This window comes from Thalassotalea mangrovi (assembly GCF_005116735.1).
Lineage (GTDB): Bacteria > Pseudomonadota > Gammaproteobacteria > Enterobacterales > Alteromonadaceae > Thalassotalea_A > Thalassotalea_A mangrovi.
The window spans coordinates 57,672-110,866 of record NZ_SWDB01000029.1 but is presented as its reverse complement, the minus strand read 5'-3'; the positions used below and the strand labels follow the sequence as shown (position 1 = coordinate 110,866).

Below are 53,195 nucleotides of genomic sequence, written 5' to 3'. Positions count from 1 at the left end.
CTACTATCTCCAGTAGAGTATGAAACACGCTATCAAGAACAACTCAGAAGTGTCTAAGTTATTGGTGGCGATTCAGTTTCTAGAGTTGAATTCAACTTAAAACTAATTACTACTGAACATGCTATTAGCACTATGACCTGTAAAAATACTCTATGCATTTCAATCTCAATTAGTTATTTCTATTAGTCTGCAACTACTTCTGCTTATAGCTCGCAACAGCCGTTCGCCACTACTCAATTAATCAATAACTTACGATATATCGCCTACTGACGCAAACGTGCCATTTTCAGCCCGATAGCAATTACCAATATTCGATGATTTTTTGAGTTGAAACCTCCGTTAAAGGCGAGCAATTTATTGCAAGTCCGGTGCGCTTGCGTACGGTTTTAAAGGCTTTATTAGATGTATAACTTTATACTTTCGATGAATTTTTATCGGTAGCCATAAAGTCAAAACTGGCAAAATCAAGAAAATATAATTTTCATGTATAAAATCACAAATACTTAGAAAATAAATCATGAAACTATTCAATTCTTCACCTTTACTACTAAGACTTTCAGTAAGGTCAGGAATTATCTTAATTAAAAACCAGGCAAATGGAGATGCAACCAAGTGAAGTAATGTAATTATTAAGAATGAATATCCAGTATACAGTGCTACAAAAAGCATTCTATTGTTTACCTTCTTATAGATAAAAATAATAGGGAAGACTAGTGTGAGAAGCAGTATTACTAAAATTGAATACTCAATAAGGCTCACTTGTTAGCTCCTTAAAAATCTTTATTAACATTAAGGTTGCAGCACAAGAAACTGTAAAAAGGCCTCCACCTTGCGAGGCGAATATAAACGCTTTTTTGTAGAAGTCATTCGTCTCAGGAGCTACTACCAGGCTTAAACAAATAGCAAAGAAAATAAACCCATAAATAAAGAATCTAAGTAATAGTGCTAACGTACTGATAATTTCACCTTTCATTTAAAAAACTATTAACTAGGCGATTTTGCAATTTTGAATTCAAAGTCCTTTAAAGACATTAACTTTTTCAGCCAGTTAACGTCAAATTCGTATCAGGACATCCAAAAATCTATCCCTCAATAAAAATTAGTCCATTTGACTTAGATGAATAACGAGTTTTTTGTAATCGTTAACAAAATCGGACTGATCCAGTTCACTGGGGTTTACGCGATATTTGCCATTAACAACCACTGTGGGAACACCAGTCAACGCACGCTTAGCTACTAAATCATCCTGATTTTTCTTTTGCTTTTTTGCCTCGGCGTTTACTGCATCGCTCTTGAACTTTTTATCAAACAGCTCACCGTCGACACCGTTCGTTACAAAGATCCTGCGAAGATCATCAGGTGATGTGATTGGACGACCCTGGCCCTGTATTTCTTTGAAGATTGCAGCAATCAGTCGCTCTTTTTGCGGTAACTGCTTAGCAACGGCTAACGCTTTGGTAATATCAAATTGTATTTCTGGGCTGGCTGCACGCAGAAAATCCACATGGTTTTTCTCAAAAGTCACGCCTTCGGGCAAAGAACGAGCCAAATCCTGCATTAATGGCTCATAACGCAAGCAGTGAGGACAATAGAAAGAGAAATACTCACGTACTTCCGGTTTCGCGGAGGCGGTCTCACTCACTTTGGTGTAGTGCTTACCTTCGACATATTTAGCTTCCTGACCATTACATGCCGTTAATGCGACAAGCAAAACCAAAGAGATTAACTTCTTCATGTATTTATATTCCTTCATTCTTTAAATATGACTTATGTAAACGGTTATGAGTATCAAATGCAAGCGTGGTTGTTGTAATCTGGCTACTTATTCTTTTGATCTTTTAATTATCCCTCAGCTTCCAGCGACAATGGAGGTAGGCTCCTCAACTTTTAGTTATTTAAAAAAGATAGCGAACTACACAAGAACGAGCTAACAAGACATTAACCTTTTCAATCAGTTATCGTCAAACTTGCCTTTGCAGACAGTCTGCGGGGGAGGGAAACTTATTCGTATAAGGACAGACAACGATTACCTGTCTCATCAGGAAACGACGTTGGGGTAATCGTGCCAGCTTACGTTTCGCTAGGGCAAAACTCATCCTGAAGGATATGAATGATTTTTATCACCACCGGATTGGCGATGTGATAATACACACTTAGTCCGTCTTTTTCGCACTCTACCAGGTTATCCGAACGCAATTTTGCCAAATGCTGTGACAGCGCCGATTGGCTGATATCGATACGCTCATTGATTTGCCCGACCGTGAGTTTATTCTCAATCAGGCTGCATAAAATCATCAGCCGCACTTCATTTCCTATAAGCTTTAACAGGTTAGCGGCCTGACGAGCATTGTCGGCGATATTATTAATTTCCATCAGCTAGGTAACACATTTAAAAATTTCGTTTACTTTACATTAGACAATTCGAATATAGAAGTATATATTAGAAAAATCTATATTAGTTAATTCTAATCTAATTAATAACAAGTCATACTGATTGCTGGTGGTGAGTACCGCTGTTTAGCGGCATAACTAACCTGGCAACGTTGATTAAAAGAGAAGAAACGTGAATTACGCAAATTTATTATCCTGGTCTTTAGGTAAACCCAAAATTGTATATGGCGTCGTTATCCTGTTGGTTGCGCTAACCCTGGCAATGTTCCCACGATTGCAAATCGACACCGATCCGGAAAACATGCTAAGTAGCGACGCGCCGGCGCGGGTTTTTCACAACGACATCAAGACAAAGTTTGTAATGCACGACATGGTTGTCGTTGGGGTCGTTAGCAACGACAGCATTTATCAGGCGCAGCATTTGCAGACCCTGAATCAGTTGTCGCAATTTATCCTGCAATTTGAGGACGTGATTAGTAACGATTACCTGGCCCTCGATGTCGTCGATAACATTACTCAGGAGTTCGATGCACAGGGTAACAATACTGGCATTAAATTTTCGTATTTGATGAAAAATGCGCCGACAACCACTGAAGGGGCGGCTGCACTTGAAGCCGCAGTAAAGCGTTTACCTATGTTGGAAAACACCCTGGTGTCTGGCGATGATAAGGCGGCAGCCATTTACATCCCGCTGACGTCTAAGGATAAGAGTTATGGCGTTGCCGAGCAGATTCGCGAATTTGCCGATACTCTCGATACCAGTCTTGAGATTCACATTACTGGTTTGCCAATCGCCGAAGATCAGTTTGGTTATGAAATGTTTGTGCAAATGGGGGTTGCAGCACCGCTCGCGGGACTCGCTATTTTCCTGTTGCTTTGGTACTTCTTTAGAAATTTACCGCTTATTGTGGCGCCAATGATAGTCGCCATGGCCACTGTGATTATTATCATGGGATCGTTAATCGGTATGGGCTTCACCGTTCACATTATGTCATCGATGATTGCCATCTTCCTGATGCCAATTGCGGTGGTTGACTCGGTGCATATTCTATCCGAATTTGCCGATCGTTATAAAAAAGGTGAAGACGTTAACTCGGTTCTTACCCAGGTTATGAAGCATTTGTACAAGCCGATGTTGTTCACCTCATTAACCTCAGCGGTCGGTTTTTTCTCGTTACTGCTTACGCCAATCCCACCGGTCAAAATATTTGGTGCCTTTATTGGTTCAGGTATTTTATTGGCGTTTGCGCTTACTGTGATTTTCATTCCTGTGTACATCTCAAGAATGTCGCCGGCAGCGATTGAAAACCTGCATAATGCGGTAACCCGCCTGGAGCAAAAGGGCATATTGTCAAAAGTACTGGTTGCCCTTGGCGCCCACGCCCAACAAAAGGCCAAGTTGATTATCCCGGCCTTCCTGCTGGTTCTTGGGCTGAGCATCGTCGGTATCAGTAAGATTGTCATCAATGACAATCCAGTGAACTGGTTTAAACAAGACCATCAAATCCGTGTTGCTGATAAAGTGCTCAATGAACATTTTGCTGGTACCTATGATGCCTGGCTGGTATTTGAATCTGCAGTAAACAATCAACAGCAAATTCAGGAATCTCTGCATATCAACTTACAGGACATGCAAAAACAAGGTCTGGATGTCAGTCAAATCCAAGCCCACTTGCGCGGTAAAGGTATTGATCAGGAATTACTGGTTTTGCTTGATGATTTAAGTTTCAGCGTTGACAGTGAGTACAGCGAATCGGTTGATACCATGCTGCAGTTGGTTGAGCGCGAGCTTAACGAACGTAAGGTATTTATGCAGCCAGAGATGCTTGACTGGCTCAGCAATTTGCAGGCGGCGCTTATTGATTCTGGCATGGTTGGTAAAGTTAACTCGATCACCGATATCGTCAAAACCGTAAATCGGGAGTTGCGTTCCGGAAACGAAGCGGATTTTGCCATTCCCGAATCCGCAAATGGGGTTGCTCAAACTCTGTTGCAATATCAATCATCGCACCGTCCACAGGATTTATGGCATTTCGTTGATACCGATTATCAGTCTGCATTGTTATGGCTGCAAATGACCAGTGGTGATAACCAGCATATGAATGCGGTGGTCACCTGGGTTGAAGATTACATTGCCAGCAACCCTGCGCCAATTGCTGTTGAAGCCGATTGGGCTGGCAAATCCTATTTGAATGTGGTCTGGCAGGATCTGATGGTGAGCGGCATGCTGGACAGTTTGCTATCAAGTTTTGTAATCGTATTTTTGATGATGGTACTGCTGTTCCGTTCTCTCAAATATGGCTTTTTGGCGATGTTACCACTGACATTTACCATCACCATGATTTATGGCCTGATCGGCTGGATGGGCAAAGCCTATGATATGCCTATTGCGGTTCTGAGCGCGTTAACCCTGGGCTTGTCGATTGATTTTGCTATCCATTTCTTGCAGCGGCTGCGCGAACTGCGCACAGAGCTAGGTTCGATGTCGCAGGCTCTTACACAAATGTGCCAGGAACCAAGCCGCGCCATTTCCCGAAATGCGATAGTAATCGCAATCGGTTTTACACCATTATTACTGTCACCATTAGTACCATACATTACGGTAGGATTTTTCCTCGCCAGTATTATGGTGGTATCGGCGCTGGTTACCCTGGTGTTGCTGCCGGCATTGCTGATTTTGACGGACAAATCTTAACGCCCGTCGCAGGTGGGCTTAGATAGAATATAAGGCACTGAGCAGAGAGGAATTACTATGAACACGATAATTAAAGGCTTGATTGCCAGCACTACCATGCTGATTGCGGTTCCGGCCGTTGCCGAGCAGCTAAGCGCGGAAGACATCATTCGCAATGCGAATCTGGCATCTTATTATGCCGGCGATGATGGCAGGGCTGAAGCACGCATGCTGATTGTTGATCAGAATGGCAATAAACAAATGCGCCAGTTTAATATTTTGCGCAAGGATGTCGCCGATCATGGTCAGCAAAACATGCTGGTGATATTTTCCCGGCCAACCGACGTGAAAGGCACAGTATTTCGTGTGGAAAAGCATGTTGAACAGGATGACAACCGTTGGCTATACCTGCCGGCATTAGATTTGGTAAAGCGAATCTCGGCATCTGATAAGCGCACCTCTTTTGTTGGTTCGCATTTTTATTACGAAGATGTGTCTGGGCGTAACCCCAATGAAGATACTTTTGAGTTGCAAACAGCAAGCGATGATAGTTATCAAATCAAAGGTACGCCAAAAAATCCTGATTCGGTTGAATTTGCTTATTATCAGGCCAGCATTGATAAGTCGACTTTTTTACCGATGCAGGTGATTTATTTTAACGAAAAAGACCAACCGATGCGCAAGATGACGGTGTTGAAAACCGAGGACATTCAGGGACACACGACGGTGATGCACTCAAAGATTGAACAATTAAGTGACGGTTCATACACAGAGATGCAATTTCGTAATGTCAGTTATGATTTAGGTCTTCCAGACAGTGTCTTTAGCGAGCGCAGTTTGCGTACTCCGCCAGCGAAGTGGTTGAACTAGGGCCTGGTGATGAATAAGCGTCAACGAGCAAAGCTAAGTAGTACGCCTGGTTTGGTCAAAGGGCCTCGATCTCGGGCAATGATTTGGTCAATATTTGGCTTAATGTTCAGCGTAATGTTGCTACAGAATGTTAACGCGACTGAGGTTGCGCCTGTGGCGTCGCAACTGCAGCAATCTGCTCAGGATCAAAGCGACTCGCAAGATATCTGGGGCGATGATGACTGGGGTGATGAACAAGAAGAAGCTTCACCCTGGCTGTTTTCTGGCTTTGCTGAAGCTGGGTTTGGAGCGTTCACTCAGCATAATGTGACTGACAAACAACAGTCACTGGCTGAATTAAGAGGACGTGGTGAGGTTAGCTATCAGGGCGAGGGCTATGTTGTTACCGCCAAAGGCGATTTGCTGGCGGACGGTGTAATGGAGCAATTGGAATTTGACGCCAGGGAGTTAAATCTGGCTTTTAGTCCTCTACAGAATACCGATGTGATATTGGGTCGTCAGGTGATCACCTGGGGTACCGGCGATTATCTGTTCTTAAACGATTTGTTTGCCAAAGACTGGCAGTCCTTTTTCGCAGGGCGAGACGATGCTTATTTAAAAGCGCCGAACGATAGTGTGCGGGTAATGCAGTATGTGAAAAATATCACCTTTGATTTGGTTTACTCGCCTGAGTTTACACCGGACAATTTCATCACTGGCGAGCGTTTTTCGTTTTATTCACCGCAGGCAATGACCATCGTTGCGCCAGAGCGTTTTCCACTGCTGGAAAATTATGGTGAGCAATATGCGGTGCGCGTAGCAACCAGTATCAAGGGCATTGAGTACGCACTTTATGGGTCGAAAGGTTACTGGACCACACCAACCGGAATTTATGTTGAGGGTGATAATGCCGGCCTCGCGTACTTCCCTGAGCTTCACACTTATGGCGCAAGTATTCGAACACCACTTGCCAGCGGTTTGTTCAACGGTGAAATCGCGGTGTACAACAGTGTCGAAGATAGTCGAGGTGATAATCCATTTATTGCCAATGATCAGGTTCGTTTGTTGTTTGGCTATGAGCAGGAACTGGTTAAAGATCTCACCGGTGCGGTGCAATTTTATCTGGAACACACTGACAATTACGATGAATATGTGGTTAATTCTCTGTCGCCTGAAACCCAGGCCGAGGAAAATCGTCAGGTATTGACGGTGCGATTAACGCATCTGTCGAAGCGCCAGACATTGACCAGTAGTTTGTTTGTATTTTATTCCCCAACCGATCAGGACGGTTATCTTAAACCGTCAATGACTTATCGCTATAATGATAACTGGACTTTAGCGGGAGGCGCCAACGTCTTTTGGGGAGAACAGGATTATTCGTTTTTCGGGCAGCAACAGGATAATACCAATCTCTGGTTGCGGCTTCGATTTAATTATTAGCCTCATGAAAGGAGCATATTATGACTGTTGAAAGAGCGGTTTTTCGTTTTGCTGGATTTATGGTTTTGTTATCTCTGGCATTAACCCATTTCGTCCACCCTAACTTTTTCTGGTTCACCGTGTTTATCGGTGCCAACTTACTACAATTTTCATTCACCGGATTTTGCCCGGCAGCTACGGTGTTTAAAAAACTCGGGTTAAAAACCGAAGCCCAGTGCGCGGCGCAGAAATAAAGCCGTACTTATTGGTATCAACATTCAACAAAAGCAGGGAATCAGCTCTCTGCTTTTACTATTTTCCTGCTTTTTCGTTGCCTTTTACTTATGGTTAAGTCGGCTTTTGCTGAAACCTGAAACCTGAAACCTGAAACCTGAAACCTGAACCCTGTGCGTTAACTATACTTATAACGAAAACGCTCTGGGATCTGAAAATGACAGGCAAGTGGTTGATTATCATATGGTTGCTTTTGTTTTCGCCGGCTCATGCCGAACGCGACAATGGAGCAGGCCGCGCAGAACAATCCTCGCCTGAGCAAATTGTTCCGGTGCTTAAGATTCAGGGCGCCATTGGCCCGGCTGTTGGCGACTACCTTGTTGAACAAATTCAAAAGGCAAACCGCAGCAGTAATGTAACCTTTTTGATCATTAGCCTGGATACCCCAGGAGGTCTGGTTTCCAGTCTCAGGGATATAAACCAGAGCATTCTAGATTCCGCGAAACCTGTCGCTTGTCTTGTTTATCCCCAGGGGGCCCGGGCAGCGAGTGCCGGTACCTACATTCTCTATGCCTGTCATTTGGCAGCAATGGCACCGGCAACCACATTAGGTGCCGCAACCCCGGTTAATCTTGGTCCCCAACCTGGTGGTAATGATCAGGACAAACAACAGGATAACAATGCCTCGGCGATGGAAAAGAAAGTACTGAATGATGCCGTGGCATATATACGTTCTCTGGCGCAGTTACGAGGTCGTAATGCTGAATGGGCGGAACTTGCGGTTACCGAGGCTGCAACTCTTACCGCTAAAGAGGCGCTTGAGAAAAACGTGATCAATGCACTGGCGGATTCACCCGAAGATTTACTGGGCAAAATCAAAGAAAATCCGGCGATACTAACCGGACTTGAATTAACGGCGGAAAGTAAATCGCAGTTGCAGCTTAGCCAGTTGCAGGCGGTTGAACCCGATTGGCGACACCAGTTTATCGCTGCAATTACAGATCCGAACGTGGCATATATTTTACTTCTTATTGGTATTTATGGCCTGATCCTTGAGTTTTACTGCCCAGGCATCGGTGTTGCAGGAATTACTGGCGCGATTTCCCTGCTACTGGCCATGTATGCACTGCAAATGTTACCCCTGAGCTATTCCGGATTTGGCTTGTTAATCATTGGCATTGGACTATTGGTAGCCGAAGCCATGGTGCCCAGTTTTGGCGTATTTGGGGTCGGTGGGCTTATTGCCTTCGTGTTAGGTTCGATATTTTTAATCGATACAGAGCAAGTGGAGTTTCAAGTGTCATTACCAATTATCGCCGCCGTTGCATTTGTATCGGTGCTGTTTTTAGTGTTCTGTTTAAGCTTTCTCTGGCGTAAACGCAATGCACCGGTGGTAAGTGGTCAGGAAGAAATGATCGGCGCAGAGGTTGCCGTGATTGACGATTTTGACGACGAAGGTCTGGTGCTATTTAGCGGCGAGCAGTGGCACGCAAAAACCAACACACCGGTTAAAAAAGGCCAGTATGTTGAGATTCTTGCAATCAAGGGGCTGACACTGACCGTCAGTCCGGTGGAAAAAGAAGGTTAATTTTATGGATGCTATTTATTCTAGTGAACAAATATTTACCACGGTAGTGGTGATATTACTAATCGGTATCTTGTATTCGGCGTTTAAAATCTTGCGCGAATACGAGCGCGGTGTGATTTTCTTACTGGGTCGCTTTTACAAGGTCAAAGGCCCGGGGTTGATCATCATTATCCCGTTTATTCAGCAAATGGTTCGAGTGGATCTGCGCACCGTGGTAATGGATGTCCCCAGCCAGGACGTTATCAGTCGCGATAATGTATCGGTGCGGGTCAATGCGGTGCTGTATTGTCGGGTGATTGATCCGCAAAAAGCCATCATTAATGTTGAAGACTATCTGCAGGCAACGTCACAACTGGCACAAACCACCTTGCGCTCAGTACTGGGACAACATGAATTGGATGAAATGCTGGCAAACCGGGAAATGCTTAATACCGATATCCAGGAAATTCTCGATGCCCGCACCGACGGTTGGGGGATAAAAGTCTCAAATGTTGAAATCAAGCATGTTGATTTAAACGAAAGTATGATCCGCGCCATCGCTAAGCAAGCCGAAGCAGAACGAACCAGACGTGCCAAAGTGATTCATGCCTCGGGGGAAATGGAAGCCTCGGATAAACTGGTAAGTGCCGCCGAAAAACTGGCAGCAGAGCCTAACGCGATCTTACTGCGTTATTTGCAAACCCTGACTGAAATTGCAGGTGAGAAAAACTCAACCATTCTGTTTCCCTTACCGATGGACTTACTCAATGGCCTGTTGAATAAAAACAAGCAATAAGCCCGGCGCGTTATCATCTTGATAAGCAAACTCATTGTGATGCCTAAAATGTCACGAAAATAGTTATGGCCGGCGCGCTCTGTGTTTAATGTATGGCGGAACATTGGCCAATGACTCTTTCGTATTGATATAGTAAACTGAATAAAAATCATGGAGATAGCCATACAATGAGAATTGTTTCGTTGATTTTGCTGCTCGTGTTTTGCCGTTCAACATTAGCAAATCCTTCCGGCATTGAATTGCTTAAAAAAGTGGATGAGTTGTATCGCTCCGACACGTCCATCGCGAAGATGAGCATGACCATTAGCACCCCAGACTGGCAGCGAACATTGCAGATGCAGAGCTGGACGCGAGGCATGCAGGATACGTTTATCCGGGTGCTGGCTCCGAAAAAAGATCGTGGTGTGACGACCTTAAAAATTGATCAGGAGATGTGGAATTATTTCCCCAAAATCAACAAGGTCATCAAGGTGCCACCGTCAATGATGATGGGGTCGTGGATGGGCTCTGACTTTACCAATGATGATTTGGTTCGCGAGAGTTCATTGGTTGAGGATTATTTTGTTGATAGTGAAGAGAGTGGCGACGACATTTTGCTGACCCTGACGCCTAAAAAAGACACGGTGAGTGTGTGGGCCAAAATCACCATCTTATTGCAAAGCGATAGCTTATTGCCTCGAGAGCAGGCTTATTTCAATGAAAATGGTGACAAGGTGCGACAGATGACGTTTACCAATATCCAGCAGTTTTCCGGGAAAACCATCCCCGCAACCATGACCATGGTGCCGCTGAATAAGTCCGGACATAAAACCGTTATCGAATATCAGCAGGCTGAATTTGATGTGGATATTGCTGAAGAGGTATTTACTCAGCGCCATATGATGAAGCGTTTTTGATGCTGCTCAAGCTTGCGCTACGCAATATTTTTCGTAACCGGCGACGCAGCCTGTTAACCCTGCTGAGCATGAGCGGCGGTTATTTTTTACTGGCAACGATGCTTTCCATGTCTGAAGGTAGCTACAGCCACATCATCAATCTTTTTACCCAGGACCATACAGGTCATGTACAGGTACATCACTCCGATTATTTATCCCGGCCATCACCGTATAAAACGATCGACAACCTGAGTCTGCTTTTAGAACAAATTAGTCAACAGGATGACGTGACAAGCGCAAGCCCCCGAATTTATGCACCGGCGTTGGCGTTTGCCAACGATAAGACATTTCCGGTACAGGTTATCGGTATTGATCCGCATTTAGAAGCCCGAACCACCTTGTTGGCGCAAAAAGTAACGCAGGGTAGTTGGTTAGAAAATTCTATGACCGGGCAAGGCTTGTTTACGGCGATGATTGGCAGTTCACTGGCTAAAAATTTACATCTGGGTGTTGGTGATGAATTGATCCTGATCTCCCAGGGCATTGATGGCTCCATTGCCAATGATATCTTTTCAATCAGCGCTATTGTCGGCACTGCGGAATCCTATGAGCGCAATAATGTCTATTTGTCACTGCTTGGCGCGAATGAATTTCTGTCAACCAACAATCAGGCTCATGAAATTGCTATTGCATTGGAAAATCAGTCACAGGCGCGCCACTTCGCTGCCAATATTGATTTGCCGCCGGAACTGACTGCTGCACCCTGGCAGAAAATCGAGGAAAGCTTTTATAAAAGCATGCAAGTAGATAAAAAAGGTAATTATATCTCGTTGGCGGTAATCATGTTTTTAGTCTCTATCGGCGTGCTCAATACCGTATTAATGGGGACCATGGAACGAACCCGGGAATTTGGTGTGCTCAAAGCGATCGGCACGCGCTCTGAGCTGGTCTTCATGCTGATTCTGCTTGAATCGGCGTTATTGGCTATTGCCAGCTGTATTGTTGGATTGTTGCTTGCCTTGCTACCAATCACCTACCTTAGCCGTACCGGATTGTTGTTACCGGAACCCATCGACATAGGAGGCGTGCAGTTTCAGGTAATGCTCGGTGAATTTAGTGCCTTTGTCCTGTTGCTACCAGCTATAACGGTGATTGCTTCTACCGTATTGGTCAGCCTGTTTCCTGCCTACCGTGCGGCAACCACGGTGCCTGTACAAGCGATGCAGGCGACCTGATGAATATATACCGGGAATATATGGGACAGCGCATTACCACATCACTGGCATCACGTAGTATTTTCCGTAATAGCCGACGAACTTTGTTGACCATAACCCTGATTGCCTGCTGCCTGGCAGCGCTGATGTTTTCGGATGCCATGACCCGCGGATACATGAAATCCATGGTGGCGATCAGTACCGAAACCTTTCTTGGCGAAGCGCAATTGCATCGAACGGGCTATCGACAAAGTAACGATGTAGATTTATATATGCAAAATCAACCGGCATTAATGCAGCAGTTGCGCAATGATGCGGATATCGACGCCTTCAGCCCACGAATTATTTCCGGGGCCATGGTTTCTTCCTCGCAAAACGTATCTGGCGCTATGGTCTACGGGGTGATGGCGGCAGAGGAAGCCGGGGTTTCTAAACTGAAACAATCAGTCATAGCAGGACAGTACCTGAGCGGCACTAAGCAGGAATTGCTGCTTGGTGCTCAATTAGCGGATATCTTAGAGGTAGATCTTGGCGATCGTATCGTCATTACCTTGTCCCAGGCGGATACAGGGGAGCTTGCACAAGAGTTGTTTCGAGTTTCAGGGATAACTCGTTTTGGCGACCGGTTAATGGATTCAGGCCTGGTTTTTATTAATTATCAGCAGGCACAACGCATACTGGCTGTTACCGGCCCTCACCAAATCGCCCTGCAACTGTCAGACGATGAATTAATTGACAGGCGTAGCGCCGACTTATGGTCGAATTATGCTGGCGATGGCATTGAATTATTAAGCTGGAAAGAGCTATACCCGCAGATCAATAGCATGCTGGAAATGTCAGCATATTCCACCTGGATAGTTTCGATCATTATGTACACCTTGGTAACCCTGGGCTTAGTCAATACCATGTTTATGTCTATTTTTGAACGTCATAATGAGTTTGGCATCCTGTTGGCAATTGGCACGCGTCCGGCCAGATTATTTGCACAGATAATCTATGAAGGATTTTTTATTGGTATCCTGGGGGTATGCTGCGGATTCATACTGGGTTACGGACTGTGCTTGCTTGGTGCACATTTTGGCATTAATTTTGGCGAGGGGTTGGAGTTTTCCAATATCACCTTTAATGAGCCTATTTACCTGATTAATGACCCTATTTCGTTCTTGAAAATAGGTATGGCATTGTTACTGGTGACGATTTTGGCCTGTATCTATCCAGCGTATCATGCGGCGAAACTGCGTCCTTCACTGGCGATGCGCAAGCCCTTGTAAAGGAATTAAGCGTTATGAAACACGTAATAAAAACAATAAACCTGACGCGGCACTTTGGCGAGGGAGCGACTCTGGTCAGGGCTTTGGAAGATGTTAATATTAACGTTGAACGTGGCGAATTTATCGCCATTATTGGTCCTTCAGGCTCCGGCAAAACGACATTGCTGCAGTTGGTTGGCGGCCTGGATAATGCGTCGTCTGGCAATGTTATTCTTGATCAGAAAAATATCAGTGAGATGAGTGGCAGGGAATTATCGGATTTTCGCCGCGATCATATCGGCTTTGTGTTCCAGTCTTATAATCTGATCCCGGTGTTATCTGCCAGGGAAAATATCGAATACATTATGTTATTGCAGGGCATTGGTGCCAAAGAACGTCGCCGCCGGGTGGATAATATTCTCTCTCAGGTCGGACTCAGCGGCATGGCACAGCGGCGGCCAGCACAGTTATCAGGTGGTCAGCAGCAGCGAGTGGCTATCGCCAGGGCAATGGTGTCGAACCCGAGCATTATTCTTGCAGATGAACCCACCGCGAATCTGGATTCTCATACCGGCATGTCATTGATAGAGATGATGAAACGTTTAAACGAACAGGAAAATATGACATTTGTGTTTTCGACCCATGATCCGAAAATCATGGACAGTGCACGGCGAATCATTCGCCTCGAAGACGGCAGGGTTGTGGAAGATTTTGTTAAATAAATCGCCATTCGCCGCATTGTTAATCACACTGAGCTCGCTACCAGTTGGTGCGGCGGATTGGCTGAGCTCTGGCTATCTGAAAAGTTATGGGCTGTTTCAGGATGCGGTTAACTCGTCGCTGTCGAATGACTCCAGTAGTCTGCAATCACAAAATGCATTGCGTCTGATGGGCAACTATTTTGCCGATCAGGCGAATGTTGAGGTGCATTACGAGGTGCTGCCGCTGTATAGTAACCACGACCTTGGCGCGTATAATACCCGCGTGCTCGGGCAAACATTAACCCGGGCTTCTAACTCATACCGATTTAAAGATTTCAGTGCCACCCTGATAGACGGCAGCACTAACGCACTAGTGCTGCAAAACCTTGATCGCCTCAACGTACAGTTTAATCGCGATTGGGGAGACATTACCATTGGTCGCCAGGTCGTCTCGTTTGGCTCCGCTCGGTTTATTAATCCTACCGATATATTTATCCCGTATGCCTTGCAAACCCTGAATCAAGAGTATCGTATTGGCATTGATGCGGTGCGCACGCAAATCGCCGTCGGGGATTTCTCTACCCTTGATCTTGGCCTGATAATTGGTGCTGACGCTAAAAAACAAAACTCAGCGGCGTTTGTCAGGTACCAACAATCCATTGCCGGCAATGATATCGAAGCCATTATTATTCATCTTAATGATGCATCTTTGTATGGCATTGGTCTCGAACGGGCTCTGGGCGATTTTGGTATCTGGTTTGAGTCTGCCTGGCTGGACGCGAGAGGGGATAAGGTAGATATCCATGCACAAGCTGAAGGTGATTCACCAGCAATACAGCCAGAATTTGTCGACAGCTACTGGCGCATGTCTTTGGGGTTTGATTATGCATTAACAGAAAAGCTCTATGTTGCCACTGAATATCATCAAAATGGAGCAGGCAGTGATAACCCTGATGACTATGTAAGCCTGGCACAATCGGCACCGTATCAACGTGGCGGCGTTTACCTGTTTGGTAAACACTACCTGATCCCGTCACTGAGTTACCAGTTCAGTGCGTTAACCGTTTTCAGCGGCAGTGTATTCGCTAACCTCAGCGATCAATCGATCTTCTATCAAATCAAAATGGAACGAAGCTGGAGTGATAATTTATATTCCGACCTCGGTATCTATCTCAGTCAGGGGGATGATATTTATCCTGAGAATGGCGGGATAAAGCTAGGATCTGAATTTGGTGCTTATCCGCCAAGTATATACGCAAGCATTCGTTATTATTTTTAGAGCGTTAAGCGTTAAGCTTTAAGCCGAAAGCTGCAAGTTTCAGTGTTTCGTTTTCACAGCGAGGTTCTATCTTTTTACTAATCGATACTTGTGGCGGCTGTGTCGCATATCTCAACGATTGTGTGTCCCTTACCTAAACCTTTTTCTGGACAGAAGCTTCGAATTCAGGTCAACTAGGTTAAATAATGAACAATAAAAACCTATCCCCATGGATAAATCTTCAGCCGAACCCCTATCGGTAAAAGAATGCGCGGGTTACGCCTGCGGCGATGTCGCCAGTAATCTGTACTGGCGGGTATTCGATGTGTTTTTATTTATTTTTTACACCGATGTGTTTGGTCTTCCTGCCGCCACCGTTGGTACCATGATGCTGGTCACCCGGATTATAGATGCCTTTTCCGACCCATTAATGGGTGCCTTAAGTGACCGCACTCAAACCCGATTTGGTAAATTCAGACCGTATTTGTTGTGGGGGATAATTCCCATGATAGCAGCGGGTGTGCTTACCTTTACCGTGCCGGATGTCGGCGATACGGGCAAGCTTGTCTGGGCATATGGCACGTATATTTTTATGATGCTGGCTTACACTTTTATTAATGTGCCCTATGGCGCATTACTTGGGGTCATTACCTCTGATTCACAACAGCGCACGAAGCTGACCAGTTTCCGTTTTATTGGCGCTTTCACTGGTGGTTCGATTGTCGCTTACTGTACGCCGGAACTGGTGCTCTGGTTTGGTGGCGAAGATGAAAAGGCCGGCTGGCAGTTAACCATGCTCAGTTATGGGCTAGTCAGTGCCATATTGTTTGCATTTTCCTTTTTCAGCACCAAAGAAAGAGTACAGTCTATCAACCCAACACCGGGTTCGGTTAAACAAGACATTGTTGATTTGCTGCATAATAAGCCCTGGCTGGTGTTGTTTTCGCTGGCCTTGATTATCATGATGACCATCACCTTGCGGGGCAGCTCAGGTACCTTTTATTTTAAATACTATGTCGGTAGGGAAGATTTAATTGGTCAGTTTACCTTGCTGTATATGGTGGCGTTAGCGATTGGCGCGGCAATCACACCGATATTGACTCGATTTTTAGATAAGCGTCAGCTTCTGATCCTGCTAATGACCCTGGTGATGATATTTTCCAGCCTGTTTTATCTGGTGCCCAGGGAAAACCTTTTACTTATCTTTACCTTACAATTTTTTATCGGACTATGTCTGGGGCCAAAATCTCCATTGGTGTTTTCCATGTATGCCGATACCGCAGATTTTTCGGAATGGAAATATGGCAGAAGAGCCACAGCTATGATATTTTCAGCGGCAGCATTCTCGCAAAAATTGGGCGGTGCACTTGCCGGTGGTGTAATGGGGTGGTTGTTAGGCTCCCTCGGTTATCAGGCAAATCAACAGCAAAGCGCAGGATCGGAGTTCGCTATTGTCCTGCTAATGAGTCTGTTGCCCGCCGCTTTTGCCATGCTATCGGTACTGGTGATTTACTTTTATCCGTTAACGGCCAGTGCCTTACAATCTATCCAACAGGATTTGACGTTAAAACGAAAGGAACTATTGAATCATGGGTCAAGATAAACACCCTTGCTATCACATAGACAGTGATATGCATCAATTACACTTAACGTCCCCCACACAAAATCCTGGTGCCAGCGGTTATTTGTATAACCCAAGCACCATGTTACAAGTTAATTGTCGCGGCTATGCCAGTGCCGTTGTGATGCAACCTGAACCGAGTCGCTATTCCACCTCGCCAGTGCAGGAAGCAACCACATTTTGGCAGCCGGAAAAACAGTATTTCGCACATCATCCCGGGCGATTTTTTTACATCAAAGACGAAACGAGTAAAGAGTTTTTCTCTTTGCCTTATGAGCCGGTTCGTCAACAGGGAGTATCCTTTAAATTTACCGTTGGTGTTGATCGCATTGAGTGGCAGATTGAACACATGCAGCTTAAATGTCACTTGCAGGTCACACTCGATAGTGAATTGGCGGTGGAAGTCTGGCAGCTGAACATTGAAAATCTCAGTGACCAGGAACGTCAGCTCAGTGTTTACCCGGCATTTAGCATCGGTTACCACTCCTGGATGAACCAGTCGGCGAAGTTTGATCCTGAATTGGGCGCAGTGCTGGCGACTTCAGTACCGCCTTATCAGCAGCTCGGTGAGTATCAGAAAATTAACGCCTTGGCGACCAATTGTTTCATGCTCAGTGATCGTCAGCCACAAAGTTGGACGGCTAACCTTAGTGCCTTTGAAGGTGAAGGCGGGTTGCACAATCCGGATGGTATCAATGCCAGTCAATTGGGCGGAGAAGCGGCCAACTATGAAACACCAATAGCGGTGGTTCAACATCAGGTAGCGTTAAAACCGAAACAACAATATCAGCTTCCGGTGTTATTCGGTCTGGCAAAAGATAAAGCCCAAGTAAAAGATATTAAGCAATTTTATTTTGCCGATGAACAAAGTCTTGAGCGCCAGGTAAGCGTTAATTGCCAGGCGGCGAGATTGAAGGACCTGCCAATTCAAATCGATACTGGCGAGCCGATGTTTGATGAGTTTGTATCCGTTTGGTTGCCCAAACAAGTGGATTATCATCGGCAGTTACAGCGTTTAACCACCGATCCGCAGACTCGCAATTTCTTGCAGGATTTGATCGGGATAAGTTTTCTTAATCAAAAACGCGCCCGAGCGGGTATATTAAAGGCCATTTCTCAACAGGCCGGCAACGGAGCATTGCCAGATGGCATTCTGTTAAATGACGATGCCGAATTAAAATATATCAATCAAGTTCCTCACCAGGATATTAACGTCTGGTTACCAATATGCCTGCAGGCCTATCTTGATGAACACAACGATTATGAATTTCTCACAGAAAACGTCGCTTTTGTTGATAACGATGAGCAGGCAACCGTCGCACAGCACCTGATCCTGGCGATGGATTATCTGATTGGCAATCTTGATCAGCGTAAACTGGCACTTATCGGCCAGGGAGACTGGTGCGATCCAATGAATATGGTGGGTTACAAGGGCAAGGGAATTTCTACCTGGCTCAGCCTGGCCACATCCTGGGCATTGCAAGTCAGTGCCAGGATTTTAGGCGATATTGATAGCCAAAAAGCGGAACACTTTGGCGCTGTTGCAGATGAAATTAATGATGCGGTGAATCAGCATTGCTGGGATGGGCAATGGTATAGCCGTGGTATCACCGATGACGGAAAGGCCTTTGGCGTAAGTAGCGATGCGGAAGGGAAAATCTATTTAAATCCTCAATCATGGTCCTGGCTCGCCGGTGCTGCCGGTGAGCAACAATTTAAAGACTCGCAGGCGGCGATAGAGAGCTATCTCGCTACCCCTTTTGGTAACATGATACTGGCACCGGCATATACACAAATGCGCGAAGATATTGGCCGGTTAACGCAAAAGTTTCCGGGTTGTGCGGAAAATGGCTCAGTGTATAACCATGCCAGTATTTTCCATATATTTGCCCTGTATCAGAAAAATCAGGTGGACGCGGCGTTTAGTGGATTGAAACAAATGCTGGTCAGCGAACACGATGCGCAAACCAGGCAGCAACTAGGCAACTTTATTCCCAATTATTATCGTGGCCTGGTTGAAACCTTGGAGTCCTATAATGGGTGTTCCAGTCAATTGTTACATACCGGCACTGTTGCCTGGTTTTATCGCTGTATCATTGAGGAGCTATTTGGCTTAAAGGGTCACAAAGATGGTCTGTTGGTGCAACCAAAGCTACCAACGGGTTGGGAGAATGTGTCGGTATTGCGCAGGTTCCGAGGCGCGACGATCCGCGTCGATTATCAGCAACGAGTGGGCAATAAACCCAACCAGTTAATATTGGATGGTAAAACCTTATCGTCAAACCTGATCAAGGATTTGCAGCCAGATAACGAATATCATCTGCATATCAACCTTTACCTTGCTGATGAAAATGCCCTGCAGGAGGAGGCAGATAACCCTGTCGTTGCTGATAAATCCGTTGCAGAAGCAGACACCGTTACTGCAAATAAAGCGGAACCGGCAAACTGGTCTGAAAAGCAGGCGTTGGCACTGACCAAGTTCAAACCGATAAACCCGGAACTGCCCAACTTGTTTATCTTGATGGGAGTAAGTGGCTCTGGTAAATCGACCCTGGCGAAGGAATTTGCTGACAGGCATGGCTATAAATATATTGATGCCGATAGTTTTCATACCAGTGAAGCGAAAAAACTGATGGCCGAGGCGATTCCATTAACCGATGAAATACGTATTCCCTGGATTGAGTCGGTGCAAAGTTACCTGCAGTCACAGGCTCGCCGCCAGCGAAATTGTGTTTTGGCATATTCAGGTTTGAGAAAATTACAACGGCAGTCGTTTGAACAGCTACCATTTAATGTCCGCGCGGTATTTTTAAAGGTGGATAAAGCGGTGTTGCAAAAACGATTGGTGCAACGCAAGCAGCACTTTTTCTCGGAAAAACTGTTAGCTAGCCAGTTCCAGGATTTTGAAAAAATCAAATCATCGGAACCGATAGTGGTTATTGATGGCAATCAGTCTTTGGATGCCACGCTCGAGCAAATCAGTTTCGTGATGCACGATGAGGGTTAATTATGGTCAATCGGTTATTGGCGGTGGGATTGCTGGCATCTGCTGCGACGCTGGCTTCGGCCGGTCAGCAGGCTAATCAACAACAGCAAACTGACACAGAGACGCCGTTGCGCTCAAGCATGCAAAAACCACCGGAAATGACCCTGACCGTACCTCGCGCCAATAGCCCCGTCATTATCGACGGGGTTAATGATGAAAAAGCCTGGCAGCAGGGCAACTGGCAACTATTAAATCATGTCTGGGTTGGTGAAAAGCCAACCCGAGAAGATTTTTCCGGCCGCTACAAGCTGGTCTGGCAAACCGATGGTTTGTATCTTCTGGTTGAGCTAATCGACGATGTTTTGTTTGACCAGCATGCGAATCCACTGCATCGTTACTGGGATGATGATTGCCTGGAGATCTTTATTGATGAAGATGGCTCTGGCGGCGAGCATGCTCATAACTTTAATGCCTTTGCCTATCACATTGGCCTGGACAACCAGGTTGCCGATATGGGTCCCAGGGAAAGCCAGGATGAGAATAACTTTATCTTGTTAAATCATCACGTTGAATCCATGTGGAAACGCAGTGTCGAAGAGCCATTCAAGATTACCTGGGAAGTTAAAGTATTAATCTTTGATGACGATTATGATTATCTGGCACCGGAAAAGGTCATGCCAAAAGCCTTGACTGAAGGCAAAAAAATGGGCTTTTTACTCGCCTATTGTGACAATGATGGCAGTAAACAAAGAGAACATTTTATTGGCTCGCATCCCATTGAGCCGGTTAATGGCGATATGAACTTAGGTTACAAAGATGCCAGCGTGTTTGCCGAGATCACGTTGCTGAAGGGAGATACGGAATAATGGTCCATATGTACACATGGACCATTATTCCTGGAACGCAACGAAATTCGTTGCTTCGGGTACGTAACAAAAAGCGTTACTTCGAGTACGCGATTTAAAATCGCTTCGAGTGAAAATAATTAAATATTAATGACCGCCCGGAGCTGATTTATCAGCGTACCCGGAACAAAATCTCTGATTTTGTGTACCCGTTACCTAAGGTGGAAATCGCATAACCTCGTGTCGAATATAGATTTGTTATTGCGATCTTAGCGCGCAACTTATATAATTTGCGCAGCTTTACCGTAAATCGATATCTGACAGTGACTCTAAGCAGGTATAATAACGGGTTTACGGGGCTGAGTCGGCTTGCCGGTTCAGTGACACAAAGGGTTCAGTATAAAGCCCCGTGTAGATTGGGGCTTTTTCGTTTTTGGCGAGTACTCAATTTGAGCCGTTCCTGGAAGGACATTGCAAAAACGATTCAGCTTATGGTGTTTTTTACTGGGCTTTTAGCCCTTTTTTTGTATTTGGAGAAAATGATTGAGTAATTTTGAACAAAAACTAACTGAAATGTTACGTCCTGCCGTAGAAGAAACGGGCAAGGAATTGTTAGGGATTGAATATATCAGTGCCGGTAACCACTCAGTGTTGCGTTTATATATCGATCATAAAGATGGGATTAACGTAGATGATTGTGCTGACGTGAGTCGTCAGGTTAGTGCGATTCTCGATGTAGAAGACCCGATAAGTACCGAATATAACCTGGAAGTATCTTCTCCTGGAGTGGATCGTCCATTATTTGAAAAAGCCCATTACCAGGCGGTGGTAGGCGAAACTGTAGATGTAAAACTTGGTATGCCATTAAATGGTCGTCGCAAGTTCAAAGGCATTCTGGAAGCCGTTGAAGGCGATAACCTGGTGGTTGTTGTAGATGGCGAAGATTTTGAGTTGCCAATTGCCAATGTGGCCAAGGCAAACTTGATTGCCAAGTTTTAGTTGTATGAAGAATAAGAGAGGCTAGTTAGGATGAGTAAGGAAATATTACTGGTTGTCGATGCGGTTTCGAACGAGAAAGCATTACCGCGCGAGAGTATTTTTAAGGCAATGGAAACTGCTTTGGAAACTGCAACGAAGAAAAAATACGAAGGCGATATCGAAGTTCGCGTTAGCATCGACCGTAAGAGCGGTGATTTTGATACTTTCCGTCGCTGGCTGGTTGTAGAAGACAGCGATGAAGGTTTAGAAAACCCTTACGCTGAAATTGGTCTGGCTGCGGCGCAGGTTGAAGATGAAGAAATCCAACTTGGCGACTACGTTGAAGACCAGATTGAATCGATTAAGTTCGATCGTATAACCACGCAAACGGCAAAGCAGGTAATCGTGCAGAAAGTACGTGAAGCTGAACGTGCCAAAGTGGTTGAAGAATATCAGGATCAACTGGGTGAAATCATTACCGGCGTAGTGAAAAAAGCCAATCGTGAAAGCGTGATCCTTGATCTGGGCAACAATGCCGAAGCGGTAATTTTCCGCGACGAAATGTTGCCACGTGAAGTATTTCGTCCAGGTGATCGTATACGTGGCCTGTTGTACGAAATCAAGCCTGAAGCTCGCGGTGCACAATTGTTTGTGAGCCGTGCCAAACCAGAAATGTTAATCGAGCTGTTCCGGGTTGAAGTACCGGAAATCGGCGAAGAGATGCTGGAAATCAAAGGTGCAGCTCGTGATCCGGGTTCGCGCGCAAAAATCGCGGTTAAGTCTAATGACAAGCGTATTGATCCGGTAGGTGCCTGTGTAGGTATGCGTGGTTCACGTGTACAAGCGGTTTCTGGTGAACTGGCTGGTGAGCGTGTCGATATCGTATTATTTGACGATAATCCGGCGCAGTTTGTAATCAATGCCATGGCACCTGCTGAAGTTGCCTCCATCATTGTTGATGAAGATGCCAACTCAATGGATATCGCCGTTGAAGAAGGCAATCTTGCAATGGCAATTGGTAAGAGCGGTCAAAACATTCGCCTGGCAAGTCAACTGACAGGCTGGGAACTGAATGTAATGACCGTTGACGATATGAATGCCAAGCATCAGGCCGAAAATGACAAGGTCATTACCTTGTTTACTGAGAAGCTCGATATCGATGACGACTTTGCCACTATGTTAGTGGAAGAAGGGTTCTCTACATTGGAAGAAATCGCCTATGTTCCGGTAAGCGAATTACTGGAAATTGACGGTTTAGACGAAGATATCGTTGAAGAGTTGCGTGAGCGTGCCAAAGGCGCATTAACTACAGCAGCTCTGGCTACTGAAGAAAGTCTTGAAGGCGCTGAGCCAGCAGAAGACTTACTGAACCTGGAAGGTATGGAACGTCACCTGGCATTTGTACTGGCCAGCCGTGGCGTGATCACTCTGGAAGATTTGGCTGAACAGGGTGTGGATGAAATTTCCGATATCGAAGAGCTAAGTGAAGAAAAAGCGGCTGAATTTATTATGGCTGCCCGCAATATTTGCTGGTTCAACGAAGAATAAGAGCTGGCAAGGAGAAAAGATTAGATGACAGATGTAACCGTAACTCAACTTGCTAAAGATATTGGCACTGAAGAAGCAAAATTGCTGCAACAGTTAGCCGACGCTGGAATTACAAAATCCGCCAGCGACAGCGTGACCGAACAGGAAAAAGAAACCCTGTTAGAGCACTTGAAAAAGCAACACGGTGATACGTCCGGTGGCAAACCGTCACGAATGACGTTAAATCGTAAAACCAAGTCAACGATCACAACCGGTAGCGGTAGCAAGGCGAAACAGGTTCAGGTTGAAGTTCGTAAGAAGCGCACCTATGTAAAAGCCAGCGATTTAGAGCTAAAAGCTCAGGCTGAAGCGGAAGCGAAAGCGAAAGCCGAGGCAGAAGCTAAGGCGCAAGCAGAAGCGGAAGCGCAAGCCAAAGCTGAGGCGGAAGCCAGGGCAAAAGCGGAAGCAGAGGCAAAAGCGAAAGCGGAAGCCAAAGCTAAAGCCGATGCCGAAGCGAAAGCCCGTGCCAAAGCCGCTGCCGAAGCGAAAGCGAAAGAGCCAGTTGTTGAAAAACAAGAAAACGAAGAAGAGAAACGAATTCGTTTAGCTCAGGAAGCGGAAGCGAAAGCGAAGGCCGAAGAAGAAGCGAAAAAAGCAGCAGAAGCGGCCGCGAAATTAGCGGAAGAAAATGAAGCTCGCTGGAAAGAACAGGAAGCGGAACGCAAGCGTCGCGAACAGGAAGTGGTTCATGTAACGTCTTCTCGATATGCTCAGGAAGCTGAAGACAGTGCCGATGCCGAAGAAGAAGGTGGTCGTCGCCGTCGTAAGAAAAAAGGCGCGAAAGAGACACCTGTTAAAAAAGGTGCTAAAGGCAGAGGTCGCAAGGGTACATTAAGTGCGCCGACGTCTTTACAGCATGGTTTCCAGAAACCTGCGAAAGCGGTTGAGCGTGAAATCCGTATTGGCGAAACCATCTCCGTCGCTGAACTTGCCGATAAAATGGCAATCAAAGGTGCTGAAGTGGTTAAAGTCATGTTCAAAATGGGCGCCATGGCGACCATTAACCAGGTCATTGACCAGGAAACGGCACAATTAGTGGTTGAAGAAATGGGTCATAAGGCGGTTCTGGTTAAAGAGAATGCGCTGGAAGAAGCCGTACTGGAAGATCGCGATGGTGAAGGTGATGCTGTCACCCGTGCACCGGTTGTTACCATCATGGGTCACGTTGACCATGGTAAAACATCACTGCTTGATTACATCCGTGAAGCTAAAGTTGCTGCAGGCGAGGCCGGTGGTATTACCCAGCATATTGGTGCTTATCACGTAGAAACGGGTCACGGTATGATCACTTTCCTGGATACTCCAGGTCACGCCGCGTTTACCTCAATGCGTTCTCGTGGTGCGAAAGCAACCGATATCGTAATCATTGTTGTAGCTGCCGATGATGGTGTAATGCCACAGACAATTGAAGCGATTCAGCATGCCCGTGCTGCTGAAGTACCGATTATCATCGCCGTTAACAAAATGGATAAAGAAACCGCCGATCCGGATCGTGTTAAGAATGAATTGTCACAACACGATGTTATCCCGGAAGACTGGGGTGGCGACGTACAGTTTGTTCACGTATCAGCTAAGTCTGGTTTGGGTGTTGACGAACTGCTTGACGCGGTATTGCTACAGTCTGAAGTTCTGGAGCTAACTGCTGTTGTCGATAAGATGGCTAACGGTGTTGTAATCGAGTCAAAACTTGATAAAGGTCGTGGTCCGGTTGCAACGGTACTGGTTCAGGAAGGTACATTGAAGCAAGGCGATATCGTACTGTGCGGTCTGGAGTATGGTCGTGTGCGTGCGATGCGTGATGAACTGGGTCAAGCAATCACTGAAGCTGGTCCGTCAATTCCGGTTGAGATCTTAGGTCTTAGCGGTGTACCACAATCTGGTGACGAGGCGACTGTTGTTAAGGATGAGCGTAAGGCTCGTGAAGTGGCCCTTTACCGTCAGGGTAAATTCCGTGATGTGAAACTGGCCCGTCAACAAAAAGCTAAGCTTGAAAACATGTTTACCGATATGGCCGAAGGCGATATCTCCGAAGTAAACGTGGTACTGAAATCAGACGTTCAAGGTTCACTGGAAGCTATCTCAGATTCACTCGTGAAGCTTTCTACCGATGAAGTAAAAGTGAAAATCGTTGGTTCTGGTGTAGGTGGTATTACCGAAACTGATGCGTCACTTGCCGCAGCGTCTAACGCCATCGTGGTTGGCTTTAACGTACGTGCTGATGCTTCAGCCCGTAAAGTGATTGAAGCAGAGAACCTGGACTTACGTTATTACAGTGTTATCTATCAGCTTATCGATGAAGTTAAGCAAGCCATGAGTGGTTTGTTAGCGCCTGAATTCAAGCAGGAAATCATTGGTATTGCGGACGTACGTGATGTCTTTAAATCGCCGAAGATCGGTGCGATTGCCGGTTGTATGGTTACCGAAGGTATCGTCAAGCGTAGCGCTCCAATCCGCGTTCTACGTGACAACGTGGTAATCTATGAAGGTGAGCTGGAATCACTGCGTCGCTTTAAAGATGACGTACAGGAAGTTCGTAAAGATACCGAATGTGGTATCGGTGTTAAGAACTATAATGACGTTAAAGTGGGTGACCAAATCGAAGTGTTTGAGACGGTTGAAGTTCAGCGTACGCTGTAATTCAGGTCCCACCGTAAACTAAACAAAATAAGATGGGGGCTTACTTAGCTCCCATTTTTTATATGTCATTCTCCGCAAAAAGCGTTTCGGCGTTAAAGCGGAAAAGTAATGGAGATTCTCATGGCAAGAGAATATGCCCGTACTGATCGGGTAGCCCAACAAATTCAAAAAGAAGTTGCGATGATATTGCAACGGGAAATTAAAGATCCTCGGTTGTCGATGATGACCGTTTCGGCAGTGGAAGTAACGCGCGATCTGGCCTACGCCAAAGTGTTTGTGACTTTCTTTGACGATGATCCGGAAAAAATTACAGCAGCGATGAAAGTGCTGGAAGACGCTTCCGGCTACGTCCGTTCGTTATTGGCTAAGCGCCTGCGAGCGCGTATTATGCCGAATCTGAGATTTGAATATGACAAATCCCTGGTTGAAGGTGTGCGGATGAGCAGCCTTGTGGATAAGGCCGTTTCCGAAGATAAACGTCGTGCTGGTGATAATGATCAGAACGATGATGAACAAGCATCAGACAAACAGGATTAATTGCGATGGCAAGACGGAGAAAAGGTCGTCAGGTCGATGGTGTGTTGTTACTCGACAAACCTTATGAAATGTCATCCAACCATGCACTGCAGGCTGCAAAACGTATCTATTTTGCAAATAAAGCCGGTCATACCGGTGCACTAGATCCATTGGCTACCGGTATGTTGCCAATCTGTTTTGGCGAAGCGACCAAATTTTCCCAGTTTTTACTGGATACGGACAAGACTTATATCGTCACCGCAAAACTGGGCATTCGTACGACAACATCTGATGCAGATGGTGAGGTGGTATCGGAAAAGCCAGTCGATGTCAGTGAGGCACAACTAGCCGAAGCGCTGGATTTTTTTCGCGGTACCACAAAGCAGGTACCGTCGATGTATTCGGCATTGAAATATAAAGGGCAGCCTTTGTATAAATATGCCCGGGAAGGTATTGAGGTTGAGCGTGAAGCTCGCGATATCACGGTATTTCGTCTCGATGTCCTGCGTTTTGAAGGCGATGAAGTGGATATGGAAATTCATGTGTCCAAAGGTACCTATATTCGTACCATCGTCGATGATTTAGGTGAGCGTCTCGGTTGCGGTGCCCATGTGAGCATGCTGCGTCGTGTTTCTGTTGGTCAATATCCCCGCGATAAAATGGTGACTCTGGAGCAGCTTGAGCAGTTGTTGGAGCAGGCCAAAGGGCAGGGAGAAAGTCCGGCGAAATATCTTGAGCCATTGCTTTTGCCTATGGATACAGCGGTGGCTGATTTGCCGGTAGCACATGTTGATGAAGAGCTTGCCGTATATCTGCGCCATGGTAATCCGGTAATGGTTCCAGGACTTACCGAGCAAGGTTTGATGCGTATTGTTATCGAACCGGAAAGTAAGTTTATCGGCGTAGGTCAGTTGAATGATGATGGCTTGCTTGCCCCTAAACGTTTAGTGGTTGAGCATCAAACGGATACTGAATAACCGGTCTTTGATACCGAACGGTATAAAATACTTGCACTGGCGGTAGATCTTGTTAGAATACCGCCTCTTTTGTCGGTCAGTCTGAATTAGTGATCGGTCTGACTTAGTTTATTTGGAGTTTATTATGTCGCTAACGGCACAACAAAAAGCTGAAATCGTTAAAGAATATGCACAATCTGAAGGTGATACTGGTTCACCTGAAGTACAAGTTGCTTTATTAACTACACAAATTAATCACCTTCAAGGTCACTTTAAAGAGCACATCCACGATCACCACTCTCGTCGTGGTCTACTTCGCATGGTTAGCCAGCGTCGTAAGCTTCTTGACTACCTTAAAGGTAAAGACGTAGCTCGCTACAGCGACCTAATCAAGCGTTTAGGTTTACGTCGTTAATATCAAGTTCTTTGAACTTGTCGAAAAAGGTCGCATTCGCGGCCTTTTTTTATACCCAAAATCAAGGGGGTCAGAGTTGTTGAAATTTCAACAACACTGACCCCCTTGATTTCTTTTGAATGCAATATTATGTTTTACATCAGATTTTTAAATTTATGGCTGGCACGATGCAAAACAATAATGATAATGCGGTAAACGGCGTTCAACACAAAATCCCTCAGGAAGCCTTTGATTGGTACGATGAATATGCCCATGGCCTGATCGACCGGCGTACCTTTATGCGGCGCTTATCCGGCCTTGCAATCGCCGGTTTAACCATGAATGTGCTGACCAGTGCTTTATTACCAAACTATGCCAAAGCCGAGCAGGTATCGTTTAATGATCCAGATATCAAAGCCAGCTACCAAACATTTTCATCGCCGAAAGGACATGGGGAAGGGCGCGGCTATTTAGTGACACCCACCGAGCTGGAAGGCAAGGCACCCGTGGTGTTAGTTATTCATGAAAATCGTGGTTTAAATCCCTATATCAAAGATGTGGCGAGACGTCTGGCAAAAGCCGGGTTTATTGCCCTGGCACCCGATGCACTGTATCCCCTTGGCGGTTATCCGGGCAATGATGATGAAGGCCGTGGCATGCAACGCTCGATGGACCGGGTTAAAATCGAGCAGGACTTTATCGCCGCTGCAAACTTTTTAAAGCACCATGAGATGAGCAATGGCAAGTTAGGTGCGGTCGGGTTTTGTTTTGGGGGCTATATCGTCAACATGCTCGCCGCAACGATGGGTGAAACACTAAATGCCGGTGTTCCATATTACGGCACTCCAGCCGTTAGAGAATTGCGGAAAAATATCAAGGCTCCATTGCTGATTCAGTTAGCGGAACTCGATACCCGGGTCAATGCGAGCTGGCCGGAGTATGAAGAAGATTTAACCAGCTTTGGCGTGGATTACAGCATGCACATGTACAAAGCGGCCAATCATGGTTTCCATAACGATTCCACATCTCGCTATGATGAAAAGGCGGCAGAGCTGTCCTGGCAGCGCACCCTGGACTTTTTTAACAAGCATTTAAGCGCATAGAATACTGGGGTCAGAGTTTAAGCTTTGCCCCCATTTTCATGATTATCCCGCACTGGTGTTGAAAACGCTCAAGAGCGTCAACAAATCGACGTAAAACCTTCATTTTCTTTTGCTGGCTTTAATAGTTGAAGTGCGTATAATTACCCTCGAATTAATATATGAAAATACATACCTAATACCAGATGGTATTAAAAGATAAGGAAAAGAAAGTGACTCCGATTACTAAAACATTTGAATTCGGACAGCATAAAGTAACTCTGGAAACCGGAGTTATTGCTCGTCAGGCAACTGCAGCTGTTATGGCAAGCATGGATGATACGAGCGTTCTTGTTAGTGTTGTAGGTAAAAAAGAAGCGGTTCCAGGCCAGGACTTTTTCCCTCTGACAGTTAACTATCAGGAAAAAACTTACGCCGCGGGTAAAATCCCAGGCGGTTTCTTCAAGCGTGAAGGTCGTCCTTCTGAAGAAGAAACATTGACTGCACGATTAATCGATCGCCCAATTCGCCCATTATTCCCTGAAGGTTTCACAAACGAAGTTCAGGTGATTATCACGGTTGTATCCGCTAACCCAGAAATTGCCCCAGACATTATTTCAATGTTAGGTACTTCTGCGGCTCTTGCTATCTCAGGTATTCCGTTCAGTGGTCCTATCGGTGCGGCGCGTGTTGGTTATATCAATGATAAATACGTATTAAACCCTCTTCAGAAAGAGCTACAGGAAAGTAAGCTTGACCTGGTAGTTGCTGGTACTGATTCTGCCGTACTTATGGTTGAATCTGAAGCTGAAGTACTTTCTGAAGAAGTCATGCTAGGTGCCGTTGTTTACGGTCACGAGCAATCACAAATCGCTATCAACGCTATCCGTGAATTCGCTGCAGAAGTGAATACTCCAGCATGGGAATGGGAAGCACCTGCGAAGAACGAAGCACTGGTTGCGAAAATCGCTGAGTTAGCGACGGCTGATATCACTGAAGCTTACCAAATTACCGAAAAAGCCAAGCGCTATGAAGCGATCGGCGAAATCAAGACTAAGGTTATCGAGCAATTAACGGCTGCCCTTGGTGAAGGTGAAGAACTAGACGAAGGCGAAGCGAAAGATCTTATCCACGACTTAGAGAAGAAGATCGTTCGTGAGCGTATCACTTCAGGCGCTCCTCGTATCGATGGTCGTGATCCGGAAATGATTCGTGCGCTTGACGTTATGACTGGAGTACTTCCTCGTACTCACGGTTCGGCAGTATTCACCCGTGGTGAAACTCAGGCACTGGTTACTGCGACGTTAGGTACGCAGCGTGACGCACAGCGTGTTGAAACCATCCTTGGTGAGAAGACTGACAACTTCATGTTGCATTACAACTTTCCTCCATACTGTGTTGGTGAGACAGGTTTCATCGGCTCTCCAAAGCGTCGTGAAATCGGTCACGGTCGTTTGGCTAAGCGCGGTATCATGGCGGTTATGCCAACAATCGAAGAATTCCCATATGCGGTTCGTGTGGTATCTGAAATCACGGAATCAAACGGTTCGTCTTCAATGGCTTCTGTATGTGGTACGTCTCTGGCACTTATGGACGCTGGTGTACCGATTAAAGATTCTGTTGCTGGTATCGCCATGGGTCTTGTTAAAGAAGGTGACAACCACGTTGTTCTTTCTGACATCTTAGGTGATGAAGATCACTTGGGTGACATGGACTTTAAAGTTGCTGGTACATCGAATGGTATCACTGCCCTGCAGATGGATATCAAGATTGAAGGTATCACTAAAGAAATCATGCAGACGGCCCTTAACCAGGCGAAAGGTGCACGTATCCATATCCTTAGCGTAATGGACGAAGCGATCAATTCACACCGTGAAGATATCTCTGAATTCGCACCACGTATTCACACCATGAAGATTAGTGCCGACAAGATTCGTGACGTTATCGGTAAAGGCGGTGCAACTATCCGTCAATTAACCGAAGAGACCGGCACTACGATCGAAATCGAAGATGATGGTACGGTTAAGATTGCCGCTACCGACGGTAAGCAGGCGGAAGATGCAATTGCCCGTATTACTGCACTTACGGCAGAAATCGAAGTGGGTGCAACTTACACAGGTAAAGTTGTGCGTATCGTAGACTTTGGTGCATTCGTTAATGTTCTTCCGGGTAAAGATGGTCTGGTACACATTTCACAAATCGCTGAAGAGCGTGTGAATAACGTGACAGACTTCCTGAGCGAAGGTCAGGAAGTGACAGTTAAGGTATTGGAAGTAGACCGCCAGGGTCGTGTTCGTCTGAGCATGAAAGAAGCGGTTGAGAAGTCTGAAGAAGCTCCGGCATCCGAAGAATAATCCAGTACGCGACTGTGCATTAATTTATTTGTAAGAAAAAGGGAGCTGTTTAGCTCCCTTTTATTTATAATGTAATGAATATGTTAAACATTCAGGTTAGATATATTTTGAATCTTAATTTTCACCGCACCTTTATTATCCTGCCTTTACTGTTAATCGGATTGGCTCAGGGCTGCTCAACAACCTCTGGGTCTGCGTCTGGAATTTCCAATTTAGTTATCGCTGAGCCGATGGCCATAAACCCGCAAAGTGAACTTGCTTTGGCACGTCTTTCCGAGATTCTGCAACGGGTTGAGGTGACAGAAGAACAACGGGCTAAACTGTTTTATGACCGAGGGGTTATTTTCGACAGTGTTGGTTTGCGTTCCCTGGCAAGTTTCGACTTTCAGCGTGCATTGCGAATTCGTCCGGATCTCGTTGATGCATACAATTTTATGGGTATTCACCATACTCAGCGCCAGGAATTCAATCTTGCGTATGAAGCGTTCGATTCGGCTATTGAGCTTGAGCCTGACCACCAATACGCTTATCTGAATCGTGGCATTGCCTTGTATTATGGCGGTCGTCCTGAGATGGCGGTTAAGGACATAGAGAAGTTTCAACTGCAGGAGCAGTATGATCCCTACCGTATGGCCTGGTTGTATCTTGTCGAATATGAAATCGACCCACAAGCAGCACAGCAACATTTACAGGACAACTACGACAGTTTGCCGCATAACAGCTGGGCCAATAATATTCTTCGATTATTCCTTGGTGAAATGACTGAGGGTGAATTTATTGATGAACTGACGCTAGGCGTAACGAGCAATAAAGAGCTTACCGATCGCCTTTGTGAGGGCTATTTTTATCTTGGAAAATATAACCTGATCAACGATCTTCCAAATAACTCGGCAAATTATTTTAAATTGGCGTTAAGCACAAATGTCTATGAGTTTATTGAACACCGGTACGCGAAGCTTGAGCTTGATATATTAACTAGTAAGTTCGCCCAGCCCATCAGTGAAAGTGAAGTTGAAGACTCGCCGTCGGATGAGCAATAAAGGCAACTGATTCGCTCAAGACCTTGCCGACCGTGTCGGCAGGGTTTAAATTAAAGGGCGATATTGAGTTGAGTCGTCCCTTGTGAAAACGCCAATCGCTAAAAACTTCAGCAAACCAGCACGAATCCTCGTCGTTGTGTTCCTATTTATCGCTAGCATGCCGATTTGGTTTAGCACGGCATTGGATCTGGCGTTGCGCAAATTTCCTCACAACCCTGCCTTACAAGAACTGGGGTGGCGGCTAGAACACCCGCTCGCACAAAAAGCCACATTTTATCGCTTGCAGCCAGGCAGTCGACAATGGTTACACCTGGGTAGAAAGTTAGGTGAAGATGATGGTGATGTGGCGCTGATGCTATATCAGTTTTTCTCCAGTTCACAGCCAAGACAAGCAAACCTGTGGCTAAAAAAAGCGATAACCCTGGGTAACCCTCAGGCCTATGAGATCCAGGTGCGACGTTTGATTGATAGCAATCAACTAGATAAGGCGCATCGTTTAATCGAGTCAATCGCCAATGCACCAGAAAGTTACTGGTCACTAAAGTTGCAGATTGCCTTAGAGCTGGAGCAGGGGAGTGACGTGCTTGAAGCCATAAACCACCTGAGTGAAACAGCCCCAACCCATTTAATGCTGGCTGAAGTAGAAAAATTTTCAATAACCGATTATTGGCAACAACAAAAGCTGCGCGCTGGGGCATTAGCAGCAACCCGATCCTGTCCTACCTCGGTGCAATTTTATGCCAGTTCCCTAAATCAGTTAAATCGTATTTCCCGCTTACAGGAATTACTTAACAATGAGCCGTTCTTTGCCAGGGAGTTTTGTTTTTATTCTCCCAGATATGTTCCAAAATCGGTGTTAGGATGCAGCGACGATAGTGACCTACGACTAGAGTGTGATGTCGATTCTCTGGCCGATACGTATCTTCGCTCTACTGCGGATTATGTGGGGATAATAGCTGAAAATGGCAGGGCGAATGTGAATAACGGCATTCTCTATCTTGATGTTCAGGATGACATTCAGGTATTTAAACATGAATTAATGCATTTGGTTGGGTTTATCGACGAATACTCGCTACCTGGCGAGCATCAGGTTTGCCAGGTTGATAAGTTTGCTGCGATAGCGAAAAATATTGTCGTCAGTGCCGGGAAGAATCAACAATTTGAATCTGAGCAACAGGCCAGAGAACAATTATTTGATACGATCCCCTGGTCAGCGTTAATTAAAGACAGTACACCAGTGACCCAGGTTGTTGACGGGGTGAGAGTGCTGGGTACTCCCTCAGATTACCAGGGAGAAGTGGGGTTATTTGCAGCGCAAACCTGTGACAATCATTATTCACAAGGCTACAAGCCCACTTATCGCTGGGGGTTGATGCGTTACAACAGTCTGGCATTATCCGAGGTATATCAGCGTATACACCGACTGAACCGCAACCGTTTTGCCATGCAAAAGTTTATCGAACATGCTGCACGATAATCTCCAGGGATACTCGATTAGTCATTTACGACATACTTTTCGTTGACCAATTCGTCATCAATGGTTTTAGAGGCAGGGTTAACCGCTGTCACAGTATCACTTGAGGCACTGCGTTTTGGTAGTGAGACAGAACCAACCAAAGTGACTTTGGCGACTGGCCACATGGAGCTACCACGTTTGTTTAGTGGCTTTTGGCTATCTTTCGATAACCGGTTCCCTGTGCTAGTTTTGTCTGACTCATTGATTTGCATGGTTTTGTTGTGACTGAACCAGGAAAAAATCGTCATTGTTATATCTCTAGCTGATTTACACTAATAGTTATAGTCGGGGATCGAAGATTTTGCTGAAAAATCTACAAATATTCCTGGTTTGCGGCACAGAAAATCGATTGGGTTTAAGTATAATAGCAAGTCTGATTGCCAACCTTAGATCGTTCAGTGTTGGTATAATTTTTTTATCCGGTAGGGTCTGCCTGAGCACTTATGACTGAATTTTCGGTAACCGAGTTTCGACAACAATTTCCTATATTACAGCGTCTGGTTAACAACCAGCCTCTGATTTATTGCGATAACGCCGCTACAACGCAGAAGCCCCAGGCAGTGATTGAAGCCATTTCCCGGCAATTGCAGAACACCAATGCCAATGTCCATCGTGGTGCTCATTATTTAAGTGCTAAGGCCACGACCTTGTACGAACAGGCACGGGCTAAAGTGGCACAATACATTAACGCGCCGCATGCAGACCAAATTATCTGGACTAAAGGGACCACAGAGTCGATAAATCTACTTGCGACGACCATTGGCCAGCAATTGCTCGCTGAAGGAGATGAAATCCTGTTGTCAGTCGCTGAGCATCACGCCAATATCGTTCCCTGGCAGCAGTTGGCAGAGCGCTGTGGCGCCAGATTAGTCATTCTTCCGATTGACCAACAAGGGCGTATTGATGTCGACAAATCATTGCCGTTAATCGGTGATAACTGTCGGTTTTTGTGTATAAATCACGCGTCCAATGTCCTTGGGAAAATTAATGACATCAAACCATTGCTCAACAAAGCCAAGCAAGCTGGAGCGATAACCGTGCTCGACGCTGCGCAAACTGCGGCTCATTTTAAAATTGACGTGCAGGATTTAGACGTAGACTTTATCACCTTTTCTGCTCATAAAATGTTTGGCCCGGCGGGCCTTGGGGTTTTGTATGGTCGCCGCTCATTACTCGACTCTATGCCACCCTATCAATTTGGAGGTGAAATGATTAAAACGGTCAGCTTTGAGCACACCGAATTTAACCAGACTCCTCATAAATTTGAAGCTGGCACACCAAACCTGACCGCAGTGATTGCCATGGCAGAGTGCATCGATTTTTTAACCAGTGACCTTTGCCAACAAAGCTTGCGTTATGAGCAAGCCCTGATTGCATATGCCTACCAAAAGCTTGATCAAATCGCGGGCCTGCAATGGTTGGTAGTTGGGTGTCCTGATTTACCTATCTTTAGTTTCACGTTGCAAACCGGGCATCATCAGGACCTGGCATCGTATCTGGACAGTCGTGGTATTGCGGTACGCAGCGGCCACCATTGTGCCATGCCACTGATGCAGGCATTGCAGCTTCCTGGTTCGGTTCGGGTATCGTTGGCGCCTTACAATACGTTTGCTGAAATTGATCGTGTCGTGCAATGTATCGTTGAATTTATCGCCTCAGAACAACAGCCGAGTCAGACCGCAGCTAATGTGACCGCAATCCAATCGGAACATTCAGTGTCAGTTAGCGGTCAACACTGGCAAGATATTCGTCATCGTTTTAGCCAGGCAACTGGCTGGGATGCGAAACATCGGGAAATCATGTTATTGGGTAAGGCATTACCACGCATGGATAAAGCCGAACGCACCGAACAGCATTTAATCTCAGGATGTGAAAGCAATGCCTGGTTAAAAATTGCTAACCAGGATAACGACATGCTCACCTTCGAGGCCGATAGCGACGCAAGGGTAATTCGTGGTTTGTTGAATATCATTTTGAGTCTGAGTAATGGAAAATCGAGCGCGGAGATACTAGCCATGGATTTTGACGCCGTCTTCGACGAGCTTGGTCTGATGCAGCATCTAAGTCCGTCGCGAGGAAACGGCCTGCTAGCCATTGTGAAGCGGATAAAAGAACTGGCAACGTCAAACTTATAAAAAGGATCAAGGATGAAAACAATTGGCCTGATAGGCGGCATGAGTTGGGAATCAACCCGCAGTTATTATGAGAATATCAATCGCTTGGTAAACCAGCGGCTGGGAGGATACCATAGCGCTAAAATCGTAATGGTGAGCGTCGATTTCGCAGAAATTGAACAGCTGCAACGCCAGGGAGACTGGGACATGGCCGGAAAATTACTGGCCGATTGCGCGAAAATGTTAGAGCTTGCCGGTGCTGATGTACTGCTGATCTGCACGAATACCATGCATTGCGTGGCTGAACAGGTACAGACATCGGTTTCGATACCATTGCTGCATATCGCCGACGTAACCGGCGAATACCTGCAAAAGCTAGAGCATTCCAAAGCTGGCCTGCTTGGGACACGATTCACCATGGAACAGGATTTTTATCGCCAGCGTGTTATGGATAATTACGCAATTGAGTTATTGATACCCGAACCGCAGGATATGCAACGCGTGCACGACATTATTTACCAGGAACTGGTGCATGGAAAAATTCATGAACAATCACGCCAGGAATACCTGAAAATCATCAACAAACTGGCGGCTAATGGTGCCCAGTCGGTTGTTCTGGGCTGTACCGAAATTGGATTGCTAGTCAAACAAGGGGACTGTGAATTACCCTTGTTGGATACAACTCAATTGCATTGCCAGGCTGCGGTTGACTATGTATGCTTATGGGGTTGAATAATTACTGCCCGATATTAATTGAATAACTAACAGGAATATCCATGGCTAGCATTAGTAAAGTCGGACAAATTGCAATCGCCGTATCGGCCATCAAACCCGCATTAGAGTTTTACTGCGATGCCTTGGGACTGACCCTGCTGTTTGAAGTACCTCCAGCGATGGCTTTTGTTCAGGCAGGTGACACCCGACTCATGCTAACCGAATTACAAGGTGACGCAAAAGACCATCATACATCGGTGATTTATTACCAGGTCGATGATATAGACGGTTACGTAACTTTGTTACGGGAAAAGGGGATTGAGTTTGAAAGGGAGCCACAATTGGCGGCAAAAATGCCTGATCATGAATTGTGGCTCGGATTTTTACGGGATCCTGACGGCAATTTATTATCAATTATGGCGGAAAAGCCGCTCGAATAGCCCGTCACATGTCATCATCACTATAAGTGACAACCCAGCTTCATGGGCTATCCGTGTTTCCCTAATTAATGCTTACCTGGCAGTAAATTTCAGCACTTCATTATTTTGCTCATCAAGCAAGGTCAAGTGTTGCTTGTCTCGTTGGAAAGATTTTACTTTTTGTAAAGCACCCAGGTAATCCTGTTCAAGTTTCATCACCTCTTCGACGCATGCCATGCGTGATGAAATTAACGGACCTAGGGTGATCTGCTCGCCATCAACCTGATAGGAGCCACTGAACAGGTTGCAACCAGAATTGCCGGCAATGCGAGACTCCTGCTCATCAATCTGTAAGTTACTTTGATCTTCCCTGACATTGATGTTGACACGTTTACCCTCTATTTCCGTTAACTGCCAGCTGGAACTGGTCAGGGGCAACCGCACCAGCTTAGCGTCGTCTTCCATGCCACTTTCCCGGGCATCTTCATTCATCGTTTCTGCCTCCGGTTGTGCAGGTTGAGGCCTATTTGGTTGCGTCGCAATTGCTTGTACCAGGACTCTTACGGGTTCTCCCGTTTCCGGAAATGCATCGTATGCCTGGGTATTGATAAAGCGAAGACGATCACCTTGCATCACTCTGGCTCGAATTACATAACGACCTTTGTCGTTGATGCTATTTCGATCATATTTTAGTTCAAATGACCAGGGCGGCATGCCTGGGTTATCGTAGCTGTTGCTGGCAAGCACAGTCACTGCGACATCCATTTTTGATACATCTTCCAGGTAAACCTGCAGTTGGATATCATCCGGAAGCTTAATGCGTTCCCGATACCAGACTTCGCCCGTTACGGTTGCCATATCAGCGTTTGCGGATGTTTGTTCAGCTTCCGGTTTTGTCGGTGTTTGCTCTGGTGTAGATTCTGGCGATGGCTTGCACGCGGTGATAGCAAGCAATGAAAAAAACAGGGGGAAAAGAAAATTGTTATGAAAAGTTGGCATGATAGTGACCTGCTCAATTGAAAACTGCTTTAATTCTAACATTGTTCGCCGTAACAGCCACTTACAATTGTCCACTTAACACCGGCATTTTATTCATCTATTCTCAAAATATGAAAGCATATGATTTTAAAAAGGTTCTGCAAATATGTCTGCATGAGTGGCAGCGTGTATTTGTGACTGGTTCGGGACGATTGACGTTACTGACATTTTTTGGCGTATGGGTGCTGATATTTCATTATCCGGTCCGCACTGCTGTCGAACTTATTTCAGTTTCCGGTGATGCTGGGATTATTCGCAGTATGTTAGGTGATATCGGATTTCGGCAACTATTGCAGTGGCCGGTCGCTGAGTTATCGGTATTCTGGTTTGCAGCTATGCTACTGCTACCGCTAACATGTATCTCACTTTGTTGTGACCAGTTCGCCAGCGATCGTCAGCGAGGTACGGTAAAATTCTATTTGCTAAGGTGTCGACGCTCTGAGTTTCTGATAGGGCGGTTTTTAGGGTACGCGAGTTTTTTCACGCTATTAATGCTGTCGCTGGTGATCATTACGTTGGTCTATGCCTGGGTGCGAGAACCGTCGTCCTTATCATCAGGTATCAGGCAGGGGAGTGATACCTTTATTTTTCTTACCATCTGGATGGTCCCTTTTATTGCCCTGGCCAATTTTCTCAATGTGTTGCTGCCTTCAGGCAAGAAAGTCATTTTAGTGACTATCTTATTGTATTTATTGTTACCTACGTTAGATTACCTGGCGGCCTCAAAGTTACAGATTAACCTGCAGACAACGTTAGCATTGCCCGGGTTGGGTGTATTTTCAACGATGGGAGACACAGGACCATCGTTAGATCAATTAACCCGACCGTTGCTTCAAACCGTCTCCTATCTGTTTTTATCATCACTGATTTTTAAACTGCGCTCACTTGGTTAATACCAATCACACTAAGTTTGTGCACAACTCAGAGTTAGGGCAGAGGTTCAGTTACTACATAGATTTCATTGATATAGTCATTCTATATTAATGAAATATAGGGCCGTAATTGGGCCTCTGGTAAACTCCCTACGGGTGAGATTTAAAGGCTTTTATCCGGCGTTACTGATTTTGGCTGATTGTGACAATGGAACGACCATTCTCTTTAATCAAAGCCTTGTCTAAACGCCTTTAAATTCTCACTGAGTGAGCAATAATTTAATGTGATTGGTATAAGGATATGTCATGGAATCGATAATCAGTTTACAAAACGTAAGCAAGTCGTTTGGTAAACACCAGGTACTTGATAATGTCAGTGTTGAAATCGTAGCCGGTGAACCGGTAGCTCTGGTTGGTGCCAATGGCGCTGGCAAAACCACGTTATTTTCAATTTTGTGTGGGTTTTTAAAGGCTGATTCTGGTCAGGTTAAGATTTTTGGTGAAGTCGTATCTGGTTATCAGCATCTTGCAAAATTGTCAGCGCTGATTCAGGACGCAGAATTTGATCCGGATTTCTCGATATCCAGCCAGCTGAAGTTATATGCACAATTACATAACATGTCTGCGAAACAAGCGCAACACGATGTGGACAGGGTGCTTGAGTTAACTGGGTTGAGCGGTTATGCCCGTCAGAAGAGTCAAATTTTGTCCCATGGGATGAAAAAGCGGCTGGCTATTGCACAAAGTCTGCTAGGTTCGCCGCAGGTGATTTTACTGGATGAACCCACCGCCGGGTTAGACCCGGATTATGCGCGGCAAATTTCAAATATCCTGTTGGACATTAAAGATCTCGCCACGTTAGTGATCAGTTCTCATCAACTGGAGCAGTTGCAGCGTATCTGCCCTCGGGTGGCATTTTTAAGAGATGGCAAGCTCAGTTTATCGGAACACTTTAACAGCATTAATAAACCGGAATCTCCTAATTCAGCGAGAAGTATCGCTAATGGTATTGATGTGCTCACGCTCACGCTCAGATGTTCCGATCAATTACCGGGCTTAGTCGATAAAATTAAAGCGCTGCCGGCGGTCAGGACTATTGTCGCCACACAACGTCACGAATTTAAAATACAGTACCATGCAGGCGATCAGCCTTATCAATTTGAACACTCATTACTTAAACTTTTTTCAGAAAATCACTGGCACTACGATCAGTTCATCAATGGCGAGACGCTAGAAAATCAATGGTTTTCGCAAAGTAACGACCAATAGGTGCTTTTGAAAGAATGGGGTACCTTTAAGCGAATTTTACCTGGTTCTGCACGATGCTTAATTGGCGCTGATTAACAGCAATTTTGCGTCGTCTCCATCCGTTAATATAGCTATGTTTCCCTGTTGAGTTACCAAAACATCCCGCAGCCTTCCCGATACTTCTGGGAATACGTGTGTCTGGGTAAATTTGCCATTGGTTAAATTAATGGCATAAAGCTTTCTGTTGACTAACGTGGTAATTAACACATGTCGTTGCAGTGAAGAAAAGTTATGGCGATCAGCACCATAATAGGCCATGCCGGAAGGGGCGATCGATGGCGTCCAGTTAACTATCGGCTGTTTCATCCCGGTATATTCGGTAAACGGAGAAATGCGTGCGCCTGAATAATCCCGACCATGGGTGATTACAGGCCAGCCATAATTGCTGCCAGCGCTAATATAGTTTAATTCGTCACCACCGGCCGGACCGTGTTCATGGCTAACAATTTGCTGGCTATCGTAGTCATACACCAAGCCTTGAGTGTTGCGATGACCTACGGAGAAAACCGCGTGTGCGGCTGGATTCGTATGGTCAATAAATGGGTTATCTTTTGGAATGCTGCCATCTAAGTTGATACGCAAAATTTTTCCCAGTTGACTGCTGGTTACTTGCGCCTGTTCTCTGTAATCAAAACCATCTCCACTGGAGAAAAGTAGGGTATTATCCGGCAGCACAAGGGCTCGTCCCGCATAATGTTGAGGTGTTGCTTTATCCGTGGTCAGCCGATATACAGTTTCTGGTTGTGAAAAACCTGAACCATTAAATGTGGCTTTGGCGATGACTAAACGGTTCTCTTTCAGTTCACCCTGCGCATAAGTAAAATAAATTTCTTTTGATACGCTATAGTCGGGTGATAACACGATATCGAGCAGACCACCCTGGCCAGCAAGGTACAATCCGTCGAGCTTTAAGTTAACTCTGTGTTGGCCTGAGTCTTTTTTTATTACCACGTGACCATCACGCTCGGTAATTAACCATGTCCCATCGGGCAGTTCTACCATACTCCAGGGGGAGTGCAATTCAGCGGCCAGTGTTGCTACGGTGTATTCTTCTTCAGGTAACCCAGAGTTGGCACTTATTGAAAATGAGGCAAAGATTGACAAAGCAAAACAAGAGATAAATTGTTTACGAGTCAAGCCTTTGTTAGGGTAAGAAAAAAGCTTTGTTCTGATTTGAGATAACCATGCAATTTTTGACGCGTTTCTTGCCTTCATTTCTAGCTTCTTGGTTGCTGACATTTTCATTAGCTAGCTTGTTCCATAGCCAATATGTTGTCAATCAATTAGTTAGTGTTGGCGTTGCAGTAAAATTAAGCGACCGCCTTAGTTTAACGGTGGACGATTGGATAGGGTTATTACCGACCTACGGGTTGATAATCGCTATTGCATTGTTAATCGCTTTTTTGATCGCCGGTTGGTTAGTGAAAAAACTCGAAAACTACGGGGTAGTATTGTTTGTTGTTGCAGGAATTGTCGCCTTCGTCACAGCTCTTATCGCAATAGAATCTATGATGAATATCCATATCATCGCAGGCGCCAGAGGCTGGGGCTTTTACATGCAACTGCTGGCGGGAGCATCAGGAGGTTATGTCTTTGCGGTCATGAGCAAAATCAGGCCTGCCAGTAGGCAACCATAGGTTTTAGCATTATCTGGGATTTAAAAGTTCTTCGGACTTTGAAGCTCAACATGATAACGTAAATTAACTGTCCATTTTTATGGGGCAAGATCAGTGAGCGAACAGCGCTCATTGAAACTCTATCTTTTACTTGTTGAGTTTTAACTTAGTTAGGTATGAGATAAAGTGGTAGATTCAGTCGCAAGGACGCAAAAAAAAAGCTTGGCTTGCGCTCCATTGTCACGAATTTTTGCCAAGCATTTATGCGCTCCATATTAGAGCGTTACATTTTCTAGGAGCAGGATGTGAAGTATTTAGGAATCATTACGTTCATTTTATTTTTGTCGGGTTGTCAATCATCACCGGCTACCTATAACCCGTCAGCGTTACCGAAAAACAAGTTAGCCATGTTAACCACAAAATCGGTTGGATTTTTAGAGGACGAAGTCCAGGCAATGATAGTTGGCGTATACGATATGGATGGGAAACAACTTATTGGCTATACATCCCCGTTTGAGCAAGATCGCTGGGAAACAGTCAATCTTGAAGCAGGAACTTACAAGATAGTTGCAATTTGTATGCTGGGTAACAGTTACGCACACCCTAGAACCATTCAAGTAATTGAAGCTGGTGCTAAATATGAATTTAAGTGTATTACAGAATACACCAAGAGTTTTTTGGGTATGGATAAGCCTGACAAAGCATCATTAAAAATTCAAAAAATATAACAACTTAGGATATAGGATATTCAATCTAAGGCGTGTTACCTCCGATTATTTTAAAGCGTCTTAGTAAGAACATGTTAGAGAAAATATGATGAAGCGGTATAATACTTCCGCTTTGAGCGATCTACAGTCATTCGTTTAACTTCACACGGTATTATGAATATCAAAAACAAACTAATAATATTTCGTTGCCTGGCTGCAGGATGTCTGGGCGTTATGTGGTTAAATTTTCATTTTATGGAAGAAGAATTTGTTTCGCTTGAGTTAGGTTTTATTATTACCTTAGTTTTAGCCCTTTTATTTTTTTACGTTTTGTTCTTGGTGCGAAAACTGAAACGTAATTAATATTACGAAAGTTCCAAGCCAGTGCGCGGTGGCGATTTCGGTTATAACCTAATGTTTCTGCTAAGAATGCTTATTGCGGCATTTATTTTTTCAGGTCTCTTTATCTGGCTAGGCAGCTAACAAAACATGTAATTGCTCCTTCTAGGGTGTTGGTGTACCAGAAGCCTAGCGATAAACTTATCTTTTGGTGACTTTATTTAAAAAGTGATTATCTATTGAAATGCCCAAAATGTCAGAGTGATGTAACTCCTAAGCAAGAGTACGTTTCTCCTCAATACACGAAGAATTTATGTCCAGTCTGTGGCTATGAATTCTTATTTAGGTTTAATACGGCTAAGCTAGTAATTATATACTCATTAATGGCTTTAATTTTACTAGGTTATCTACTCAGCTAAAACGAAAGTACACATAACAAGCCACTCAAACGGGATAAACAAAAGTTGGCTTTTGCTCGTACCTCGCTTATTTACCCCTTAGTGGGGCGTTAACGCTTCGAAATCACCGTATATTAGCAATTGCTAACAGGCTGTAAATGGCACAATTCGGTCATTCAAGGTTGGCCAAGATTCCCTGTAGTATCAGGGAATGACACAAGGGCTTTTGCTTTTTGCTCGGAACAGCGTGTGCTCGGAGCTGATGACATCAGCGTGCTCGGAGTGACGCTTTTCGTCACGTGCTCGAAGTATCGTTTACGATACGTACTCAGGGAGTTTCAACTCCCGCCTTTGGCACAAATCTGCCGTTCAGGCCCGGCTAAGATTCCCTGTCGTGGCAGGGAATGACTCAAGGTTTTTTGCTTTTTCTTCCACCTTCCACTTCCACCAGCGAAGCTTACCTCACTCGGAGGGACGTTTTTGTCCCGTACTCGAAACAATCTTTGATTGTGTACTCGAAGTGACGTTCTACGTCACGTACTCAGGGAGTTTAGTCACATGGCTCGTGACTTTTCCCTGCTCTTGTCCTAAACCTATAGATGCCTGTAGTAGTTGGAGTTAGCCGTTATGACTCTGAAATCTAAATCCTGGTGGCGTCGGCGCCTGTTAAAACTAAGTGCGCTTGGAGCTACCGGCATGCTATTTACTCGGGCCTTATCTGATGAAAAACTGGCGCGACTGGCGTTAACCCCTGATCAAACCGAAGGTCCGTTTTACCCAAACAATAACCAGCTTGATACAGATATGGATCTTACCCGTGTGCAGGGGAGGCAGGAATCGGCGAAGGGGCAGGTCATTGAAGTAAACGGCCGGGTCACGGATCAGTTTGGTGAGCCGGTTAGCAAAGCCATTATCGACGTTTGGCAAGCGAATAGCCTTGGCAAATACCATCATGAGCGGGACTCCCGGCGGGTGCAGATTGACGAAAATTTCCAGGGGTGGGGGACATTATTCACCGATGATGCTGGCGAGTATTACTTTAAGACCATAAAGCCGGGTGCTTATCCTGCCGATGGCAAGTGGGTGCGGCCACCACATATTCACTTCAAAGTTGCTAAACGTGGCTACCGGGAACTTACTACGCAAATGTATTTCTCAGGAGAAGAGCTGAATCGTAAGGATTTGCTATTACTTGAACTTAGCGAGCAAGAGCAGAAACAGCTCATTGTAGATTTTATCCGGGATCAGCAAACCGCAATATTATCCGGTCGGTTTGATATCGTGTTAAGCAAGCTTAGCGACACTTAGTCCTGTGCATACCAATTGCCCGAAAAGTTTGCAGTTAGCATCAGTCGCGATGTTTCTTACGCCGATTGAGCCAGTTTTCTCTCTCTCGATTTTAAATATTTATCCAATGCTTTGCTTACGGCAAAAAACGCGAAACTTGCGGTGACATGAGTAATGGCTCCAAAACCGCTGCGACAATCTAGGCGCATGCTCTCGCCACTATCTGGTTTTGCCATGCACACTTCACCGTCCTGATCCGGGTAGGTAAGTTGCTCTGTGGAAAATACCGCATCGATACCGAACTTACGTTTGGTATTTCGTGAAAAGTTGTATTGACGTCGCAGTTGATTCTTAACTTTTGCCAGCAAAGGATCCTGATAGGTCTTACTTAAATCGCTGATACAGATTTGCGTTGGGTCCAGCTGTCCGCCGGCGCCACCAATGGTAACTAACGGAATCTTGTGGCGTTTGCAATAGGCAATCAGGGCACTTTTAACTGGCACCGAATCAATGGCATCAATGACATAGTCTAACCCTGGGTGTAATAGCGAAGACAAATTTTCTAAGGTAATAAAATCTTCGACTTCGTGAATTTGACATTCAGGATTAATCTGGCGAATGCGCTCGGCCATGATTTCTACTTTGCTTTCGCCAACCGTATCACTCAGGGCATGAATTTGGCGATTGATGTTGGTTGCACAAATATCATCGAGGTCGATTAATGTTAATGTACCAACACCGGTGCGTGCCAGTGATTCTGCTGCCCATGAACCAACGCCACCAATGCCGATCACACAAAAGTGAGCATTCTGGATATGTTGAAATGCGGTTTTACCATACAGGCGTTGGATGCCGCCAAAGCGTAATTGGGAATCAGACATGTTAGTTTCGAACTCTATTAGAAATCGGCGCAATTATACCATTGCAATCTGCAGGCTCAAGACAGGAAACACTCTGATAACAAACTTAATATTTGGGAAGGGTTACGGTGAATCGGGTTTTGTCGTTATCGATAATCGCAAACTTAATATGCCCATTTTGAGCTTCGGTCATTAATTTTGCCGAGTAAGCACCGAGCCCGGATCCGCGCACTAAATTTGAGGTGGCATATTTTTCAAAAATAGTGTCGCGCAACTCTTCGGGAATCGCTCCCTGGTTTTCAATACTGATTTGCACCATGGAACTGTTTTCTGAGATTTCTATATGGATTGTCTGGTCATCCGGTGATGCTTCAACGGCATTCTTTAACAGGTTGTTGACGATCGACAGGCACAACAGCTCTTCGCCAAGGGCATAGAGGTCATCACTGGCCTGGGTTAATTTTATGGCAATGTTTTTTGGTCGTGATAAGTAACGTACCGATTTGATTGCTCGCGTACAGGTACGTTTTAAGTCGACCATATCAGGGTCGAGAGGATAGGTACCATTTTCGATTTTGAAAATATCGAGAGAGTTGTTAATCATGTTAAGAACATTGGTTACCGACTCTTCGATGGAATTGGCAATCGCCTTATCGTTAATCTTATTTAACTCAAATAAAATAACACCAAGGGGGCCTTTTAAGTCATGGTGGGTCAAACGTTCAATATCTTCCCTGAGTCGGGCGTTTTCCTCCAGGGTTTTGACCTGCTGATTTAACAATTTCTGGCTTTGGTGGAGCTGCACATGTGTGTTTACCCGGGCGCTTAACACATCGGGTTGCAAAGGCTTAGTAATGTAGTCAACTGCGCCAAGTTTAAAGCCCTGGGTGATATCCTCCACCTGGGATTTAGCGGTAAGAAAAATAATGGGAATGTTGGTTGTGGCTTCATTACTTTTCAGCTGCTTGCAAAGCTCAAAGCCATTTACATGAGGCATCATTACATCGAGCAAAATCAGATCGATGTTGCTGTCGGCCTCAATCACCTTGAGAGCGGTTTTCGCGTTGGTGGCAGCTTTAGTCAAATATTGCGGACGTAAAATGCTGGAAGCCAGGTCAATATTACCTGGCTCATCGTCAACGATCAGGACGACCGGCGGTGATTGTGGTTTATCTTGGTTTGTTTTGCCAGTCACTTACGCAGTCAGCTCATTCAGTATTATCAATTAAAGTTTAGCTTATACCAAACCCACTAAGTGTTTTCTAACTCTGAGTTGTGCAAAAACTTAATGGAATTGGTATTAAGTTATAGGTGCAAATACCTTAAGCGCAACAATGCCTTTAAAATCAAAGTATTTGTATAGAATATCTGCTCGACCGGTATCCGGTTTATGAATTGGTAATTCAATCAAATCGAGCCTGCACCCATTTAGGTTACAGCGATAATTCGATTGTCGGAGTCTAAGGGGTATTCGTGCAAATGACCAGCCAAAACTTCATTATTATTAACTAATTAGTGTGAAATTTATCAGCCACATCAATGCAAGTTAGACTTTGGAATCAAGAGCAATAATTTATAAAGAAGAGGAGGAGGGGACTTTTAATTCTCCTTTTTTTTTAAAAAAACTTCCTCCGTATCTTTATCATTTTTCTGATTAGGGGAATCGATCATTGAAGCTTGCAATACGATAGAAACAGACGGCTGAATTTCAGGTAAAAAAAATCCCTCATCAAATGATAAGGGATTTTTGTATATCAGATTAATAACAGGATTATCTTACGATAATCGCCATTACTGATTATTCGTGTGAATCCAGCGGAGTGAATTCTCTGTTCAGTTCACCGGTGTAATTCTGACGAGGACGACCAATCTTCTGACCTGGTTGTGTCAACATCTCATCCCAGTGAGAACACCAGCCAACGGTACGCGACAATGCGAAAATTACCGTGAACATGCTAGTTGGAATACCAATCGCTTTCAGGATGATACCTGAGTAGAAATCAACGTTTGGATAGAGCTTCTTCTCAATGAAGTACGGATCTTCCAATGCCACTTTTTCAAGCGCCATAGCAACGTCTAATAGTGGATCTTCAATTCCCAGCTCATTCAGAACTTCATGACAGGTTTCACGCATTACTGTCGCACGTGGGTCGAAGTTCTTGTAAACACGGTGTCCAAAGCCCATCAGACGGAATGGGTCATTCTTGTCTTTTGCTTTGGCAACGAATTCATCGACGCGAGATACATCGCCGATTTCTTCTAACATGTTCAGACATGCTTCGTTAGCACCACCATGGGCAGGACCCCAAAGTGATGCAACACCCGCTGCGATACACGCATAAGGGTTAGCACCTGAAGAACCCGCCAGGCGAACCGTTGATGTCGATGCGTTTTGCTCATGATCTGCGTGCAAAATGAAAATGCGATCCATTGCGCGAGCCAGAGTCGGGCTTACTTTGTACTCTTCGGCAGGAACCGAGAACATCATGTGCAGGAAGTTTTCTGCATAAGACAAATCGTTACGTGGATACACGAACGGCTGGCCGATGCTGTATTTGTATGCCATTGCCGCGATGGTTGGCATTTTTGCAATTAGGCGGTGAGCACAGCGTAAACGTTGAGCACGATCAGAAATATCCAGGTCATGGTGGTAGAAAGAGGACAGGGCACCAACGACACCGCAAAGCATTGCCATTGGGTGCGCATCAGGACGGAAGCCCTGGAAAAACTGAGCCAGTTGCTCGTGCACCATGGTGTGGTTTGTGATGATATTTACAAACTCGTTGTACTCTTCCTGACTTGGAGCTTGGCCGTTTAACAGGATGTAACATACTTCCAGGTAATCCGCTTTTTTCGCCAAGTCGTCAATGGCATAACCGCGGTGCTGCAAAATACCTTTTGCGCCGTCGATGAAAGTAATTTGAGATTCACAGGAGGCAGTTGCTAAAAAGCCAGGATCGTAGGTGAAATAGCCTTTGCTTCCCAGAGTACGGATATCAATTACGTCATTACCTGCAGTTCCTTTCAGAATTGGTAATTCTGCAATTTCTTTACCGTCAATGCTCAGGGTGGCTTTAGATTCAGCCATAAAAATATCCTCTAAATTTTAGTTAGATTTTTAATTTCGAAATTGACCAAAGATTAAAGTTCGATACGAAGTCGATGCTTTTTACGATTAGTGAGAACACTAAAAGTACTCATAAAAATCCAAGACAAATGATTAACTAGTCAATTTTGCGAATACAAAATTGCCGATATTCTACTCTAACAATCAGGGTAAATGTCAATGCTAATGTGAGCGGAATGCTCTTTTCTGCTGTTATTTTAACAAAAATTTGAGTCTTTACTTCAAAATCGTCTGAAAAGTAGACAGAAGCCAATAAAAAACCTCATAAAATTGTAATTCAATATAGACCTATATATAATTCGTGCGGATCTGTTTTTGGGTAAATTTCAGGGGAGTTGGAATTTGTTCTAAGGCAGAAAATAACTACAAACATGGTTATTTAATTTGGTCCGCCAAGTTAAATAGAAATACAACTAGCTGGATAATTAGTTTTTAGGCAAGAACTGTGAAAAAACAACGACCTGTAAATCTTGATTTAACGACAATCAAGTTTCCAGCCGCCGCAAAAGCATCCATTTTGCACCGCGTTAGTGGTGTGATGATGTTTTTCGCTGTTGGTATCTTAATCTGGGCCCTTTCGGTTTCTCTCTCCTCTGCAGAAGGTTTTGCAACTATTGAATCTTACCTGCAGGGTTTCTTCTTTAAATTTATCATCTGGGGTATTGTCTCTGCATTGATCTACCATTTGGTTGGCGGAATTCGTCACCTGATTATGGATATGGGGCACCTGGAAGAAAAAGGTTCCGGTCAAACCAGTGGTAATGTTGTCATTGCCCTTTGGCTTCTATTATCTGTCGTTGCGGGAGTATGGTTATGGTAAACAATGTAGCAACTTTAGGCCGCAGCGGTGTTCATGATTTCATCCTGATCCGTGCCAGTGCAATCATCCTTGCGTTATACAGCTTATTTATGTTGGGCTACTTCATCATCACTGATGACGTTACCTACGAATCGTGGACAGCATTGTTTGCCTGTCTGCCAATGAAAATATTCACTATCCTGGCGGTGTTAGCAGTATTGTTCCACGCCTGGATCGGTATTTGGCAAGTTTTGACAGACTACGTAAAGAACACAGCATTACGTGGTTTTCTTCAATTTATTTTTACCATCACGCTATTTGTATACGTAGCGGCGGTTTTCTTAACAGTGTGGGGTGTGTAAGTGAGCGTACCAGTTCGTGAATTTGATGCCATTGTAATTGGCGCCGGTGGTGCGGGTATGCGTGCCGCATTAGCAATTTCAGAATCAGGCCAGTCTTGTGCTTTGATCTCAAAAGTATTCCCAACTCGCTCGCACACTGTATCAGCCCAGGGTGGTATTACCGTAGCTTTAGGTAATGCCCATGAAGATAACTGGGAATATCACATGTACGATACCGTTAAAGGTTCCGATTTTATCGGTGATCAGGACGCTATCGAGTATATGTGTAAGACAGGTCCGGAAGCGATCATCGAGCTGGAGAACATGGGTTTGCCATTCTCTCGCTTTGAAAATGGTAAAGTTTACCAACGTCCTTTCGGTGGCCAGTCAAAGAATTTTGGTGGCGAGCAGGCGGCACGTACCGCAGCAGCTGCTGACCGTACCGGTCATGCATTATTGCACTGTTTATATCAGCAGAATGTTAAAAACAAAACCAACGTATTCTCCGAATGGTATGCACTGGATTTAGTGAAAAATTCAGACGGTCACGTTGTAGGTTGTACGGCGGTTGATATTGAAACTGGTGAAGTGGTTTACTTCAAAGCTCGTGCCACGGTACTGGCAACCGGTGGTGCAGGTCGTATCTTTGCATCAACAACTAATGCTCACATCAACACCGGTGACGGTGTTGGTATGTCTCTGCGTGCTGGCATCCAGATGCAGGATATGGAAATGTGGCAGTTCCACCCAACAGGTATTGCTGGTGCTGGTGTACTGGTAACGGAAGGTTGTCGTGGTGAAGGTGGTTACCTTCTTAATAAAGATGGCGAGCGCTTTATGGAGCGTTATGCACCAAATGCTAAAGATCTTGCTGGTCGTGACGTTGTTGCCCGTTCAATGATGACCGAAATCCGTGAAGGTCGTGGTTGTGACGGTCCTTGGGGTCCACATATCAAGCTTAAACTTGATCACTTAGGTCGTGAGACTCTGAACCAACGCCTGCCTGGTGTTTGTGATTTATCAAAAACCTTTGCTCACGTTGACCCGGCTGAAGAGCCAATTCCAGTTATTCCTACCTGTCACTATCAGATGGGTGGTGTACCTTGTAACGTTAATGGTCAGGCGATCAGCATCGATGCTTCAGGCAACGAGACTATCGTTGAAGGTTTATTCGCCGTTGGTGAAATCGCTTGTGTATCGGTACACGGTGCTAACCGTCTTGGCGGTAACTCGCTACTTGATTTGGTTGTATTCGGTCGTGCTGCAGGTAACTTCCTGGGTGAATACCTGGGTGACACGCAAAACGGTAAAGAAGCGTCAGCTTCTGATCTGGAACAATCCCTGAGTCGTTATAACCGTTGGGAAGGTAGTGACAAAGGTGAAGATCCAGTTCAAATCAAGAAAGATTTGCAACAGTGCATGCAATTAAACTTCTCGGTATTCCGTGAAGGTGAAGCGATGGCACAGGGTATGAAAGAGTTAGCTGAAATCCGTGAACGTCTCAAGCACGCTCGTCTTGATGACAAATCTTCTGAATTCAACACTCAGCGTATCGAATGTTTAGAGCTGGATAACCTGATGGAAACGGCGTTCTGTACTGCAAAAGCAGCGAATTTCCGTACCGAATCTCGTGGTGCTCACGCTCGCCAGGATTTCACCGAGCGTGATGATGAAAACTGGTTATGTCACAGCATTTATACGCCGGAAACGGAAGAGATGAGCAAGCGTTCAGTAAATATGACGCCTGTACATCGTGAAGCGTTCCCACCGAAAGTAAGAACATACTAAGGAGCAGAAAAGGATGAAACAAACGTTTTCGATTTACCGCTACAACCCTGATGTAGACAATGCTCCATATATGAAGGACTACGAGTTAGAAATCCCTGAGGGTTCTGACATGATGGTTCTGGATGCGTTGATCCTGTTAAAAGAACAAGACCCGTCGTTATCTTTCCGTCGCTCCTGCCGTGAAGGTGTTTGTGGCAGTGACGGCCTGAATATGAACGGTAAAAATGGTCTTGCGTGTATTACGCCATTATCTGAAGTGAAAGCGAACAAGATCGTGTTGCGTCCACTTCCTGGATTGCCAGTTGTCCGTGATTTAATCATTGATATGACGCAATTTTATAACCAATACGAGAAAATCAAGCCGTACCTGATCAACGATGGCAAGAGTCAGCCGACTCGTGAACATCTGCAATCGATCGAGGACCGTGAAAAGCTTGATGGTCTGTACGAGTGTATTCTTTGTGCCTGTTGTTCAACGTCTTGTCCATCTTTCTGGTGGAATCCAGACAAGTTCATCGGTCCAGCGGGATTATTACACGCCTATCGCTTCCTTATTGATAGCCGTGATACCGCAACTGACGAGCGTCTTGATGATTTACAGGATGCCTACAGCGTATTCCGTTGTCATGGCATCATGAACTGTGTTGACGTATGTCCAAAAGGTTTGAACCCGACCAAAGCCATTGGTTCGATCAAATCCATGTTGTTACAAAGAGCGGTTTAATGAAGGTTGCCGGGCTGAATTAACGCCCGGCTCTTGATTATTCTTTTAATTTGTTGCTTTAGCCCGAAAAGGAACAGGCAATGCCCGAAGGTGTAATGAAGGCTTGGTTAGAGTCTTCCCATTTAAGCGGTAATAATGTCGCTTATATCGAAGAATTATACGAATCATATTTAGAAAATGCCCATTCTGTCTCCGATGAATGGCGTAAGATTTTCGATGAACTACCTGCTATCGAAGGGGTAGAGGTAGAAACCAATCATGCGGTAATTCGCGAGGAATTTCGTGAATTAGCCAAGCAAGGTCCTAAGCAGGTTGTCAGCGCACCAGCCGACACTAAGCAGGTCCGTGTGCTGCAGTTAATTAATGCCTATCGTTTCCGTGGCCACCAGAATGCCAATCTCGATCCTTTAGGGCTGTGGCAGCGTACTCGTGTTCGTGATTTGCAATTGTCACACCATGAGCTGTCCAAATCTGAGTACGATAAAGAGTTTAATGTCGGCTCTCTGGCCGTAGGCCAGGATGCCATGAAGCTAGGTGAGATTCATCAGCTTCTCGAAAAAACTTACTGTGGTTCAATTGGTGCAGAGTACATGCACATTACCTCGACTCGGGAAAAACGCTGGATTCAGCAGCGTCTGGAGTCGGTGCAGTCAAAAGCTAATTACACCGCAGAGCAACAAACCGAAATACTAAAAGACCTAATTGCAGCTGATGGCCTGGAAAAATACCTGGGAGCCAAATTCCCGGGTGCTAAGCGTTTCTCACTGGAAGGTGGCGACAGCTTAATTCCGATGCTGAAAGCCCTGATCACCCGCGCTGGTGAACATGGCACCAAAGAAGTTGTGCTAGGCATGGCTCACCGTGGTCGTCTTAACGTTCTGGTTAACGTTATGGGTAAAAACCCAAGTAAGTTATTTGACGAATTCGCCGGTAAAATCGATGTAATCGGTTCAGGTGACGTGAAATATCATCAGGGCTATTCTTCCGATTTCATTACCCCGGGCGGT

Annotated in this window: 45 protein-coding genes (1 of these 45 only partly in view); 37 read left to right on the top strand and 8 right to left on the bottom strand. The window is 45.2% G+C overall.

The features are described 5' to 3' along the window. Nucleotides 1–1,099 precede the first annotated feature (1,099 nt). Nucleotides 1,100–1,735: a thiol:disulfide interchange protein DsbA/DsbL gene (locus E8M12_RS12300; RefSeq protein WP_136736445.1), complete on the bottom strand. Its 636-nt coding sequence runs from the start codon at nt 1,733–1,735 to the stop codon at nt 1,100–1,102. Between the two features lie 335 nt (nt 1,736–2,070). Further along, nucleotides 2,071–2,373: an ArsR/SmtB family transcription factor gene (locus E8M12_RS12295; RefSeq protein WP_136736444.1), complete on the bottom strand. Its 303-nt coding sequence runs from the start codon at nt 2,371–2,373 to the stop codon at nt 2,071–2,073. A 190-nt stretch (nt 2,374–2,563) separates the two neighbouring features. Between E8M12_RS12295 and E8M12_RS12290 the strand changes: the two genes are divergently transcribed. The 24 genes from E8M12_RS12290 (at nt 2,564) to E8M12_RS12175 (ending at nt 33,698) form a co-directional block, all read left to right on the top strand. Continuing rightward, on the top strand, nt 2,564–5,086 hold the full coding sequence (locus E8M12_RS12290; RefSeq protein ID WP_211245039.1) for an efflux RND transporter permease subunit: 2,523 nt from the start codon (nt 2,564–2,566) through the stop codon (nt 5,084–5,086). 57 nt (nt 5,087–5,143) lie between these two features. Continuing rightward, nucleotides 5,144–5,935, top strand: a complete 792-nt coding sequence (locus E8M12_RS12285) for an outer membrane lipoprotein-sorting protein (protein WP_136736443.1) — start codon at nt 5,144–5,146, stop codon at nt 5,933–5,935. Between the two features lie 114 nt (nt 5,936–6,049). Next, on the top strand, nt 6,050–7,354 hold the full coding sequence (locus tag E8M12_RS12280; RefSeq protein WP_211245038.1) for a hypothetical protein: 1,305 nt from the start codon (nt 6,050–6,052) through the stop codon (nt 7,352–7,354). Between the two features lie 20 nt (nt 7,355–7,374). Then, nucleotides 7,375–7,587 carry a YgaP family membrane protein gene (locus E8M12_RS12275; RefSeq protein ID WP_136736441.1) on the top strand — a complete coding sequence of 71 codons (213 nt, stop codon included), beginning with the start codon at nt 7,375–7,377 and terminating at the stop codon, nt 7,585–7,587. Nucleotides 7,588–7,784: 197 nt separating this feature from the next. Continuing rightward, on the top strand, nt 7,785–9,155 hold the full coding sequence (locus tag E8M12_RS12270) for an NfeD family protein (RefSeq protein ID WP_136736440.1): 1,371 nt from the start codon (nt 7,785–7,787) through the stop codon (nt 9,153–9,155). 4 nt (nt 9,156–9,159) lie between these two features. After that, entirely contained in the window at nt 9,160–9,930 is a 771-nt protein-coding gene (locus E8M12_RS12265; protein WP_136736439.1) for a slipin family protein, read from the top strand. Between the two features lie 167 nt (nt 9,931–10,097). Continuing rightward, on the top strand, nt 10,098–10,826 hold the full coding sequence (locus tag E8M12_RS12260; protein WP_136736438.1) for an outer membrane lipoprotein-sorting protein: 729 nt from the start codon (nt 10,098–10,100) through the stop codon (nt 10,824–10,826). Further along, nucleotides 10,826–12,040 carry an ABC transporter permease gene (locus E8M12_RS12255; protein WP_246034128.1) on the top strand — a complete coding sequence of 405 codons (1,215 nt, stop codon included), beginning with the start codon at nt 10,826–10,828 and terminating at the stop codon, nt 12,038–12,040. The genes E8M12_RS12260 and E8M12_RS12255 overlap by 1 nt, the downstream gene beginning before the upstream one ends. After that, nucleotides 12,040–13,290: an ABC transporter permease gene (locus E8M12_RS12250; RefSeq protein WP_136736436.1), complete on the top strand. Its 1,251-nt coding sequence runs from the start codon at nt 12,040–12,042 to the stop codon at nt 13,288–13,290. The genes E8M12_RS12255 and E8M12_RS12250 overlap by 1 nt, the downstream gene beginning before the upstream one ends. 14 nt (nt 13,291–13,304) lie before the next feature. Further along, entirely contained in the window at nt 13,305–13,991 is a 687-nt protein-coding gene (locus tag E8M12_RS12245; protein ID WP_136736435.1) for an ABC transporter ATP-binding protein, read from the top strand. After that, nucleotides 13,981–15,249, top strand: a complete 1,269-nt coding sequence (locus E8M12_RS12240; RefSeq protein ID WP_136736434.1) for a hypothetical protein — start codon at nt 13,981–13,983, stop codon at nt 15,247–15,249. Before E8M12_RS12245 ends, E8M12_RS12240 begins: the two co-directional genes overlap by 11 nt. A 208-nt stretch (nt 15,250–15,457) precedes the next feature. Further along, nucleotides 15,458–16,831 (top strand): MFS transporter, encoded by a 1,374-nt coding sequence (locus tag E8M12_RS12235; RefSeq protein WP_136736433.1) that lies wholly within the window; start codon nt 15,458–15,460, stop codon nt 16,829–16,831. After that, nucleotides 16,818–19,856: a gluconokinase, GntK/IdnK-type gene (locus E8M12_RS12230; RefSeq protein ID WP_136736432.1), complete on the top strand. Its 3,039-nt coding sequence runs from the start codon at nt 16,818–16,820 to the stop codon at nt 19,854–19,856. Before E8M12_RS12235 ends, E8M12_RS12230 begins: the two co-directional genes overlap by 14 nt. A 2-nt stretch (nt 19,857–19,858) precedes the next feature. Next, the gene (locus E8M12_RS12225) at nt 19,859–20,701 is read left to right on the top strand and encodes a sugar-binding protein (RefSeq protein WP_136736431.1); all 843 of its coding nucleotides are present in this window, start codon (nt 19,859–19,861) and stop codon (nt 20,699–20,701) included. 522 nt (nt 20,702–21,223) lie between these two features. After that, nucleotides 21,224–21,679, top strand: coding sequence for a ribosome maturation factor RimP (gene rimP / locus E8M12_RS12220; protein ID WP_136736430.1), 456 nt, complete (start codon nt 21,224–21,226; stop codon nt 21,677–21,679). Between the two features lie 30 nt (nt 21,680–21,709). After that, nucleotides 21,710–23,206: a transcription termination factor NusA gene (nusA, locus tag E8M12_RS12215; RefSeq protein WP_136736429.1), complete on the top strand. Its 1,497-nt coding sequence runs from the start codon at nt 21,710–21,712 to the stop codon at nt 23,204–23,206. Between the two features lie 24 nt (nt 23,207–23,230). Further along, nucleotides 23,231–25,882, top strand: coding sequence for a translation initiation factor IF-2 (infB, locus tag E8M12_RS12210; protein WP_136736428.1), 2,652 nt, complete (start codon nt 23,231–23,233; stop codon nt 25,880–25,882). A gap of 120 nt (nt 25,883–26,002) precedes the next feature. Then, entirely contained in the window at nt 26,003–26,419 is a 417-nt protein-coding gene (gene rbfA / locus E8M12_RS12205; RefSeq protein ID WP_136736427.1) for a 30S ribosome-binding factor RbfA, read from the top strand. A 5-nt stretch (nt 26,420–26,424) separates the two neighbouring features. Then, nucleotides 26,425–27,375 carry a tRNA pseudouridine(55) synthase TruB gene (gene truB / locus E8M12_RS12200; protein WP_136736426.1) on the top strand — a complete coding sequence of 317 codons (951 nt, stop codon included), beginning with the start codon at nt 26,425–26,427 and terminating at the stop codon, nt 27,373–27,375. 124 nt (nt 27,376–27,499) lie between these two features. Then, entirely contained in the window at nt 27,500–27,769 is a 270-nt protein-coding gene (rpsO, locus tag E8M12_RS12195; RefSeq protein WP_136736425.1) for a 30S ribosomal protein S15, read from the top strand. Between the two features lie 167 nt (nt 27,770–27,936). After that, on the top strand, nt 27,937–28,851 hold the full coding sequence (locus tag E8M12_RS12190; protein ID WP_136736424.1) for a dienelactone hydrolase family protein: 915 nt from the start codon (nt 27,937–27,939) through the stop codon (nt 28,849–28,851). Nucleotides 28,852–29,060: 209 nt separating this feature from the next. Next, nucleotides 29,061–31,181 (top strand): polyribonucleotide nucleotidyltransferase, encoded by a 2,121-nt coding sequence (gene pnp / locus E8M12_RS12185; RefSeq protein ID WP_211245037.1) that lies wholly within the window; start codon nt 29,061–29,063, stop codon nt 31,179–31,181. A 107-nt stretch (nt 31,182–31,288) separates the two neighbouring features. After that, the gene (nlpI, locus tag E8M12_RS12180; RefSeq protein WP_246034127.1) at nt 31,289–32,221 is read left to right on the top strand and encodes a lipoprotein NlpI; all 933 of its coding nucleotides are present in this window, start codon (nt 31,289–31,291) and stop codon (nt 32,219–32,221) included. 82 nt (nt 32,222–32,303) lie between these two features. Continuing rightward, nucleotides 32,304–33,698: a hypothetical protein gene (locus E8M12_RS12175; RefSeq protein WP_136736421.1), complete on the top strand. Its 1,395-nt coding sequence runs from the start codon at nt 32,304–32,306 to the stop codon at nt 33,696–33,698. A 17-nt stretch (nt 33,699–33,715) separates the two neighbouring features. Here E8M12_RS12175 and E8M12_RS12170 read toward each other — a convergent pair whose 3' ends face one another. Beyond that, nucleotides 33,716–33,985, bottom strand: coding sequence for a hypothetical protein (locus E8M12_RS12170; RefSeq protein WP_136736420.1), 270 nt, complete (start codon nt 33,983–33,985; stop codon nt 33,716–33,718). A 195-nt stretch (nt 33,986–34,180) separates the two neighbouring features. Between E8M12_RS12170 and E8M12_RS12165 the strand changes: the two genes are divergently transcribed. Genes E8M12_RS12165 through E8M12_RS12155 form a run of 3 tightly spaced genes read left to right on the top strand, consistent with a single transcriptional unit; the run spans nt 34,181 to nt 37,005 of the window. After that, complete coding sequence (locus E8M12_RS12165; RefSeq protein WP_136736419.1) at nt 34,181–35,872, top strand: SufS family cysteine desulfurase; 1,692 nt, start codon at nt 34,181–34,183, stop codon at nt 35,870–35,872. A 12-nt stretch (nt 35,873–35,884) separates the two neighbouring features. Beyond that, entirely contained in the window at nt 35,885–36,583 is a 699-nt protein-coding gene (locus E8M12_RS12160) for an aspartate/glutamate racemase family protein (protein WP_136736418.1), read from the top strand. Between the two features lie 44 nt (nt 36,584–36,627). Continuing rightward, nucleotides 36,628–37,005 (top strand): VOC family protein, encoded by a 378-nt coding sequence (locus E8M12_RS12155; protein ID WP_136736417.1) that lies wholly within the window; start codon nt 36,628–36,630, stop codon nt 37,003–37,005. A 72-nt stretch (nt 37,006–37,077) separates the two neighbouring features. Here E8M12_RS12155 and E8M12_RS12150 read toward each other — a convergent pair whose 3' ends face one another. Beyond that, on the bottom strand, nt 37,078–38,025 hold the full coding sequence (locus E8M12_RS12150; RefSeq protein WP_136736416.1) for an META domain-containing protein: 948 nt from the start codon (nt 38,023–38,025) through the stop codon (nt 37,078–37,080). A gap of 68 nt (nt 38,026–38,093) precedes the next feature. On the opposite strand from E8M12_RS12150, the gene E8M12_RS12145 reads away from it, so the two are divergent. Both E8M12_RS12145 and E8M12_RS12140 read left to right on the top strand, forming a co-directional pair. Further along, nucleotides 38,094–38,915: a DUF2705 family protein gene (locus E8M12_RS12145; protein ID WP_136736415.1), complete on the top strand. Its 822-nt coding sequence runs from the start codon at nt 38,094–38,096 to the stop codon at nt 38,913–38,915. Nucleotides 38,916–39,200: 285 nt separating this feature from the next. Then, entirely contained in the window at nt 39,201–40,163 is a 963-nt protein-coding gene (locus E8M12_RS12140) for an ABC transporter ATP-binding protein (RefSeq protein ID WP_136736414.1), read from the top strand. A 57-nt stretch (nt 40,164–40,220) separates the two neighbouring features. On the opposite strand, the gene E8M12_RS12135 is transcribed toward E8M12_RS12140, so the two are convergent. Further along, a complete protein-coding gene (locus E8M12_RS12135; protein WP_136736413.1) occupies nt 40,221–41,417 on the bottom strand; it encodes a PQQ-dependent sugar dehydrogenase in 1,197 nt (398 codons plus the stop codon). Here E8M12_RS12135 and E8M12_RS12130 point away from each other — a divergent pair. From E8M12_RS12130 to E8M12_RS12120, 3 genes are all read left to right on the top strand, one after another. Continuing rightward, complete coding sequence (locus E8M12_RS12130) at nt 41,387–41,839, top strand: hypothetical protein (protein ID WP_136736412.1); 453 nt, start codon at nt 41,387–41,389, stop codon at nt 41,837–41,839. The genes E8M12_RS12135 and E8M12_RS12130 overlap by 31 nt on opposite strands. A 284-nt stretch (nt 41,840–42,123) precedes the next feature. Beyond that, nucleotides 42,124–42,546 carry a hypothetical protein gene (locus tag E8M12_RS12125; protein WP_136736411.1) on the top strand — a complete coding sequence of 141 codons (423 nt, stop codon included), beginning with the start codon at nt 42,124–42,126 and terminating at the stop codon, nt 42,544–42,546. Nucleotides 42,547–43,889: 1,343 nt separating this feature from the next. Further along, nucleotides 43,890–44,570: a dioxygenase family protein gene (locus E8M12_RS12120; RefSeq protein ID WP_136736410.1), complete on the top strand. Its 681-nt coding sequence runs from the start codon at nt 43,890–43,892 to the stop codon at nt 44,568–44,570. A 56-nt stretch (nt 44,571–44,626) separates the two neighbouring features. On the opposite strand, the gene tcdA is transcribed toward E8M12_RS12120, so the two are convergent. The 3 genes from tcdA to E8M12_RS12105 all read right to left on the bottom strand — a co-directional run bounded on the left by tcdA (nt 44,627) and on the right by E8M12_RS12105 (nt 48,497). Beyond that, nucleotides 44,627–45,430 carry a tRNA cyclic N6-threonylcarbamoyladenosine(37) synthase TcdA gene (gene tcdA, locus E8M12_RS12115; RefSeq protein ID WP_136736409.1) on the bottom strand — a complete coding sequence of 268 codons (804 nt, stop codon included), beginning with the start codon at nt 45,428–45,430 and terminating at the stop codon, nt 44,627–44,629. An 85-nt stretch (nt 45,431–45,515) separates the two neighbouring features. Further along, nucleotides 45,516–46,604 carry a hybrid sensor histidine kinase/response regulator gene (locus E8M12_RS12110; RefSeq protein WP_136736408.1) on the bottom strand — a complete coding sequence of 363 codons (1,089 nt, stop codon included), beginning with the start codon at nt 46,602–46,604 and terminating at the stop codon, nt 45,516–45,518. A 603-nt stretch (nt 46,605–47,207) separates the two neighbouring features. Then, nucleotides 47,208–48,497, bottom strand: a complete 1,290-nt coding sequence (locus E8M12_RS12105) for a citrate synthase (protein WP_136736407.1) — start codon at nt 48,495–48,497, stop codon at nt 47,208–47,210. Between the two features lie 484 nt (nt 48,498–48,981). On the opposite strand from E8M12_RS12105, the gene sdhC reads away from it, so the two are divergent. From sdhC to E8M12_RS12080, 5 genes are all read left to right on the top strand, one after another. After that, entirely contained in the window at nt 48,982–49,356 is a 375-nt protein-coding gene (gene sdhC, locus E8M12_RS12100) for a succinate dehydrogenase, cytochrome b556 subunit (RefSeq protein ID WP_136736406.1), read from the top strand. After that, a complete protein-coding gene (gene sdhD, locus E8M12_RS12095) occupies nt 49,350–49,697 on the top strand; it encodes a succinate dehydrogenase, hydrophobic membrane anchor protein (RefSeq protein ID WP_136736405.1) in 348 nt (115 codons plus the stop codon). Before sdhC ends, sdhD begins: the two co-directional genes overlap by 7 nt. Continuing rightward, nucleotides 49,698–51,464, top strand: a complete 1,767-nt coding sequence (gene sdhA / locus E8M12_RS12090) for a succinate dehydrogenase flavoprotein subunit (protein ID WP_136736404.1) — start codon at nt 49,698–49,700, stop codon at nt 51,462–51,464. It abuts the gene before it with no gap. Nucleotides 51,465–51,477: 13 nt separating this feature from the next. Then, nucleotides 51,478–52,188 carry a succinate dehydrogenase iron-sulfur subunit gene (locus E8M12_RS12085; protein ID WP_136736403.1) on the top strand — a complete coding sequence of 237 codons (711 nt, stop codon included), beginning with the start codon at nt 51,478–51,480 and terminating at the stop codon, nt 52,186–52,188. Nucleotides 52,189–52,268: 80 nt separating this feature from the next. Continuing rightward, nucleotides 52,269–53,195, top strand: the start of a protein-coding gene (locus tag E8M12_RS12080) for a 2-oxoglutarate dehydrogenase E1 component (protein WP_136736402.1). 1,881 nt of this gene lie beyond the right edge of the window; the window shows 927 of its 2,808 coding nt (coding positions 1–927); the start codon lies at nt 52,269–52,271; its stop codon lies off the right edge, out of view.

What these genes read in the sequence shown, in the direction of transcription:
- E8M12_RS12085 (WP_136736403.1), top strand. Translation starts at nt 51,478, where the DNA reads ATGAAACAAACGTTTTCGATTTACCGCTACAACCCTGATGTAGACAAT.
- E8M12_RS12170 (WP_136736420.1), bottom strand. Translation starts at nt 33,985, where the DNA reads ATGACGATTTTTTCCTGGTTCAGTCACAACAAAACCATGCAAATCAAT.
- E8M12_RS12135 (WP_136736413.1), bottom strand. Translation starts at nt 41,417, where the DNA reads ATGAAGGCAAGAAACGCGTCAAAAATTGCATGGTTATCTCAAATCAGA.
- infB (WP_136736428.1), top strand. Translation starts at nt 23,231, where the DNA reads ATGACAGATGTAACCGTAACTCAACTTGCTAAAGATATTGGCACTGAA.
- E8M12_RS12250 (WP_136736436.1), top strand. Translation starts at nt 12,040, where the DNA reads ATGAATATATACCGGGAATATATGGGACAGCGCATTACCACATCACTG.
- rbfA (WP_136736427.1), top strand. Translation starts at nt 26,003, where the DNA reads ATGGCAAGAGAATATGCCCGTACTGATCGGGTAGCCCAACAAATTCAA.
- E8M12_RS12140 (WP_136736414.1), top strand. Translation starts at nt 39,201, where the DNA reads ATGGAATCGATAATCAGTTTACAAAACGTAAGCAAGTCGTTTGGTAAA.
- sdhD (WP_136736405.1), top strand. Translation starts at nt 49,350, where the DNA reads ATGGTAAACAATGTAGCAACTTTAGGCCGCAGCGGTGTTCATGATTTC.
- rpsO (WP_136736425.1), top strand. Translation starts at nt 27,500, where the DNA reads ATGTCGCTAACGGCACAACAAAAAGCTGAAATCGTTAAAGAATATGCA.
- E8M12_RS12190 (WP_136736424.1), top strand. Translation starts at nt 27,937, where the DNA reads ATGCAAAACAATAATGATAATGCGGTAAACGGCGTTCAACACAAAATC.
- E8M12_RS12245 (WP_136736435.1), top strand. Translation starts at nt 13,305, where the DNA reads ATGAAACACGTAATAAAAACAATAAACCTGACGCGGCACTTTGGCGAG.
- E8M12_RS12230 (WP_136736432.1), top strand. Translation starts at nt 16,818, where the DNA reads ATGGGTCAAGATAAACACCCTTGCTATCACATAGACAGTGATATGCAT.
- nusA (WP_136736429.1), top strand. Translation starts at nt 21,710, where the DNA reads ATGAGTAAGGAAATATTACTGGTTGTCGATGCGGTTTCGAACGAGAAA.
- tcdA (WP_136736409.1), bottom strand. Translation starts at nt 45,430, where the DNA reads ATGTCTGATTCCCAATTACGCTTTGGCGGCATCCAACGCCTGTATGGT.
- E8M12_RS12265 (WP_136736439.1), top strand. Translation starts at nt 9,160, where the DNA reads ATGGATGCTATTTATTCTAGTGAACAAATATTTACCACGGTAGTGGTG.
- E8M12_RS12105 (WP_136736407.1), bottom strand. Translation starts at nt 48,497, where the DNA reads ATGGCTGAATCTAAAGCCACCCTGAGCATTGACGGTAAAGAAATTGCA.
- E8M12_RS12260 (WP_136736438.1), top strand. Translation starts at nt 10,098, where the DNA reads ATGAGAATTGTTTCGTTGATTTTGCTGCTCGTGTTTTGCCGTTCAACA.
- E8M12_RS12225 (WP_136736431.1), top strand. Translation starts at nt 19,859, where the DNA reads ATGGTCAATCGGTTATTGGCGGTGGGATTGCTGGCATCTGCTGCGACG.
- E8M12_RS12145 (WP_136736415.1), top strand. Translation starts at nt 38,094, where the DNA reads ATGAAAGCATATGATTTTAAAAAGGTTCTGCAAATATGTCTGCATGAG.
- E8M12_RS12235 (WP_136736433.1), top strand. Translation starts at nt 15,458, where the DNA reads ATGGATAAATCTTCAGCCGAACCCCTATCGGTAAAAGAATGCGCGGGT.
- E8M12_RS12295 (WP_136736444.1), bottom strand. Translation starts at nt 2,373, where the DNA reads ATGGAAATTAATAATATCGCCGACAATGCTCGTCAGGCCGCTAACCTG.
- E8M12_RS12280 (WP_211245038.1), top strand. Translation starts at nt 6,050, where the DNA reads ATGTTGCTACAGAATGTTAACGCGACTGAGGTTGCGCCTGTGGCGTCG.
- truB (WP_136736426.1), top strand. Translation starts at nt 26,425, where the DNA reads ATGGCAAGACGGAGAAAAGGTCGTCAGGTCGATGGTGTGTTGTTACTC.
- E8M12_RS12165 (WP_136736419.1), top strand. Translation starts at nt 34,181, where the DNA reads ATGACTGAATTTTCGGTAACCGAGTTTCGACAACAATTTCCTATATTA.
- E8M12_RS12255 (WP_246034128.1), top strand. Translation starts at nt 10,826, where the DNA reads ATGCTGCTCAAGCTTGCGCTACGCAATATTTTTCGTAACCGGCGACGC.
- E8M12_RS12155 (WP_136736417.1), top strand. Translation starts at nt 36,628, where the DNA reads ATGGCTAGCATTAGTAAAGTCGGACAAATTGCAATCGCCGTATCGGCC.
- E8M12_RS12275 (WP_136736441.1), top strand. Translation starts at nt 7,375, where the DNA reads ATGACTGTTGAAAGAGCGGTTTTTCGTTTTGCTGGATTTATGGTTTTG.
- E8M12_RS12285 (WP_136736443.1), top strand. Translation starts at nt 5,144, where the DNA reads ATGAACACGATAATTAAAGGCTTGATTGCCAGCACTACCATGCTGATT.
- E8M12_RS12300 (WP_136736445.1), bottom strand. Translation starts at nt 1,735, where the DNA reads ATGAAGAAGTTAATCTCTTTGGTTTTGCTTGTCGCATTAACGGCATGT.
- E8M12_RS12150 (WP_136736416.1), bottom strand. Translation starts at nt 38,025, where the DNA reads ATGTTAGAATTAAAGCAGTTTTCAATTGAGCAGGTCACTATCATGCCA.
- E8M12_RS12160 (WP_136736418.1), top strand. Translation starts at nt 35,885, where the DNA reads ATGAAAACAATTGGCCTGATAGGCGGCATGAGTTGGGAATCAACCCGC.
- E8M12_RS12120 (WP_136736410.1), top strand. Translation starts at nt 43,890, where the DNA reads ATGACTCTGAAATCTAAATCCTGGTGGCGTCGGCGCCTGTTAAAACTA.
- E8M12_RS12270 (WP_136736440.1), top strand. Translation starts at nt 7,785, where the DNA reads ATGACAGGCAAGTGGTTGATTATCATATGGTTGCTTTTGTTTTCGCCG.
- E8M12_RS12130 (WP_136736412.1), top strand. Translation starts at nt 41,387, where the DNA reads ATGCAATTTTTGACGCGTTTCTTGCCTTCATTTCTAGCTTCTTGGTTG.